Annotated in this window: 51 protein-coding genes (1 of these 51 running past the window's edge); 33 read left to right on the top strand and 18 right to left on the bottom strand. The window is 66.4% G+C overall.

The annotated features are described in order from the left end of the window. The 4 genes in view from WEG36_03210 to WEG36_03195 are tightly spaced (at most 38 nt apart) and all read left to right on the top strand, a layout consistent with a single transcriptional unit that may run on beyond the window. Positions 1–279, top strand: the final stretch of a protein-coding gene (locus tag WEG36_03210; protein MEX1256608.1) for an ABC transporter ATP-binding protein. 477 nt of this gene lie to the left of the window's left edge; 279 of the gene's 756 nt are visible here — the last part of the coding sequence; the start codon falls outside the window, past its left edge; it ends in the stop codon at positions 277–279. A 38-nt stretch (positions 280–317) separates the two neighbouring features. Then, positions 318–1763: an efflux RND transporter periplasmic adaptor subunit gene (locus tag WEG36_03205; GenBank protein MEX1256607.1), complete on the top strand. Its 1446-nt coding sequence runs from the start codon at positions 318–320 to the stop codon at positions 1761–1763. A gap of 4 nt (positions 1764–1767) precedes the next feature. Continuing rightward, positions 1768–3018: an ABC transporter permease gene (locus tag WEG36_03200; protein MEX1256606.1), complete on the top strand. Its 1251-nt coding sequence runs from the start codon at positions 1768–1770 to the stop codon at positions 3016–3018. Further along, a complete protein-coding gene (locus WEG36_03195; protein MEX1256605.1) occupies positions 3015–3854 on the top strand; it encodes a type II CAAX endopeptidase family protein in 840 nt (279 codons plus the stop codon). Before WEG36_03200 ends, WEG36_03195 begins: the two co-directional genes overlap by 4 nt. Here WEG36_03195 and WEG36_03190 read toward each other — a convergent pair. Then, the gene (locus WEG36_03190) at positions 3836–4423 is read right to left on the bottom strand and encodes a hypothetical protein (protein ID MEX1256604.1); all 588 of its coding nucleotides are present in this window, start codon (positions 4421–4423) and stop codon (positions 3836–3838) included. The genes WEG36_03195 and WEG36_03190 overlap by 19 nt on opposite strands. A gap of 119 nt (positions 4424–4542) precedes the next feature. Here WEG36_03190 and WEG36_03185 point away from each other — a divergent pair, with 119 nt between their 5' ends. The 3 genes from WEG36_03185 to dapF all read left to right on the top strand — a co-directional run bounded on the left by WEG36_03185 (position 4543) and on the right by dapF (position 7798). After that, the gene (locus WEG36_03185; GenBank protein ID MEX1256603.1) at positions 4543–5469 is read left to right on the top strand and encodes a phosphodiester glycosidase family protein; all 927 of its coding nucleotides are present in this window, start codon (positions 4543–4545) and stop codon (positions 5467–5469) included. A 72-nt stretch (positions 5470–5541) separates the two neighbouring features. Continuing rightward, positions 5542–6894, top strand: coding sequence for an aminopeptidase P N-terminal domain-containing protein (locus tag WEG36_03180; GenBank protein ID MEX1256602.1), 1353 nt, complete (start codon positions 5542–5544; stop codon positions 6892–6894). Then, on the top strand, positions 6881–7798 hold the full coding sequence (gene dapF, locus WEG36_03175; GenBank protein ID MEX1256601.1) for a diaminopimelate epimerase: 918 nt from the start codon (positions 6881–6883) through the stop codon (positions 7796–7798). The genes WEG36_03180 and dapF overlap by 14 nt, the downstream gene beginning before the upstream one ends. Positions 7799–7804: 6 nt before the next feature. Here the strand turns inward: dapF and WEG36_03170 are convergent, their stop codons facing one another. Then, positions 7805–8878, bottom strand: a complete 1074-nt coding sequence (locus tag WEG36_03170) for an LptF/LptG family permease (GenBank protein MEX1256600.1) — start codon at positions 8876–8878, stop codon at positions 7805–7807. Next, complete coding sequence (locus tag WEG36_03165; GenBank protein MEX1256599.1) at positions 8878–10389, bottom strand: LptF/LptG family permease; 1512 nt, start codon at positions 10387–10389, stop codon at positions 8878–8880. The genes WEG36_03170 and WEG36_03165 overlap by 1 nt, the downstream gene beginning before the upstream one ends. Positions 10390–10494: 105 nt before the next feature. Between WEG36_03165 and WEG36_03160 the strand changes: the two genes are divergently transcribed. The 5 genes from WEG36_03160 (at position 10495) to WEG36_03140 (ending at position 21235) form a co-directional block, all read left to right on the top strand. Beyond that, positions 10495–16326 (top strand): hypothetical protein, encoded by a 5832-nt coding sequence (locus tag WEG36_03160; GenBank protein MEX1256598.1) that lies wholly within the window; start codon positions 10495–10497, stop codon positions 16324–16326. A 45-nt stretch (positions 16327–16371) separates the two neighbouring features. Further along, positions 16372–17025, top strand: a complete 654-nt coding sequence (locus WEG36_03155; protein MEX1256597.1) for a ComEA family DNA-binding protein — start codon at positions 16372–16374, stop codon at positions 17023–17025. 147 nt (positions 17026–17172) lie between these two features. Continuing rightward, positions 17173–18891 carry a type IV-A pilus assembly ATPase PilB gene (pilB, locus tag WEG36_03150; protein ID MEX1256596.1) on the top strand — a complete coding sequence of 573 codons (1719 nt, stop codon included), beginning with the start codon at positions 17173–17175 and terminating at the stop codon, positions 18889–18891. A gap of 61 nt (positions 18892–18952) precedes the next feature. Then, positions 18953–20029, top strand: coding sequence for a type IV pilus twitching motility protein PilT (locus tag WEG36_03145; GenBank protein MEX1256595.1), 1077 nt, complete (start codon positions 18953–18955; stop codon positions 20027–20029). Between the two features lie 3 nt (positions 20030–20032). Then, entirely contained in the window at positions 20033–21235 is a 1203-nt protein-coding gene (locus WEG36_03140) for a type II secretion system F family protein (protein ID MEX1256594.1), read from the top strand. Between the two features lie 122 nt (positions 21236–21357). Here the strand turns inward: WEG36_03140 and WEG36_03135 are convergent, their stop codons facing one another. The 4 genes from WEG36_03135 to WEG36_03120 all read right to left on the bottom strand — a co-directional run bounded on the left by WEG36_03135 (position 21358) and on the right by WEG36_03120 (position 25948). Further along, positions 21358–23343: a M48 family metalloprotease gene (locus tag WEG36_03135; GenBank protein ID MEX1256593.1), complete on the bottom strand. Its 1986-nt coding sequence runs from the start codon at positions 23341–23343 to the stop codon at positions 21358–21360. A gap of 8 nt (positions 23344–23351) precedes the next feature. Beyond that, positions 23352–23942, bottom strand: a complete 591-nt coding sequence (locus tag WEG36_03130) for a LemA family protein (protein MEX1256592.1) — start codon at positions 23940–23942, stop codon at positions 23352–23354. Between the two features lie 168 nt (positions 23943–24110). After that, the gene (locus tag WEG36_03125) at positions 24111–25292 is read right to left on the bottom strand and encodes a PQQ-dependent sugar dehydrogenase (GenBank protein ID MEX1256591.1); all 1182 of its coding nucleotides are present in this window, start codon (positions 25290–25292) and stop codon (positions 24111–24113) included. Beyond that, positions 25292–25948: a hypothetical protein gene (locus WEG36_03120; protein ID MEX1256590.1), complete on the bottom strand. Its 657-nt coding sequence runs from the start codon at positions 25946–25948 to the stop codon at positions 25292–25294. The genes WEG36_03125 and WEG36_03120 overlap by 1 nt, the downstream gene beginning before the upstream one ends. A gap of 272 nt (positions 25949–26220) precedes the next feature. Between WEG36_03120 and WEG36_03115 the strand changes: the two genes are divergently transcribed. Together WEG36_03115 and WEG36_03110 are read left to right on the top strand one after the other, a co-directional pair. Beyond that, positions 26221–27387 carry a hypothetical protein gene (locus WEG36_03115; protein MEX1256589.1) on the top strand — a complete coding sequence of 389 codons (1167 nt, stop codon included), beginning with the start codon at positions 26221–26223 and terminating at the stop codon, positions 27385–27387. Continuing rightward, complete coding sequence (locus WEG36_03110) at positions 27384–28688, top strand: M28 family peptidase (GenBank protein MEX1256588.1); 1305 nt, start codon at positions 27384–27386, stop codon at positions 28686–28688. Before WEG36_03115 ends, WEG36_03110 begins: the two co-directional genes overlap by 4 nt. 37 nt (positions 28689–28725) lie before the next feature. Here the strand turns inward: WEG36_03110 and WEG36_03105 are convergent, their stop codons facing one another. After that, positions 28726–29625: an NAD(P)-dependent oxidoreductase gene (locus WEG36_03105; protein MEX1256587.1), complete on the bottom strand. Its 900-nt coding sequence runs from the start codon at positions 29623–29625 to the stop codon at positions 28726–28728. Then, a complete protein-coding gene (locus tag WEG36_03100) occupies positions 29622–30299 on the bottom strand; it encodes a helix-turn-helix domain-containing protein (GenBank protein ID MEX1256586.1) in 678 nt (225 codons plus the stop codon). The genes WEG36_03105 and WEG36_03100 overlap by 4 nt, the downstream gene beginning before the upstream one ends. Before the next feature lie 302 nt (positions 30300–30601). Here WEG36_03100 and WEG36_03095 point away from each other — a divergent pair, with 302 nt between their 5' ends. Continuing rightward, entirely contained in the window at positions 30602–31693 is a 1092-nt protein-coding gene (locus WEG36_03095; protein ID MEX1256585.1) for a hypothetical protein, read from the top strand. After that, positions 31690–32610, top strand: a complete 921-nt coding sequence (locus WEG36_03090) for a hypothetical protein (protein ID MEX1256584.1) — start codon at positions 31690–31692, stop codon at positions 32608–32610. Before WEG36_03095 ends, WEG36_03090 begins: the two co-directional genes overlap by 4 nt. A gap of 91 nt (positions 32611–32701) precedes the next feature. Here WEG36_03090 and WEG36_03085 read toward each other — a convergent pair whose 3' ends face one another. Continuing rightward, positions 32702–33271, bottom strand: a complete 570-nt coding sequence (locus WEG36_03085; GenBank protein MEX1256583.1) for a YbhB/YbcL family Raf kinase inhibitor-like protein — start codon at positions 33269–33271, stop codon at positions 32702–32704. Between the two features lie 180 nt (positions 33272–33451). Between WEG36_03085 and WEG36_03080 the strand changes: the two genes are divergently transcribed. The 4 genes from WEG36_03080 (at position 33452) to WEG36_03065 (ending at position 35292) form a co-directional block, all read left to right on the top strand. Next, positions 33452–33871 (top strand): hypothetical protein, encoded by a 420-nt coding sequence (locus tag WEG36_03080; protein MEX1256582.1) that lies wholly within the window; start codon positions 33452–33454, stop codon positions 33869–33871. Between the two features lie 4 nt (positions 33872–33875). After that, positions 33876–34298, top strand: coding sequence for a hypothetical protein (locus WEG36_03075; protein MEX1256581.1), 423 nt, complete (start codon positions 33876–33878; stop codon positions 34296–34298). Between the two features lie 95 nt (positions 34299–34393). Continuing rightward, positions 34394–34816: a hypothetical protein gene (locus WEG36_03070; protein MEX1256580.1), complete on the top strand. Its 423-nt coding sequence runs from the start codon at positions 34394–34396 to the stop codon at positions 34814–34816. Between the two features lie 233 nt (positions 34817–35049). Then, a complete protein-coding gene (locus WEG36_03065) occupies positions 35050–35292 on the top strand; it encodes a ferredoxin family protein (GenBank protein ID MEX1256579.1) in 243 nt (80 codons plus the stop codon). A gap of 31 nt (positions 35293–35323) precedes the next feature. Here WEG36_03065 and cobA read toward each other — a convergent pair whose 3' ends face one another. After that, positions 35324–36091 carry a uroporphyrinogen-III C-methyltransferase gene (gene cobA / locus WEG36_03060; GenBank protein MEX1256578.1) on the bottom strand — a complete coding sequence of 256 codons (768 nt, stop codon included), beginning with the start codon at positions 36089–36091 and terminating at the stop codon, positions 35324–35326. Between the two features lie 135 nt (positions 36092–36226). On the opposite strand from cobA, the gene WEG36_03055 reads away from it, so the two are divergent. The 6 genes from WEG36_03055 (at position 36227) to WEG36_03030 (ending at position 43544) form a co-directional block, all read left to right on the top strand. Next, positions 36227–37633 carry a CbiX/SirB N-terminal domain-containing protein gene (locus tag WEG36_03055; GenBank protein MEX1256577.1) on the top strand — a complete coding sequence of 469 codons (1407 nt, stop codon included), beginning with the start codon at positions 36227–36229 and terminating at the stop codon, positions 37631–37633. Positions 37634–37868: 235 nt separating this feature from the next. Next, positions 37869–38588, top strand: coding sequence for a phosphoadenylyl-sulfate reductase (locus tag WEG36_03050; GenBank protein ID MEX1256576.1), 720 nt, complete (start codon positions 37869–37871; stop codon positions 38586–38588). Positions 38589–38738: 150 nt separating this feature from the next. After that, entirely contained in the window at positions 38739–41048 is a 2310-nt protein-coding gene (locus WEG36_03045; protein ID MEX1256575.1) for a nitrite/sulfite reductase, read from the top strand. Then, complete coding sequence (locus WEG36_03040) at positions 41045–41644, top strand: hypothetical protein (protein ID MEX1256574.1); 600 nt, start codon at positions 41045–41047, stop codon at positions 41642–41644. The genes WEG36_03045 and WEG36_03040 overlap by 4 nt, the downstream gene beginning before the upstream one ends. Positions 41645–41703: 59 nt before the next feature. After that, the gene (moeB, locus tag WEG36_03035) at positions 41704–42870 is read left to right on the top strand and encodes a molybdopterin-synthase adenylyltransferase MoeB (protein ID MEX1256573.1); all 1167 of its coding nucleotides are present in this window, start codon (positions 41704–41706) and stop codon (positions 42868–42870) included. Between the two features lie 155 nt (positions 42871–43025). Beyond that, complete coding sequence (locus WEG36_03030; protein ID MEX1256572.1) at positions 43026–43544, top strand: hypothetical protein; 519 nt, start codon at positions 43026–43028, stop codon at positions 43542–43544. 65 nt (positions 43545–43609) lie between these two features. On the opposite strand, the gene WEG36_03025 is transcribed toward WEG36_03030, so the two are convergent. Next, positions 43610–43975 (bottom strand): YciI family protein, encoded by a 366-nt coding sequence (locus WEG36_03025; protein MEX1256571.1) that lies wholly within the window; start codon positions 43973–43975, stop codon positions 43610–43612. A gap of 206 nt (positions 43976–44181) precedes the next feature. Between WEG36_03025 and WEG36_03020 the strand changes: the two genes are divergently transcribed. Continuing rightward, positions 44182–44610 (top strand): YciI family protein, encoded by a 429-nt coding sequence (locus tag WEG36_03020; protein MEX1256570.1) that lies wholly within the window; start codon positions 44182–44184, stop codon positions 44608–44610. Continuing rightward, on the top strand, positions 44607–45893 hold the full coding sequence (locus tag WEG36_03015; GenBank protein MEX1256569.1) for an RNA polymerase sigma factor: 1287 nt from the start codon (positions 44607–44609) through the stop codon (positions 45891–45893). Before WEG36_03020 ends, WEG36_03015 begins: the two co-directional genes overlap by 4 nt. 138 nt (positions 45894–46031) lie before the next feature. Here WEG36_03015 and WEG36_03010 read toward each other — a convergent pair whose 3' ends face one another. Together WEG36_03010 and WEG36_03005 are read right to left on the bottom strand one after the other, a co-directional pair. Next, positions 46032–48722, bottom strand: coding sequence for an ABC transporter permease (locus WEG36_03010; protein MEX1256568.1), 2691 nt, complete (start codon positions 48720–48722; stop codon positions 46032–46034). A gap of 25 nt (positions 48723–48747) precedes the next feature. Continuing rightward, positions 48748–49065 (bottom strand): PadR family transcriptional regulator, encoded by a 318-nt coding sequence (locus WEG36_03005; GenBank protein MEX1256567.1) that lies wholly within the window; start codon positions 49063–49065, stop codon positions 48748–48750. Between the two features lie 199 nt (positions 49066–49264). On the opposite strand from WEG36_03005, the gene WEG36_03000 reads away from it, so the two are divergent. Next, positions 49265–50488, top strand: a complete 1224-nt coding sequence (locus WEG36_03000; GenBank protein ID MEX1256566.1) for a cytochrome c peroxidase — start codon at positions 49265–49267, stop codon at positions 50486–50488. A gap of 27 nt (positions 50489–50515) precedes the next feature. Here the strand turns inward: WEG36_03000 and WEG36_02995 are convergent, their stop codons facing one another. Continuing rightward, positions 50516–50725, bottom strand: a complete 210-nt coding sequence (locus WEG36_02995; protein MEX1256565.1) for a hypothetical protein — start codon at positions 50723–50725, stop codon at positions 50516–50518. A 326-nt stretch (positions 50726–51051) separates the two neighbouring features. On the opposite strand from WEG36_02995, the gene WEG36_02990 reads away from it, so the two are divergent. Then, the gene (locus WEG36_02990) at positions 51052–52068 is read left to right on the top strand and encodes a peptidyl-alpha-hydroxyglycine alpha-amidating lyase family protein (protein MEX1256564.1); all 1017 of its coding nucleotides are present in this window, start codon (positions 51052–51054) and stop codon (positions 52066–52068) included. Between the two features lie 20 nt (positions 52069–52088). On the opposite strand, the gene WEG36_02985 is transcribed toward WEG36_02990, so the two are convergent. Together WEG36_02985 and WEG36_02980 are read right to left on the bottom strand one after the other, a co-directional pair. After that, positions 52089–52433 carry a P-II family nitrogen regulator gene (locus tag WEG36_02985; GenBank protein MEX1256563.1) on the bottom strand — a complete coding sequence of 115 codons (345 nt, stop codon included), beginning with the start codon at positions 52431–52433 and terminating at the stop codon, positions 52089–52091. Between the two features lie 30 nt (positions 52434–52463). Then, a complete protein-coding gene (locus WEG36_02980; protein MEX1256562.1) occupies positions 52464–53696 on the bottom strand; it encodes an ammonium transporter in 1233 nt (410 codons plus the stop codon). A 455-nt stretch (positions 53697–54151) separates the two neighbouring features. Here WEG36_02980 and WEG36_02975 point away from each other — a divergent pair, with 455 nt between their 5' ends. From WEG36_02975 to WEG36_02965, 3 genes are all read left to right on the top strand, one after another. After that, positions 54152–54394, top strand: coding sequence for a hypothetical protein (locus tag WEG36_02975; GenBank protein MEX1256561.1), 243 nt, complete (start codon positions 54152–54154; stop codon positions 54392–54394). Between the two features lie 240 nt (positions 54395–54634). Beyond that, positions 54635–55441 carry a carboxypeptidase-like regulatory domain-containing protein gene (locus WEG36_02970; GenBank protein MEX1256560.1) on the top strand — a complete coding sequence of 269 codons (807 nt, stop codon included), beginning with the start codon at positions 54635–54637 and terminating at the stop codon, positions 55439–55441. A gap of 689 nt (positions 55442–56130) precedes the next feature. After that, a complete protein-coding gene (locus tag WEG36_02965; protein ID MEX1256559.1) occupies positions 56131–57471 on the top strand; it encodes an MFS transporter in 1341 nt (446 codons plus the stop codon). A gap of 46 nt (positions 57472–57517) precedes the next feature. Here the strand turns inward: WEG36_02965 and WEG36_02960 are convergent, their stop codons facing one another. Then, a complete protein-coding gene (locus WEG36_02960; protein MEX1256558.1) occupies positions 57518–57664 on the bottom strand; it encodes a phage holin family protein in 147 nt (48 codons plus the stop codon). Positions 57665–57671: the final 7 nt, after the last annotated feature.

The raw sequence follows: 57671 nt of genomic DNA, 5'->3' as shown, positions 1-57671 counted from the left end.
GTGGCGATCGCGCGTGCGCTCGTGAACGAGCCCGCGATCTTGCTCGCGGACGAGCCCACTGGGAATCTCGATTCGAAGACGGGCGAAGAGGTGATGGCGATCTTCGAGGGCCTGAGCGATCGCGGACAGACGATCATCCTCGTCACACACGAGCACGACATCGCGGAACACGCGAAACGTCAGGTGCACCTGAGGGACGGGGTGGTCGAGCGGGACTTCGAGACGGCGGAACGAAGGCAACCCAGCGTCGCGGGCGCCCTGTCCGCGAGCGATGGATAAAGACTGCGGTTTCAGGATCAACGACAGGAGCAATCGGCATGCAACGGACTTTCCTCAGGATCGGCCTGGCCTCCTTCGCCTCTTTCGGCGTCGCCGCGTGCGGCGTCGGTGAGGCCGTGGAGGCTCCGCCCCTCGCGGTGACCGAGGTCGTGCGGAGGAACCTCGAGATCGTCGCCGAGGCGGCCGGAACGCTCGAGCCCCTCCGCAGTGTGCAGGTCATGTCCAAGGCTTCGGGAGAGGTGGTCGAGGTCCTCGTGGACACCGGTGACCGGGTCGAGCCTGGAGCCCTCATCGCCAGGATCGATCCTCGCGACGTCCAGAACGACTTCAACCAGCTTCTGGCCGACTACGAGGTGGCGCAGCAGCGATTCGACATCGCCGAGTCGCAGCTCCGCCGCTCCCAGAATCTGCTCGATGCCGGCGTCATCACGGACCAGGAGCACGAGAGCCGAAACCTCGACTTTGCGAACGCTCAGGCGACACTGGTCCGGTCGCAGACGGCTCTCGATCTCTCGCGGCTCCGTCTCGAGGACGTAACGATCCGTTCGCCCATGGCGGGAACCGTTCTCGCGAGAAGCGTCGAGGATGGACAGGTGATCTCCTCGCCCTCGGGGAATGTGTCGGGTGGGACGGTGCTCGTGACGATCGCCGACCTGAGCGTCATCCAGGTGAGAAGTCTGGTGAACGAGGGTGACGTCGGGCGGATCCAGCCGGGAATGACGGCCACGGTCCTCGTGGATGCCTTCCCGGACCGACGCTTCCAGGGCCAGGTCGAGAAGATCGAGCCGCAGGCGACCGTCCAGCAGAGCGTCGTCAACTTCCCGATCATCGTTCAGCTCGACAACTCGGAGGGACTGCTCAAGCCGGGGATGAGCGCGAACGTGACGATCCTGATCGCACAGCGTCCGAACGCACTCGCCCTTCCGAACGAAGCGATCGTGAGCTTCGAGGAAATGGTGACCGCCGCCGACTTCCTGGGCGTGCCCGACGGTCGCCTCCTCCCCGACCAGACCGCCTTCACCGAGCTCCGGCAGACAGTCGGACTCGCAGGCGGTGCGGCGGCGGCGGGCGCGGCGGGAGCGAACGGCCAGATCCCGGCCGACCTCCAGGCCCTTCGCGAGCGGGCGCAGAGCGGTTCTCTGACCCCAGAGCAGCTCCAGCAGATGCAACAGCAGTTCGGCGGCGGCGGGCGGGGAGGCCGCGGTGGAAACGGCGGTGGTCGTGGCGACGGCGGACGAGGCAGTGTTTCCGGCGCCACGGACGATGCCCGCCAGGGGGTGGTCTTCGTCCAGGGTGCCGACGGTACGCTCACGGCGCGGGCGGTTCTCGTCGGCGTGACCGACTGGAGCAACTCCGAGATCCTGGCCGGGCTCGAAGAGGGCGAGCGGGTCGCCCTCCTCGGCGGGACCCAAGTTCAGGCCCAGCAGGGGAACATGAATCAGATGTTCAGGCAGATGGGGGGCGCGGTGCCCATTCGGTTCTAGTCAGATGATCATCAAAGAGCTCTTCCTCGTCTCGCTGGCCGCGATCCGGGCCAATGTCCTGCGGTCGTTCCTCACGACTCTCGGAATCATCATCGGGGTCGGGGCGGTCATCACGATGGTCGCGCTCGGCGAAGGTGCATCGCGGCAGGTCCAGGAACAGATCCAGCGGATGGGGACCGACGTCCTCACCATCCGGCCGCAGCAGGCGCGGTCGGGCGGGGTCGCGCAAGGGGAGGCGCGGCTCTACACGACTGACGCCGAGGCGCTTCGAAACGAGGCGGGTGCCATCCTCACGGTTGCGCCCGAAACGGCCCAGCGGATGCAAATCTCGTATCAGCGCTGGAATTCTTCGCACGAGGTCCTCGGGACCTGGCCCGCGTACACGGAGATCTACAGCCTCGAGGTCGCGTACGGCCGCTTCTTCACAGAAGCGGAGAATCAGGGGCGCCAGAGAGTCGCGGTGGTTGGGTCGGAAATCCCGGGTGAGCTCGGGACTCCGGCGCCCCTCCTCGTCGGACGCACGATCCGCATCGGGACTGAGTCGTTCGAAGTCATCGGCGTGATGGCGGAAAAGGGAAACATGGGGGTTTCGCAACCCGACGCGACCGTCTTCATCCCACTGAACACCGCGCAGTACCGGCTTTTCGGGGGGCGTGACCGCCTTCGCTCCATCCTCACGAAGGTGAACGCGGGTCCCTCGGGAATGGCCCAGGCCTTCGCGGCGATCGAGCCGATCCTTCGAAGGGAGCATCGAATTCCCACGGGAGCCGCCCTGGACTTTCAGGTCCGAAACTCGACCGACCTCCTCTCCTCGCTGGAAGAGACAAGCCGAACCTTCACCTATCTCCTGGCGGGAATCGCGGGGGTCTCGCTCCTCGTCGGCGGGATCGGAATCATGAACATCATGCTCGTCAGTGTGACCGAGCGAACGCGAGAGATCGGGGTACGGAAAGCGCTCGGTGCCACACGGACGAACATCCTCTTCCAGTTCATGGCGGAGGCCCTGGTTCTCTGCGTGCTCGGAGGGGCCCTTGGCGTCCTTGCCGGAGTCGGCGGAGCACAAATCGTGTCGCGCGCCACCCAAGGGCTGGGCGGGGCGACTGCGGCCGTCAGTGCGGGCGCCGCGCCCGTCGTATCTCCCGTCGCCGTCCTCATCGCGCTCGCATTCTCCGCGGGAATCGGGCTCTTCTTCGGGATCTGGCCGGCGCAGAGGGCAGCAAAGCTCGACCCGATCGTGGCACTCCGCTACGAGTGACGAGCGCCGAAGGCGACGACGTCACCCGGACGCCGGGGCCGCGCGGAGCGATCTGGCTCCTCCTTGGGATTGCCGTTCTCTTCCTCTTCGCGGGCGTTCCTCTCCAGATCGCATTTGGGGAAGCCGGGCTGATCATCTCTCAGCTCGGGTTTCTCTTCGTCCCGACTCTCCTCTTCGTCCGGTTGGGGCGATTCGATCCGGAGCGTACGCTTTCCTTGCGCCTGCCGACGACCCGGCAGTTGGTGGGTGGGCTCCTCGTCCTCCTGGGAGGAGTCCAGATCGCATGGCTCCTCACCTGGATCCAGAGCCTCTTCGTTCCCGTCCCGACCGCCTACTTGGAGGCGGTCTCGGCGGCACTGACGGCGGACTCCCCGGAGCGTTTCATCCAACTCCTCTTCATGGCCGCGGCGCTGCCGGCGGTCGCCGAGGAGGTTCTCTTTCGGGGGGTCGTGCTTTCCGGATTTCGGTCCCGACTCCCCACCTTCTGGGCGATCGTCTGCGTCGGAATCGTCTTCGGCCTCTTCCACCTCACGCCGCAGACCGCTTTTCGATTCCTCCCGACCGCGTGGCTCGGGATGCTTCTGGCGTGGGTCGTCGTGGCTTCGGGATCACTTCCCCTCGCCACTCTCCTCCACTTCGTGAACAATGCGGCGATCCTTTCCCTCACCGCACTCCCGATGACGAGCGAGCGGGTCGCGGCGCCCGACCAGGCGCCGCCCTTCCTTCTCCTGCCGATCGCCGTGCTCGCCCTCGCCGGGGGGGTCCGGCTTCTCCATCAACGCGAGCCACGGAGCCCCGCGGGACTCTCGAACGAACCTCAGTTTTCGCTCGAGTAGCGGTAATAGAGTCCCGGTAAGGGTACGATGTTGGAACGCGGCGAGGCGTCGTCTTCCGGGTCCAACCTTCGGATCCAGAGGGCGCGATTGAGCCCGATCTCGACGCCCATGGAATGGCCGCCCGAAATCGCCCAATCCACGGCGAGTGGGGCCCGAAGGAGTAGCGCGGATCCGTTCCCCTCCCCGGACCAGATCGAGAGGTTCCAGAGCCCCAAGCCGACGGCGGGGCGCAACCTGCCGTCGGCGAAGTACCGCTTCCCCGAGATGGCAACCGAGAGGTCCCTAAAGGAGAGGGTGCCGAGGAGGACCTCGGCCGACCAGTCCCCCCATTGGTACTCACCCACGAGACCGACGAAGGCGGTGCCTCCGAGGGTGAATCCGATCCGGAAGCGCTCGTCATTCCCCGTGGGGCCCGCCGGAACTTCCTGCGCTGCCGCCTGAAGGGCGGGGCAAAACGAGAGTCCGAGGAGAAGGAGGCCGGCGGAAAGTTTCGTGAGGCGCGGACGCATGAACCCGGAAGGTCTGGATGGAATCGGAGTGCGGACCTGCTGGCCTGGGGGCCCGGCCATCCGGCCCCTCGGGAAGGTAATGCCTGGATCCTGAGCGTCCACTGGGGGGTCTGATCCCCCGCTGGCGAGGTGCGGCCCCCGGGTCGGCGCGTGCGGGCGGATCGGAACGGAAGGGCGCAATGACCGGAGTGACAAGGACTCACCTGATGCCGGCCACTCTGGCTGCCGCGCTCGTCGCATTCACGACCGGGTGTGAGCCCCCGGACCGCCCTCCCGCGTTTGCCCCGGGGCTTCCCGAGACGGCGGTCGCCTATCTCGTCCCCGACCGCGTCTCCACCTTTCGGCTCGAAGAGGGCGTCACCTACCGATCGGTCCGGAGCGGGAAGTTCCCGTGGACGGTCCACCTCCTCGAGGTGGACGTCACCCGATGCGACCTCGGCTTTCGGGTCGTCCGGGCAGAAGAAGGGGAGGGGAGGCTCCCCGTCACCGAGATGGCCCGCCGGAGCGAGCCCGGAGCGATCGCCGCGGTGAACGGGGACTTCTTCACCCCCGAGGACCGTCCGCTCGGGGTCGAGGTGTCGGGAGGCGTGCTGCGAGGGACGACGTCCCGCTCGGTTTTCGCTTGGCGGCCGGGAGAGATTCCCTGGGTGGGGCCGGTCGCGTGGGAAGACGACGGGATCCGATTCGGCGAATGGTCCCTCTCCCGGGCCGATCCCGAACCGGAGATCCAGGTGGTGGCCGGATTCCCTCCGCTCCTGCGCAACGGGCTCCCGGTCGGAGACCTGGAGCTCGCGGAGCGGCCGGAGTTCGCGGCGGCGCGCGATCCGCGGACGGCGGTCGGGTTGGACGCCGAGCACGATGTTCTCTGGATCGTGGTCGTGGATGGCCGAAGGGAAGGGGGGTCCGAGGGGATGACTCTCCCCGAGCTGGCCGCCCTCTTCCGTTCGCTCGGCGTCGGGGACGCGATCAACCTCGACGGAGGCGGTTCCTCCGTGATGGTCGTCCGAGGCGGGGTCGTGAATCGACCCTCGGTCCCGTGGGGGGAGCGGCCCGTCGTGAATGCGCTGGTCCTTCGGCGAGACGCCGCGTACTGTAGGGCGCACTGACCCCGGCGGGATTCCCCGGACCGGGCGCCGGGGCGCATTTTTGGCGATTCACGACACGCGGAGGCGGGTGATTTGGACGCGATCGAGCGGCAGAGTGGATTTCCGGCGGGACTCTTCGCTGGTCGGCGGAGCAAGGTGCTTGGGGCCCTCGACCGGGGTGCCATGATCCTGCCGGCCGCGCCTCCGCTCTTCCGCGCCGGCGACTCCGAGCTCCGTTATCGCCCCGACTCCGAGCTCTTTTATTTGACCGGCTTTCGCGAGCCCGAATCGGTGCTCCTCCTCCGGGGCTTCGCGGACGAAGCGCGGAGCATCCTCTTCGTACGCCCCCGAGACCGCGACGCCGAGCTCTGGACGGGAACACGCGTGGGCCCGGAGGGCGCGGTCGCGCTCGTCGGTGTGGACGAGGCACGCCCCTTGGACGAGCTCGAAGATGCCCTCCCGGGCCTGGTGAAGGGAGCGGATCGGATCTACCTCCGCCTTGGCCTTCACCCTCGCATCGAACGGAGCGTGGTCGCGGCCCTTCGCGAGGCCCGGCTCAAGGGATCGCGCACGGGCTCCGGTCCCCGCGCAGTCTTGGATCCGGGGGAGCTCCTCGACGAGTTCCGGCTCCGGAAGGACCCGCAGGAGATTGAAGCGATGCGCACGGCCGCCGCGATCACGGTCGCGGGTTTCGAAAAGGGGCTCGGACACGTGCGGCCCGGCGCGGGGGAGTGGGAAATCGAGGCCGAAGTGGAGGGAGAATTTCGCAGGCGGGGCGCTCTCGGGCCCTCTTTCGGCACCATCGTCGGCTCGGGCGCAAATGCCTGTGTTCTCCATTACACGGAAAACGACCGGCGCATGGAATCGGGGGAGCTCGTCCTGCTCGACGCCGGTGCGGAATGGCGGATGTACTCCGGCGACATCACTCGCACCGTTCCCGTCTCCGGGCGTTTCTCCCCGCGGCAGCGGGAGATCTACGAAGTCATAGAGTCGGCGCGGCGGGCGGCGGTGGACGCAGTCGCGCCGGGCCTGCGGACCGATGAGCTCCACCTCGCCGCCCTCGGCGCAATCGTGCGGGGCCTCCTTGACCTGGGCGTCCTCTCCGGCTCCTTCGACGAGCTGCTGGAAGCAAAGGCTCACGAGGCGTATTTCCCCCACCGGACCTCGCACTGGCTGGGGCTGAACACACACGACCCCGGTGACTACGCACGGGGAGGGACCCCGCGTCCGCTGGAGCCCGGAATGGTCCTCACGGTGGAGCCGGGGCTCTACTTCCCTCCCGACGGGGACTCCCCCTACGCCGGAATTGGAATTCGGATCGAGGACGATGTCCTTGTCACGCCGAACGGCGGAGAGAACCTGACCGAGAGCCTCCCGACCGAGCCGGCCGCCGTCGAGGCGCTGGTGGGTGCGCTGGAGGGAGAGGCGGTCCATGTCCGAGGGTGAGGGCGGGAACGCGCTCCCCCTTCTCGCCGGACGCGACTTCTTCAAGGCACACGGACTCGGAAACGACTATCTCGTTTTCGAGCGCGCCGGTGCGCGTGCGGTCGGGTGGCCCATCACCGCGGAGACCGTGCGCCGGGTCTGTCACCGCCAAGAAGGTGTGGGCGGCGACGGGATGGTGGTTCTCCTCGATCGAGCTCCGGGGGATGGAGTCTTTCCCCTGCGCATGTTCAATCCGGACGGCTCCGAGTTCGAAAGGAGCGGGAACGGGCTCCGGGTCCTTGCGGCGGCCCTCTTCCGGAGCGGACTCGCGGGTGCCGAGTCCTTTCGGGTCCGAAGCGGGGGTGACGAGATCCCGATGATCGTTCATGGACGGGACGCTCGCGGCCACTACGACGTGTCGGTCGACATGGGACGGGCGCGCGTAGGTGCGGATGCCGGTGTGGTTGCCGGCCAACTCGATGGGGAGGGGCGGGTCGTGCATCCGACGCATGGGCCGTTGGCCTTCGTTCCGATCTCCGTCGGGAATCCACACGCGGTCGTCTTTCCGGAAGTGCCCTCGGAAGCCCTCCTGAGGACGCTCGGACCCTTCATCGCGACCCACCCGGCCTTCCCCGACGGGACCAACGTCCAACTCGCGTCGGTCGTCGCGCCCGGCCGGCTTCGAATCCTCATCTGGGAGCGAGGTGTCGGGGAGACCTCCGCATCCGGCACCAGCTCCTGCGCGGCCGCGGCCGCGGCCGTCCTGACCGGACGCCTCGAACCGGGAACGATCGAAGTGGAAATGCGGGGCGGTGCGCTGCAGGTCCAGGTCGGCCCCGACCTAAACCTCGTCCTCAGAGGTCCGGTGACCGAGGTCGCGGAAGGGACGTTGACGGAAGGATTTTGTGAGGCGCTGGACTCCTGAAGCGCTTCAGGTCCGCACCCGCTGCATGAGGACGAGCCCTGCGGCCAGGAAAAGCGCGTTCGGTAGCCAAGCGGCGACTCGCGGATCGAGCGTCCCCGTGTATCCGAGGGCGCCCGAGACCCGGAAAAGCATGATGTAGAGGATGGTCGTCGCGAGGGAAAGCCCGATTCCGAAGGCCGCGCCCCCGCGCTTCGACGAGGTGGCGAGCGGCGCCCCGAAGAGGATAATCACCAAGGCCGCCGCCGGGATGGCCAACCGCTGTGCCCGCTTCGTGAAAGTCCTCCCCACGTCCCCGCCCGAGCGGAGAAGTCGGTTGCCGAATTGGGTGAGCTCCGCGTAAGTCATCTCGTCCTCGTCCCGGTAGGACTCGAGCAACTCCTCGGGACGTTCTCCGATGCCCGGGAATCGGGCCGACGAGAACTGGAAGGTGACCTCGGTCCTGTCCGGGTAAATCTCACGGGTGAAGCCGTTTCGAAAGGTCCAGCCACGCCCCTCCTCCCAGACGGCGTCCTCCGCATCCACATGCCGAACCAGGCCAGCCGGACCGCCCGAAAGTTCCTGGAGCGTCACCCCGAGGATTCTTCCGTCTCCGACGTTGAGGCGCCGGCCGGTGAGTGACTCCCCCGTGTCCGTCACGTAAACGAAATTGCTCCGAAAGGCCGTCGCCCGCGCCCTCTCTCCCCGAATCTCCACCGCGACCTGGTTGGCTCGGGGCGCCGCCTCGGCCAATGCGAGCCCGACCCCGGTCAGGACGACGCCCATCGCGAGGAGGGGGAAAACAAGGCGGTGGAACGAGATGCCTCCCGACTTCATCGCCATGATCTCACGATGCGTCGTCAGCGGGTGGATCGTGAACACGGTCGCGAGGAGCGCCGCGATGGGAAAGGTCCAGGAGAGAAACTGAGGGTACAGGTAAACGTAAGAGAGCGCCACGTCGCCGAGTGGGATCCCGCGGTCGAGGTACCCATCCAGGTTTTCCGTGGCGTCCCCGAGGATGAAGAGAACCGGCGCCCCGACGGCGAATCCCAGGAAGAGCCGAATGAAGGTTCCCAGGATGAGCCGGTCCAGGATCCGCGGCATCAAGCCGTCCCTTCCCTCGGCGTTCGATCGGCCACCTCTCCTCCTCCACGCCCGATGCGGAAGATCCGACCCAGCCGGTATCGAAGCTCGTCCCAGCTGCTCCCGCGATTCGTCGAAATCTGGCGGGCGGTCGTGGAAAGGAGAAAAATCGCCGGCACGAGGAGGATCGCCGAGGGTGCCCACATGGCCAACGCGGGATCCATCAGGCCGCGTTCGGCGAGACGCTCCCCCCCGATGAGTCCCATCCAGTAAAAAAAGAAGATGCTTACCGAGGCTGCGATCACCATTCCCACTCCGCCCCCCGGATAGCGCATCGCCAGAGGCGGCCCGAGGAGGACGAAGATCAGGCATGCGAAGGCGATCGCGTATTTCTTGTGGACTTCCACTTCCTTTCCGAAGGCTTCCCCTTGGTGAACTTCGAAACGGATGAGGTTCGTGCGGTGGAGCTGCGCCACGTTATGCACCTCCTGGTCCTCCCGCGGCTCCAGTCCCGCAGCGCGGAGCCCGGCTTCCCAATCCGCCCCGAGCGCCTGAGACAGATCGGTCTCCCGGACGGGGCTACCTTCCCCGCGGACTCCGCCGTTCCCGGGTGCGGTTTCGTCCACCCGCTGGAACTGATCGAATCCCAGCGCCCGCTGGACGAGGGAAAGCGAGGCCTGCCGGCTGTCTTCGGCGACCCGGCTCATGTCGCCGTACGCGCGCGCGATTTCCTCCTCGAGCATCGCGATCGGCATCTCCCGGTCCCCTCGCGTTCCACCCGTGCGCCGTTCAAGCTCTTCCCCCACTCCCCGGAAGGGGAGGATCTGGGTGTCGTACTCGAGCCACTGGAAGGTCCCGGGCCGGTCGTCCGAGAGCCCGTACACCACCCCATTCGAGAGGGTGAGGTGCAGGTCGCGCATGTCCGGGGTAAACGTCATTCTCCCGCTTTCGGCCACGATCGTGCGAAGCGTCGAGGGGTCCGTGAGGTCGAAGATCGTGACGTCGGTGAGTTCGTTGGTCGTCCGGTCGATCTCCCGCGCCCGCAGGAAGTACTGAGATTGGTCACCGGTGTGGATCTCGTTGACGATCTCTTCCCGGAGCTCGAAGGTCGGGCTCTTGCTTCCGACGTCCGCCATCAGGGAGTTTAGGCGGTGGTTCGCCTCCGGCAGAACGCGGTCGTTAAAGATCAACATGAGAAAGGTGAGGGCGATTCCCACGAGAATCACGGGGACCATCAGCCGCACGGGGTGGATCCCGCCTCCGGCCATGGCGGCGACTTCATTGTGCCCCGTGAGCTCCGAGAAGGCGTAGAGGACAGCGACCAGTATCGACATCGGGAAGGTGAGCGCGACCACGTGGGGAAGGGAGAGGAGCATGAACTCGCCAAAAGTGGCCGGCTCCAAGCCCCTTCCGAGCAAGGTCTCGAGCCGCTGGGCGACGGCGTTCAGGAAGATCAGCCCCGTCACCGTAGTGAAGGCGAACAGGAAGGGGCCCAAATGGGCTCGAAGCACGTGGCGGGTCAGAATGGACATGTGCGCCTGGGTTTCTCGGCCGTCGTGGCCCTTCGCTCCGATCGCGGCTTCCTACCCGGATCCCGGCCTCGCGGTCCAGCGGGAAACAGGCGAAGTCCCGCAGCGATGATGCGCTCGAACCTTCGCCTCTTCCGCCCCCTTGGGAAGGTGGCACTCCTCTTGGGGGCGATCCTGGTTCCCTCTTCCGGGGCCGCCGCTCCGCTCCAACAGGTTACCGCGCCCGACACGACCCAGGCGGGCGGCGATTCTCCCCTCTCCGATCTCGCGGTCCGCTTCGGGGCGAGAGGAGAGTTCGGGGGGGATTGGGCCCTCTTTCGCCCCTGCGACGCCTCCTTCCAGCTCACCTGCCGCCCGGGGCTGATCCCACAGCTCCAGCCGGAGATCCAGTTCGACCTCCGGGCGGAGGGGTCGGTGGCCGATCGCCTCTTCGTGAACGTGAATTACGATCAGGCCAGAGAGTTTGCGGGTTCAAACGTCTTCCAGCTCTACTATCAGGGACGCCCGGGGGAGATCCTCCAGCGCCTCGAGCTCGGAGACGTCAGCTTTGCGCTCCCCGAGACGCGATTTCTCACGCGGGGGATTCCGGTCGGAAATTTCGGCGTCCTCATGACGGGAGAGGTCGGCGGGGTCGAGGTCCAGACCGTCTTCGCGCAGCAACAGGGTGCGCGGCGCTCGCGTGAATTCCGGCTCGGTGGGATCGGATCCGGGGCCGGAGTGATCTACCGCGACACCCTCGTCCTCGACGATGCGGACTACGTGGAGGGGCAGTTCTACTTTCTGGTGGATCCGGAGTTCATTCGCGGCTCGCCGCACGTGGACGTGCTCTCACTCCGTCCCGGAGACGCCCCTTCGGAGCTGGCTCCCGGGGGCGCCCCGATCCAGCTCTACCGGATGGAGCGCGATCCCCTCCTCCAACAGCAGGTCGAGGGCTATATCCAGGCGGATGCGGTCGCGGAGGGCGACGGCCAGGTGGCGCGCGAATCCGGCTGGTTTCGGTATCTCGAGCCGGGGGAGGACTACTACCTCCACTCCTCCGGGCTCTGGCTGGGGCTGCGCGTTCCCCTCCGGCCCGGGGATGCGCTCGCCGTTGCCTACATCGCGGAAAACGGGACGACCATCGGGGACTACAACCCGGAGATCCTGCACAACCAGGGGGAGATTCCGACCCTGCGGCTCTTGCGCGCGACGGTGCCGCACCACCAGCCAGGACGCCCTACCTGGGACTTCGAGATGAAGCAGGTCTACCGGGTCTCGGGCTCCGGCGAAGTGGATCCCTTCTCCCTGGAGCTCTCGATTTCGCTCGGCGAGACCAGCGCAGGCCAGACCTTCGGCCTCATGGCGGACGGGCGTCCGATTTCCTTCCTCCGCCTGTTCGGTCTCGATGAGCAATCGCCCGCGGAGCGGGTGGACCGCGCGGCCATCTTTCGTCCCGCGGAGGAGGAGGTCGCCGGGGCGGGACTCCAGGGGACCTTTCTGTTTTTTCCGACGCTTCGCCCCTTTCTCGATCCACCCTCCGTTCCCTCCGAAGGGCTGAGCGCCGACGAGACCCAAGCGATTCTCGCGGACGACGTGAACGAGCAGATCTACCTGGCGGAGGATCCCTTCGAGCGCGATGCGGGAGGGTTGTACCGGCTCAACCTGACCGCGGAGATCCGAAGCTCGGGCGTGACCTCGGTCGTCTCGCTCGGGGCGTTCGGGCTCCGCGAGGGAAGCGAGCGGATCTTTCTCGGAGACCGCCTTCTCCGTCCCTTCGTAGACTACGTCATCGAATATCAGTCGGGAGTCGTCACCCTTCTCCAACCCGAGGCCCTGCTCCTCCGCAGCAGCTCGAACGTGCTTCGGGTGAGCTGGGAAGAGGCCGCGGTATTTCGCATCGCTCCGACCTCGATGATCGGAGTGAGCGCCCGCATCCCCTTCGGGGAAAGCGGGGGGCTCGATCTCATCGGACTATACCAGATCGAGCGAGAGCTCGTGAACCGTCCCCGCTTCGGCGCGGAGCCCTCCTCCCTGGCGCTCGTCGGCGCGCGGTCCACGACGAGCTTCGCCCTGCCCGTGTTGGATCGGGCACTGGACCGCCTGTTCGGGGACGGGGACCGCACCGCCTCCGAACTGAGAGTGGACGGGGAGCTCGCGGCCTCCCTCCCCGATCCGAACCGCTCCGGGGACGCCTTCCTCGACGACTTCGACGCGGGGGACGAACGAGTCATCTCGCTGCTGAGCCAAGGGTGGCAGCTCGGAAGCGCGGCGGAGCGGAGGACCGGGGCGGAGGAGGGCCTCCCAATGGAACTCGACGAGTTCTCGGCCGCCTCCCTCGTCTGGCAACACACTTGGGTGGAGCGCGACGCCCAGGGGGACTCGATCGGCACCTTCGAGGGTTTTTTCCCCGCGGAGATCGATCGCCAGATCAATGTTTCCGGAACGCCGACCCGAGAGCCGGGGCTCCGGATCACCTTCGGATCGGGGAGCGGCGCACCCTTTCCCGGGCCGCGTTGGCGCTCGTTCACGACGCTCCTCTCCCCGTCCGGGGTGGATCTCACCTACGCCGAATACCTCGACTTCTACGTCGCGGAGGGGGACTCGCTCACTCTGATCGTTGACCTGGGACTCGTGAGCGAAGACGCATTTTTCCTCAACGGCGAGGGGGAGAGCGGAGGGTTCCATCCAGAGACCGGGGATCCGTGGGGGCTCGGGGTCCTCGACCAGGAGGCCGATCCGCTCCGGGGCGAGATCTGGGATCCGATCGCTGACCGGCTCGGGGTCTGGGCGGAGAGCTGCGAGGCCGATCCCGGTCGGGTCTATTCCCCGGGGGACCCGGCGGCGAACTGCACGGCGGGGAATGGGCGCCGCGACACCGAGGACCTCAATGGCACCGGAGTGCTCGACACGACCGAAAGACAGATGCGGTACGTGGTCCGGTTGGATGGGAATTCTCCCTTTCTCATCCGAAGCCGGACGACCACGGGAACCGCCTTTCGTCTCTTCCGGGTTCCCCTCCGCGGACCCAATGCCATCGATCCTTCGGGGACCTTCACCGACGCCGATTGGCGGGCCATCCAGGTTCTCCGTGTGACGATCGCAGGACCCCGCGCGTCATCGCTGACTCTGGCGCGGATGAGGCTCGTCGGATCTCGTTGGGTCAAGCGAGGAGTCGAAGGGGTCCTCGAGGGAATCGCCGGCGACATGGCCTCGCCGGGGGGGCGACTGGAGGTCTCTGCAGTCAGCGCGGTCACGGATGGCGGCGCCTATTCGGCCCCGCCGGGCGTCCTCGAACGGCTCGACGACCCCACGACGGTGGTCTCAGGCCGGGGCGTCGAATTCAACGAGCGGTCGCTCAGGCTCCGATACGAGGGACTTCCAGGGGGCGACCGAGCCGAGGCCTATTTCCGATTCCTCCAGCGGCCCCGGAACTTCCTCGCATACGGCGAGCTGCGCCTTTGGGCCGTGGGCCGCGCAGGTGACTGGGGACCCGAAGAATCCACGGAGTTTTTCGTGAAGGTGGGGAACGATCCGGAGAACTTCTATCTCTATCGGGCGCGGCTGGAGGCCATCTCCAACCCCGCGGCCGTCCGGCCCCAGGACTGGCTTCCCGAGCGCATCCTTCGATTCGACGAGTGGACGGCACTCCGACGGGTGGCGGAGGAGCGCCTCCTGGACGATCCACCGGGGCCGGGAGATCCGCCGGTCATCGTTTGGAGCGCCGATTCCACCTACGCCGTGGTCCTGAGCGACCGCGCCCGTGCCCCCAACCTCGCGGCGGTCCGCGAGATCTCTCTCGGCGTCTGGAACCGGGGGGAGCTCCCGGCCGGAGGCGAGGTGTGGGTGAACGAGCTGCGCCTGGGCGCGGGAGTTCTCACACCCGCTATCGCGCGCATCCTGAGCGTCGAGCTGGATGGAGGGGACTTCTTCCAGGGAAGGCTGGACTACAGCGGACAGGGATCGCACTTCCAACAGCTTCACGAGAGTCCGACATATCAGACCGACGGGGAGCTCGCTCTCGCAGGGACGTTTCAGCTGGGAGACTTCGTTCCGGACTCGTGGGGGTGGGAGCTGCCGCTCTCCGTCTCCTACCGACGCTCCGACCGCGATCCCTTCTACCTCGAGGGGACGGACCTCCGAGCCACCGGTCTCCCGGGGCTTCGGACGTCGGGTTACCGAGAGACGCGGTTGTCGCTCTCCTTTCGCCCGATCGGCGAAACGGGGCAAGGGGTGGCGGACGTCTTTCTCTCCGGGCTCGATGCGCGCCTCTCCTGGATCTCCTCCACGGGAACGTCGTTGACCACCGAAAGCCGCGCATCGGAGATTTCCGGAGTCGTCGGTTATTCCTGGAGACCGGAGGCACGCACCCTCCCTCTCGTCCCGGAATTCCTCGAACCCGTGGCGCGGGTCCTGATTCCCGGAGCGCTTCTCCGGCATCTTCTGGAAACCGAAATCCGGTGGACGCCCGAAGAGGTCACGGCCAGGAGCGGAATCCGTAGGCGCACGCTCGAGGTGGACCGGTTCGAAGAGATCCGTCTCGGCCCCGGGGGGGAGCCCGCGGGGACGGGGTCGGCTCCCGAGGCCTGGTTCGAAAACCGCGTGGGTGCCGCTCTCCGTCCTTTTGCGGGCCTCGGCATGTCGCTGGAGATGATCACGATCCGGGACCTCCTCGATCCCGTGGAGGGCGTTCGCGATCCACGTGTGCGACCCGCGGTAGAAGACGCCCGGCGGACCCTCTTTGGTCGGGAAATCGGCTGGGAGACGCGGCGTGAGATTGTCGGGCGCCTCACTTTTCGGCCGAGCCTCCCCCCGTGGATGCAAGCGGATCTCGGGATCCAAACCCGATACCGCCACGATCTCGATCCGGCACTCGTGCGATTCGACGCGGCGGCGGATTCGCTCCCGGAACTGCTCCGGAACGCCGGGGCCGAGCGCGATATCCGGGCGAGCGTGAGCCTCGATCCCGAAATCCTGGCCGAGTCCCTCTTTCCGTTGCCCGAGACTCCCGAGACCGGAACGGGATTGGACGGGGTGGGCCGTGCTCTGGGGAGTGTCCTCAGTCCCCTGACCTTTAGCGTTCAGAGCGGGATCACGGCCCGTTTCCAGAGGGAGGCGGTGCGTCCGGGATCGAACTTTCAACTCGGGTGGAGTGGGACGGATAGCTTTGAGGAGCTGGGTGGGGTCCCCGCCACCGCTCTCATGGAAAGGAACAGCCTCTCATCCGGCTCGGGGCTCCGCCTCCCCGGGTCCCTCTTCATCAACGTAAACTACCTGACGGTGCGAGCCGCCACGGTGGATCGCCGCTCGGACAGGCAGAGCCGGCTGCACACCTGGCCCGACCTGCGAGCCGGGATCGAGAGCCTTCCCCTTCCAGGAACATTGCGACCCCTATTGGGTCGTGTCTCTCTCAACGCCGGCTTCCAACGGACCCGCGAGGCGCTCCGCTATGGTGCGGGCGTGGTTCAGGGACGCACCCGGGTGGACCGCCGCGTTCCCATGGAGCTTTCCATCGAGTGGATGGATGGGCTAGTGACCCAGTACCGCGGCCAGGTCGGATGGGGCTCTGGGACCGACCCGACGGGAATCACCGAGCGGGAAACGGCCGATCACGGTCTCTCCATCGAGACACGGGTAATGCCGCGGGGCGGAGTGGGGAATCAGGTAGAGGAGCCCCTTCGTCTCTCTCTCCTCCTCGAGTACACGAGCGTGGTCGAGTGCCGGATCGTGACCGGCCGGGACAGCTGCGTGGACTTCATTGACCAGATCGGCCGGGGGGTCTCGCTGGCCGTGGACACCTGGGTCTCCGGCGTGGAGGTGGGCGGCCACGCGAGTCTCGTGGACCGACGATCCTTCACCGGACTCAGGACCGGGTTCACCCAGTTTCAGGTCGGTGTCTGGGGCCGGATGGTCTTCGAGTCGGGGCCGATCGCGCGGCTCGGGGAAGGGCTCAATCGGTTCTGATCTCGCCATGGGATCGCCCCACGTGCGACGCGATGCTCCGGTACCATGTCCACCGAGGAGCGCCGAACGGTCGTGGCGACGACGGGAGTCCTCCTCGTCGCGAGCATGGTCCGACTGGGGTGGGAGGTACGGCCCGTCCCACCGATCCTCCCACCGGCGCCTGTCCCGGAGGCGCTTCTCGAAGCGACGCGGCGGGAGGTCGAGCGTGAGGAGCGCATGGCCACACCGCTCGCCCCTGGAGAGCGTATCGACCCAAACCGGGCTCCCGAGGTGGAGCTCGCGCGCCTTCCCGGAGTCGGTCCCGCGCTCGCGCGCCGGATCGTCGACACGCGAGATGCGAGCGGAGCATTCCAGGCCACTTCCGACCTTCTCCGCGTGCCGGGGATCGGCCCGGCCACCCTGGCCAGAATCGAGGCACTTCTGGATCTGTCGGATCCACCCGCCGCGTTGGGGAGGACCGCCTTGGAAAGAGCGCCAGGAGCCGCAAGGGCGGCTGCCGCTCCCACCCTCGATCTGAATTCGGCGGGGTCGGAGGAGCTCCAGGCGCTGCCGGGAATTGGCCCGGCCCTCGCCGCTCGCATTCTCGAGGAACGGGCCCGCGTGGGGCGCTTCACCGCGATCGAGGAGCTCCTGGAAGTCCCGGGGATCGGCCCGGCGACCCTGGCACGACTCCTGCCCCTCGTGCGTGCGGGCGGATGAGCCGCCCACAGTGAACTAGTGTCTTGAGGGGACGGATTAGGAAAAAAGTTCCAGTATTCGAACCGGATTCGGTGTTATTTCGCCATTTTCCGGGACCGAATCGTCCATGAACCCGACAGCCGGCACTTTACGGATCACGAATCTTAGATGGCGACTAAAGTAGCCCAGGAACGGCTCGGTGACCTCTTCGTCCAAGAGGGCCTCATTACCGAGAAACAACTTCAGGATGCCCTGGCCGAGTCGCGCGAGTCCAAGACGCGTCTCGGTCAGGCCCTCGTGAAGTTGGGCATTGTGCAGGAAGATGAGCTCACCCGGATGCTGGGGAAGCAGTATCGGGTCCCCGCCGTGGATCTCGACAAGGTCACGGTGGATCCGAAGATCCTGAAGCTCATCACGGGGGAAGTCGCCTTAAAGCACCTCGTTCTCCCCCTCCGGCGCGTCGGGCGAACCCTCACCGTGGCGATGGCGAATCCCACGGACATGGGGGCGATCGACGACCTCAAATTCATCACCCGCTACGATATCGAGCCGGTGATCGTCGGGGAGTCCTCGCTCCGCAAGCACCTGGAGACGTATTACGACACCGCCGACGAGCGGATGGCCGAGATCCTCTCGGACTTCATCGTTGGAGAGGACGTCGAGTTCGTCGAGGATGTCGAGGAAGAGGTTTCCATCGCCGCGCTCCAAGAGCAAGTGGACGCGGCCCCGGTCGTGAAATTCATCAACGGCCTCCTGACCGATGCGGTCATGAAGGGTGTCTCGGACATCCACATCGAGCCGTTCGAAAAGGAGGTGCGGGTAAGGTACCGCATCGACGGCGCGCTCCGGGAAGTCATGAAGCCGCCGATGAAGATGAAAGCCGCGCTCACCTCGCGCATCAAGATCCTGGCGGACTTGAACATCGCCGAGCGGCGCGTCCCGCAGGACGGGCGCATCAAGCTCCGGCTGAAGAACCGGGTGGTGGATTTCCGCGTTTCCACGTTGCCGGTGATCTTCGGTGAAAAGATCGTGCTCCGAATCCTCGACAAGGGGAACTTGACCTTCGATCTCGGCTCTTTCGGCTTCGAACCGCGGGCGTCGAAGGACTTCATGGAGGCAATCGCGAAGCCCTACGGGATGGTCCTCGTCACGGGTCCGACCGGGTCCGGGAAGACGACCACCCTGTATTCCGCGCTCTCCAAGGTGAATACCGAGGATGTCAACATCATGACGGCGGAGGACCCCGTCGAGTACAACCTTCACGGGATCAACCAGGTTCTGGTGAAGACGCAGGTGGGGATGAGCTTCGCGGCCGCACTCCGGGCCTTTTTGCGTCAGGACCCGAACATCATCATGGTGGGGGAGGTCCGGGACCTGGAAACCGGCGGAATCGCGATCAAGGCGGCTCTGACCGGCCATCTCGTCCTCTCGACGCTCCACACGAACGACGCACCTTCCACGGTGACGAGACTGATCGACATGGGGCTCGAGCCCTTCAACGTGGCCTCGGCCCTGAACCTGGTCTCGGCGCAACGCCTGGTGCGCACGATTTGCCAAGACTGTCGGGTCGAGACGACATATCCGGAGGAATATTTCCGGGCGGCCAGGATTCCGGATAACTTCGCCCGGAAGACGACTTTTTACAAAGGCCAAGGATGTGAGGAGTGCAACGGCTCGGGGTATCGGGGTCGCCAGGGGATTTACGAAGTCATGCCGATGACTTCCGGTCTTCGGAAGCTCGTCATGAAGGGCGCCGGAACCGACGAGATCCGTGACTGCGCGATTAGCGAGGGGATGTTGACGCTCCGGGACGACGGCCTGCTCAAGGTCGGGCGGGGGACGACGACCATGGAAGAAATCGTGAAGGAAACCGCTGCGGTCATCTGAACCCGAGGGTCGAATCGTGGACGCCACACAAAAGCCTGCCGCCGATAAAACCGAGAAAGAGGTGAGCGTTCGGGCCCTGCTCGAGGAGATGATCCAGAAGGGCGCGTCCGACCTCCATCTCACGGTAGGCGAGCGTCCGAAGCTCCGCATCGACGGTGACCTCATGAACTCCTCCGTCGATCGCGTGCTCACGCCCAAAGACACGCTCACCCTCGCATACTCGATCCTTACGGAGCAGCAGAAGAAGCGCTTCGAAACCGATGACGAGTTGGACTTCTCCTTTGGTGTCCAGAACCTCTCGAGATTCCGGGGAAATCTTTTCAAGCAACGTGGATGCGTAGCGCTGGCTCTCCGCCAGATCCCCTATCAGATCCTTTCACTGGAGCAGCTCGGGCTTCCCGCCGTGATCAAGAAGCTGGCCGAGCGTCCGCGCGGTCTCGTGCTCGTAACGGGACCGACGGGTTCGGGGAAGTCCACCACTTTGGCAGCAATGCTCGACAAAGTGAACACCGAGCGGCGCTCCCACATCATCACGGTGGAAGATCCGATCGAGTTCATTCACGCGCACAAGAGTTGCACGGTGAACCAACGTGAGGTCGGGGCCGACACAAAGACGTTCGCCGCAGCGCTCAAGTATGCGCTCCGCCAGGATCCCGACGTCATCCTGATCGGAGAAATGCGGGACTTGGAGACGATCGGTGCCGCATTGACGATCGCGGAGACCGGCCACCTCGTCTTCGCGACCTTGCACACGAACTCCGCCGCCGAGGCGATCAACCGAATCATCGACGCCTTCCCCTCGCACCAGCAGTCGCAGATCCGCGCCCAGCTCGCCTTCGTGCTCGAGGGAGTCGTCACGCAGACCCTTCTCCCGAAGGCCACGGGAAAGGGGCGCGTATGCGCGACCGAGATCATGATCTGCACGCCGGCGATTCGCGCCCTCATTCGCGACGAAAAGATCCATCAGATTTATTCGCTCATGCAGGCCGGAAAGAAGCATGGAATGCAAACGATGAACGACTCGCTCCAGCAGCTCTACATGCAGCGGCTCGTAACCCTGGAGGAGGCGGTGAAGCGCTCCGGCGACCCGGCCGAATTCCTCCGGTCGGTGGGCGAGCCCGTTCCCGGGAGCGCCTAACCGGTGCCGACTTTCACCTACAGTGCGCGTCCGCTCGCGGGCGGGGACATCCGGACCGGAGACATCGACCTCACCACCAAGGATGAGGTCGTCTCGTACCTCCACCGTCAGAAGCTGATCCCGGTCTCCGTCCGGGAAAAACCGAAGCAGATTTCGATCTCCTTCGGGACCGGCGTGAAGACCCGAGACATCGTCATCTTCACCCGCCAGTTCGCGACGATGATCAACTCGGGGCTTCCGCTCGTGCAGAGCCTCGACATCCTGGCGGAGCAGACCGAAAACGAGAAGCTCCGCGTCGTAATCAAGGAAGTTCTGTACGACGTCGAGTCCGGAAACACGCTTGCCGATTCGCTCGACAAACATCCCAAGGTCTTCACGAAGCTCTACGTAAACATGGTGGCGGCGGGGGAGGCCGGGGGGATCTTGGACACGATTCTCCTCCGTTTGGCCACCTTCCTGGAAAAAAACGACGCACTCATCCGAAAGATCAAAGGCGCGATGATTTACCCGGCCGTGATCTTCGGCGTCGCGGGAGCGGCCGTCCTGGTCCTGCTGATTTTTGTGATCCCGACCTTCCAGAACATGTTCGAGTCCGCGGGGGTGCCCCTTCCTATGCCGACCCAGATGGTGATCATGACTTCGCAGCTCCTCCAATCGTATTGGTGGGCGCTGGCGATCGGTGCCATCGGGGTGGTCGTGGGCATCATCCAATATTACAAGACCGACCAGGGGCAGCTCCTGATCGACAATCTCCTCCTCCATCTTCCGATTCTCGGGGACATGCAGAGAAAGGCCGCGGTCGCGCGGTTCACCCGCACCCTCGGGACTCTCGTTTCGTCCGGCGTCTCCATCCTCGAAGGACTCGAGATCACGGCGAAGACGGCGGGAAACCGCGTCATTCACGACGCGGTGATGGGTTCGCGCGCCTCGATCGCGGGAGGGGAAACGATCTCCGGACCGCTCAAGGAATCGGGCGTATTCCCGCCGATGGTCGTGCAGATGATCAACGTGGGGGAACAGACCGGCGGACTCGACGAGATGCTCGGGAAGATCGCGGACTTCTACGACGAAGAGGTGGACGCAGCGGTCAGCGCGCTCCTTTCCGCGCTCGAGCCCCTCATGATCGTCGTGCTAGGCGTGGTCGTCGGTGGGATGATCGTCGCGATGTACCTGCCGATTTTCGACATGGTGGGTACGGTGCAGTGACCCCCTCCTCGCGGGCGGTCACGGGATGGTTCCTGGGTGCTCGGCACGCTTCATCGGACGCGCCTCGCGGAATGCCCCGCTGAGGCCTCCCAATCGGGCCGCAGCGGACTCTGTGACCCCGATCACGCCGTCGCGACTGCCACGATTGGCGGCATGGGGGCATCCAGCGCCTCCGCGACCGCACGCAGCATTTCGAGCTCCGGAACGGCGAAATGGCGGTCGGCGTGGATCGTCGCGACCGCCGCGTCGAGAAGTCTCCGGAGGTCGGAGGGACGAAGGTCCGCGAGACGCCCGAGCGCCTCGTCCACGCGATCGAGCTGGACCGCTCCCGCCGGCTGAGCCTCTCCGACTCCGATCGTGTCGGGGAAAAGCAGGGTGGCGCCCGCAGCGAAGGCGTGTTGGATCTCTTCTTCATCGCGCGCACCGCTTCGGGCCAGAGCCGAGAGAACGGTTTCCGCCTCGACCCGGAGCCTGGAGATCGGCGCGAGCCGGCGCTTGGGTGGCCGGCCCCTGTCGCCTCGCGGCCCTTCGAGATTCCGCCGTACGACGTGGAAGAGCGCGAATTCGAATGGATGCACGCGCCCATCCGCACGGATCAGAGCGGACACGGTCGACTCGAATTCCGCTCCCCGCTCGGGTGAAAGTGCGCGGAGCGCGGGGAGGGCGAGGTCGAGCAAGGGGAGCCGGCCGGCCGGCCCCACTCGTTCCACCAGAGGGGCGAGCCCGACCGCCGTTCTCTCGACCTTCTCCCCGAGCGCGGCGCGCACGAGATCGAGTTGGCGTCCGTGGACTTCGCCCGAGCTCGAGAGGAGGAGCGCGACCACCAGCGCCACAGCGCCCTCGGGCTCATGCGCTACCTCGCGCACCTCGGTCGGAATCCGCGATAGGAATTCCTGGGCGTAAGCCAGATGCCTAGGGGCCAGCGTCCCCACCGACCCAACGAGCCCGGAAGCTTGGACTCCGATCCCGGAGCCTCCACTCCCCGGCAAGCCCGGGATCGGAAAGGGGAGTGGAAGGGGAAGTTGGGACGATCCCGCGCCCCGGCCTGATCCCGGGCCGACGGCCACTTTGCCCTTCCTCGTCGGGGCTCCGGTCGGCTCCTTCTCCTTCCCGACATCCAGGCGCCCGTCCCACCGCGGATCGAGACGACGGATGCGTTCCTCCAGCGGGGGGTGCGTGGACATCACCTGCGACAGTGCACCCCGCAAGCCGTTGGCGAAAAATAGGTGACCGACCTCGTCCGCATGGTGGTTCTGGACTCGCGATCCCTGGCCGGCCCCGATCTTCCGGAGCGCGCCCGCGATCCCGTCGGGATTTCGTGTGAACTGCACGGCCGACGCGTCGGCGAGAAATTCCCTCTGGCGTGAAACCGCTGCCTGGATCATGCGCCCGAAAAGGACCCCGAGGTACCCGAGGAGGACGAGGACCAACCCGACGAGCGCGACTTGCCCGCCCCCCTTGCCGCCGCGCCGGCCTCCCGAGCCGCGGAGAATTCCCCGCCCCACGACGGTGAGGAGAAGGATCCCGAAGAGGAGGCCGATGAGCCGAAGGTTCAGCCGCATGTCCCCGTTAAGGATGTGGCTGAATTCGTGTGCGATCACCCCCTGGAGCTCGTCCCGGCTCAGTGCCTCGAGAGATCCTCTGGTCACGGCGACTGCGGCGTCGTGGATGGAGTTTCCGGCCGCGAAGGCGTTGATGCCGGACTCGCGTTCGAGGACGTATACCGCGGGCACGGGTATTCCTGACGCGATGGACATCTCTTCGACGACGTTGCGCAGGCGGCGCTCAAGCGGGTCGCCCGTGCCGGCGGGGACTTCGCGTCCACCGAGTAGCTCCGCGACCGCGGTGCCCCCCTTTCGCAGCTGCGCGGTCCGGAAAACGCTTCCCGCTCCGATGATCGCCCCCATCCCGAGCGCGACTCCCCCGAGCAGCTCCGGCTGAAGCCAGGCGGCTGTCCCGCCTCCCGCGATCCCTACACCCGAGAAATTGAAGGTGATGAGGGCCACCAGGTACACGACCGCGATCATGGCGGCGACCGCGAGCGCGAAGAGGACGATCAGCCGGCGCGAGAGCCGGAGGGCGTTCGACTGGGCCTCGAAGAAGTCCACAGCGGTCCTCAGCCGAAGGAGACTCGCGGCGTTTCCCGCTCGCCCGCGACCTCCAACTCGAAGAAGTCCGCCTGCTCGAAGCGGAAGGCGGTTGCCACGAGATTGGTCGGGACTGCGGCCCGCGTTTGGTTGTACCGCATCACGGCATCGTTGTACGCCTGCCGGGCGAAGGCGATGCGGTTCTCGGTCGAAGCGAGCTCTTCCTGAAGGCCCTGCATGTTCGTGCTGGCTTTCAGGTCGGGATAACCCTCCGCGAGGGCGAAGAAGCGCGTGAGGAGGCCGCCGAGTTGCTGCTCCGCTCCGACGAGCCCTTCCATTGCGGACGGGCTTCCCGGGTTGGCCGCCGCGGCCCTTTCGGCGCTCACAGCCTGGTTCCGCGCCTGGATGACGGCCTCGAGCGTCTCGCGCTCGTGTCGCATGTACCCCTTCGCGGTCTCGACCAGGTTCGGGATGAGGTCGTAGCGGCGCTTGAGCTGGACGTCGATCTGCGCGAAGGCATTGCGAAAGCGTTCACGCAGGGCCACGAGCCGGTTGTACATCCCGATGCCGAGCCCGAAAATGGCCACGGCAGCCACGACCACGATGACGAGCAGGGCCATTCCTTCCTCCTCCTATGTGCGCGAGCGGTTCGACTCCCGCGCCCGGTCGGGCGCGGCCACCGCGGCGATTCGCCCCTCTCCGGGCGGGGAACCCAAAAAGGGCCAGCCCCGCCGCCCGGGGCGACGGGGCCGGCCCACCTCACCCGTCCGTTGGAATGATCGCCGGGCTCAGTCTTCGCCGGCGGGCTCCAGTCGGACGATCGGAGCGGGGGCGTTCCCGTCGCGATTCACCGCGATGTAGATGAACCCATCCGGGCCCTGGACGATATCGCGAATCCGTCCGTAACCATCAAGAAGGGTCTCTTCACCTACGGCGCGCGCGCCCTCCATCTTCACGCGGGCCAACTGCTCACCAGCCAGCCCGCCCACGAACATGCTTCCCCTCCACCCCGGGAAGGCGTCTCCGTCGTAAATCATCAGCCCCGACGTGGCGATGGAGGGAACCCAGTAGTGAACGGGGATCTCCATTCCCTCGCGCGACGCGCTGGCGTGGATGGGCGAGCCCGACCCGTAGTTGACCCCGTACCCGATGACGGGCCACCCGAAATTCGCTCCCCTTCGGATGAGATTGAGCTCGTCGCCGCCCTGCGGCCCGTGCTCCGTCTCCCACAACTCACCCGTTTGGGGATGAATCGCGAGCCCCTGGGGGCTCCGGTGACCGTAGCTCCAGATCTCAGGAAGGGCTCCCGCTTGCCCCACGAACGGATTGTCGGACGGGACCCGTCCGTCGTCGTGCAGGCGGATCATGGATCCCTGGTGGCTGGAAAGGTCCTGCGCGGGGTGTGCTTCCAGGTTCCCCGTGGATGGGGCCTGGCGGTCACCGACGGTGATGAAGAGGAAACCATCGTCGTCGAAGACGAGGCGGGAGCCGTAATGCCCGCCACGCGTGGACCAGGCTCTCGCTTCGAAGATCTCTTCCACGTCGGCCAGGCGGTCGTTTTCGAAGCGCCCCCGTACGACCGCCGTCGTCCCCTCGGACCCATCGGCGTTCGGCTTCGAGAAACTCAGGTAGATCAGCCGGTTCGATTCGAAATCCGGGTGGGGGGCCACATCCAGAAGCCCACCCTGTCCATTGGAGCGCACGGTCGGGACCCCCGGCACCGGCTCCGGAAGGAGGACGCCGTTTCGCACGATCCGGAGCGCTCCGGCCTTTTCCGTCACGAGCATGTCACCTCCCGGGAGGAAGGCGATGGACCAGGGATTCAGGAGGCCGTCCGCGACGGTGACCACCCGGAAGGCATGCGTTTCGGACGGCATGACCTGGCTCCGCCCGACCGTGGGCATCAGGGCGAGCGCGCCAACGGCCGCAAAGGCGGCCGCAAGCGCCGGACGGAGTCGTGAACCGGCCATCAGTCCAACCCCTCGCCGGTGGCCAGGAGTCCGACGTGCTGCTCGACGTGCTGGAGACCGCCTTCGCCGGCCTCCCAGGTGATCCGCCCGTCTCCGTTCGCATCTTCCCCGGCCACGAGCTGGCCCGCCGCGGTCTGGAGCTCCTGCACCAGCGCAGCCGCCTCCGCCGCGGTGCCGGCGGCGGCGATCCGGTCGGCGAGGGCCAGAATCTCGTCGGCGCGACCAACCACCGTCTGGGCCGCGGCGGTGATGTGCGCCGAATGCGTGGCCACGTTCTGGGAAGCGCCCTCGGCGCCCGCCGCGAAGCCGATGTGCTGGACGATCCCCTCGGCGGCGCGTTTCACCCCGAAGCCCCGCCCGGGACCCTGAGCGACGCGGCTCGGGTCCACCGCGTTCACGACGTGGGTGGTGTGAAGCTTCATCGCGTCCAGATTCGACGGGCTAGACGCCGCGAGGCCCGCGTGTTGGATCGCCACCTGAGCTTCCGCGAGCGCGGTGGGGAGCAGTCCTTCCTCCCCGGGCGTCTGAGCGAATGCCGTCCGGACGTGCCCGATATGGGTGTGGACCGGATTTGCTTGAGCGGCGATGTGCGACGGGGAAAAGGCGAGCGCCGCGGCGAGCGCCGCCGAGCCGGAAATGGATAGAATTGCACGCATCGTTGGGTCTCCTTGCGTGGGGATCCTGCGGCGGAAAAACGGTAGCTCAAAGTGCGGGCCTTCCCCCCCGGCGGGCAAGCTTTGGCGGCAGGCTGGGATGATGGGCGGCGAGGCCGGGAACGCGGAAGTTCGTGGCACGCGGTGCCCGGCCGTGGAACCCAATTGCAATCCGGGCCTATCTGAGGATCCTGGAACCACCCTGACTTCACCACTTCACCCGATCCGGATGGAGACCACCCATGACTCGCGCGGAGCCTCGAACCCCTCGAGCGATGAAGGTTCAGTTCCCGGCGTTGGCCCTCGTCGCCGCTCTGGCGCTCTTGGCGGGATGCCAACCGCCATCCGAGGACGCGACGGAGGGCGCGAGGGCCGAGGGGGAAACCCTTGCGGTCGAATGGATGGGGCCGACGCCGGCCGGGGATTGGACGCGCGCGGTCCTGGTGGAGCCCCTTCCCGAAGAGGCGCGATTCGCATCTCTCCAGCAGCTCACGCACGGCGGGACCAACGCGGAGGCCTATTTCTCCGCCGAAGGCGACCGGCTGATCTTCCAGTCCACCTGGCCCGGGGTGAGCGAGTGCGACCAGATCTTCACGATGCGGCTCGATGGATCGAACCTTCAGCAAATCTCGACCGGGGAAGGGCGCACCACCTGTGGTTATTTCTTCCCCGGGGGAGACCTCGTCCTGTTCAGTTCCACGCACCCCGCCGGCGCGATGTGCCCCCCGGCTCCCGACCGGTCCAGGGGCTATGTCTGGGGCCTGTTCGAGTACGACATCTTCACCCGGGACCTCGTGACCGGTGAGGTCCGTTCGCTCACGAGCACGCCCGGATACGATGCGGAGGCCACGATCTCCCCCGACGGAAGGACGATCATCTTCACCTCGATGCGGAGCGGCGATCTCGACCTTTGGGCCATGGGCGCGGACGGGTCCAATCCACGCCAACTCACCTCGAGCCTCGGGTACGAGGGGGGTGCGTTTTTCTCACACGACGGCCAGCGCATCGTTTATCGCGCTCACCACCCGCAAACCGACGAGGAGCGCGCCGACTACGAAGGCCTCCTGGCCGAGGGGCTCGTCCGGGGCGCGAGCCTCGAGCTCTTCATCATGGACGCAAGCGGCGGGAACGTGCGTCAGATCACCGACAACGGGGCGGCGAACTTCGCTCCGTATTTCCATCCCGACGGGACCAGGGTCGTCTTCAGCTCGAACATCGGCGATCCCTCCGGGCGCTCCTTCGCCATCTACCTCGTGAATGTGGACGGAACGGGGCTGGAAAGGGTCACCGGAGGAACGGGATTCAACTCCTTCCCGATGTTCTCTCCGGACGGCCGGCACATCGCCTTCTCCTCGGACAGGGGGGCGGCGGGCCCCGGGGAGATCAACGTCTTCCTCGCGGAATGGAGTGAGGCCCTCCCCGCGGCGACGAACGCACCATGACCGCGAAGGGCCGCGTCTTCCGGGCTCTCGTCGTAGGGAGCGTCGCAACGGGGCTTGGTTCGCCCGCCGCGGCCATGGCCCAACAGAGGATCACCTGCCCGGCTCCGGAGGGGATCGTCGGAGACCTCGTGCACCCGTTCGCCGCCGTGCGTTATCTCTCCGACGACCTTCTGGCAGGCCGGCTTTCCGGCACCGTCGAAGAACGCTGCACCGCCGAGTATGTCGCGCGCGAATTCGCGAGGATCGGGCTGGCTCCGGGGGGAACCGGGGGCGGGTTCCTCCAGGCGGTCCCCCTTCAGAGCGTGATCAATCCGCACGCGCCGGTCGGGAAGGGGATGAATGTGATCGGCGTTCTCCCGGGCTCCGATCCGGTGCTCCGGTCGGAGGCGGTGGTTGTCGGGGCTCACCACGACCACCTGGGGACGGGGGAGTTCTTCGGATCGCTGGCGGATCCGAGCGAGCCTCCGGCGATCCATAACGGCGCCGACGACAACGCTTCCGGCGTCGGCGCCGTTCTCGCGCTCGCCGAAAGGCTGGCCGCCGGCACGCCGCCGGCGCGGTCCGTCGTCTTCGTGACCTTCAGTGGGGAGGAGTTCGGGCTTCTCGGGTCGTCGCAGTTCGTCCAGGCGCCCCCGATTCCGCTCGACCGGACAATCGCGATGGTCAACCTCGACATGGTGGGACGGCTCGGAGAGGGTCCCCTGATCGTGAATGGGACCGGAACGGCGGTGGAGTGGGGCGCGATCCTCGACTCGCTCGAGGCGGCCGCGGGGATTCCGCTCGCCCGCTCGCCCGACGGATTCGGGCCGAGCGATCAGACCTCCTTTTATGCCAGGGACATCCCAGCCCTCCACCTCTTCACGAATGTACACGGCGAATACCATCGCCCGAGCGACGACTGGGAGCTGGTGGACAGGGTGGGATTGGAGCGCGTCGTGACCTTCCTCCAGGGCCTCGTTCTGGCGGTCGCGAACCGCCCCGCCTCCATCACTCACGTCGCGGGAGCGGGTTCGCCGCCCGGGGATGTCCCGGGAGGTTATGGAGCTTACCTGGGGACCGTCCCGGACTTCGCGCCCGTGGAATACGGGGTCAAGCTCAGCGGTGTGTCCGGGGAGTCTCCCGCGGAGAGGGCGGGAATGCGGGCGGGGGACATTCTCGTCCGGTTGGGTGAATACGAGATCTCGGATCTTTATGCCCTGACCGATGCGCTCCGCGCCCTCGCGCCCGGAACCGAGGTCGAGGTGACGTATCTCCGCGAGGGGGAAGAGATCAGGATGCGGGTCGTCCTCGGGGAGCGTTGAGGCGGCAAGCTTCCCGCCGGAGGTGGCCGCCTGGTGGTCACCCTCGGATCTCGAATCCCGCGAGTCTCTCCAGCGCCTTCACGAGGGCGTGGTTTCCCTCGTTTCCCAACCCCGCCCGCTGGAGCGTCCGGTAAAGCTGGAAGACCTCGGCCGTCGCGAGGAGCGGCACACCCATCTCGTCCGCGGCCTCGAGCGCGAGGCGCAGGTCCTTCTGCTGGAGGTCGATCGTGAAGCCCGGGCGCCAATCGCGCGATACGACCTGGGGTCCCCGGTTCGCGAGCATCCAGCTTCCCGCGGCGCCACCCGTGATCGCTTCGAGGGCCTTCCCGAGGTCCACGCCGGCGGCCTGCGCGAAGAGAAGCCCTTCGGCGGCGGCGAGCATGTTCACGACCACCACGATCTGATTTACGAGCTTCACCGTCTGACCGGCGCCCGTGCCACCCACATGGGTGATCGTCTTCCCCATCGCCCGGAGCGCCGGAAGGGCGCGCTCGAGCTGTTCCGCCTCCCCTCCCACCATGATGCTGAGCGTCCCGCGCGCCGCTCCCTCGCTTCCCCCGCTGACCGGGGCGTCGAGCATGTGGATCCCCGCTTCACCGAGGCGGGAGGCGAGCTCCCGCGTCGCCCGGGGGCTGATCGTGCTCATGTCCACGACGAGCGCGCCCCGACGGGCGCCCTCCAAGACGCCGCCTCTCCGGAGGAGCACCTCTTCGACGTCGGGAGTGTCGCTGACGCATGTGAAAACGATCTCGGATGCCCGTGCCACCGCGGCCGGATCCTTCGCACTCTTCGCGCCGGCGTCGACGAGGAGGGCCAGCCGTTCGGGAGTTCGGTTCCAGACCGTGACGGGAAATCCGGCGGCGAGGAGGTTCTTCGCCATTCCCTGGCCCATGATCCCGAGCCCGATGAATCCCAGGGCCGTGCCGTTGGGGGTCATCGGGCAATCTCCGCGGACCCGGACTTCGGCGCGTCGGGCGAGGACTCGGCGGATCCCTCGGGGTCGGGGTGTCCGTGGAGGGTCACGCGAAAGGTGCGGCCGCCTTCGGCCTCGGGCTCGTGATATCGCGAGACGAGCCGACGGAACACCCGCTCCACCGTTTCGGCGAATTCGACCTCGTCACGAGCCGTGCGGAACCGGATGCGCGCCTCGAGGCAAAGGGCGGGAAGGCGTTTCCCCGTCGTTGCGGCCTCTTCGTGTAGGGTTCCGACTTTCGCCAGGGTCAGGGCGGCCGACCTGAGGAGCGCCACGCTCGAGTAAGAGTCCGCCCTCCCGCCCCGCCACCCCTCGAAGGGGGCGAGCGTGCCGAGGACGCCCGGGTCCACGACATATCGCCGGGCCGTGGCCTGAACCACCCGCTCCAAACAGTTCCCCCGCCGACGGTCCTCGACGTGTCGGAGGAGCCCGCCTCCTTCCAGCTCGCGCACATGATAGTTGACCCGCTGGCGGGGAAGATCCAGCGCGTTCGCCACCGTGGAGGAGGACCCGGGTTCCTCGAGTCGCGCGAGGATCGTGCGGCGGAGGGGATCGAGGAGCGAGCGCGCCGCGTCGGCGTCCCGAACGAAGCCGAGGTCGCTCAGCGCCTTCTCCACGGGCATCTCGTTGTCGGACATGTGGTTTAGGGGTCCGCTGAGGTGGGGAACCGGGTCCCGGCTGGTCGCAAAGATGCCTCCGACCAGAAGCACTGTCAAGACAAAATAGACTGACGAAAGTTCGCTGCATGTTTCGCTGGGGGTTTTCGCGGGCGCCTTCCGGATCCCGGAAGCCCTCATTCGCGAAACGCTACCCGGACCCCTGCGCGACGCCGCCCCTTCAGGCACTGTTGAAACCCTCGGGGATCTTGTGGCGGCTGCTCCGGCCCCCGCGTACATTGGCCCCGATCGCACCGTTCGGTTTCCCACTTCGGAGCGTTCCCATGCGGCCCCTCACCCTGTTCCCCCGGTTCTTTGGGCCGGCCGTCACGGTCGCCGGACTCGTGTTCGCTTCGGGGCTTCTCGCCACGCCCATCTCCGCACAAAACGGCCGGGAGGTCCGGGTCATCCAGACCAACTCGGCTGGAGACGACGCCCACATCATCGACCCGGTTACCCATCGCGTCGTGGGAGTGATCGGCGGTCTCGGAAAGCCCCACGGCGTTATGGCCCACCCCGACGGGACGCGGTACTACTTCACGAGCGAGGGCCATCGTTCGGTGGAAGTCGTGGACTCCCGGACGCTCCAGCAGGTCAAGCGGATCCCGCTGGAAGGAACGCCCCATAACCCGGCGCTCAGCGCGCGGGCCATGAAGGCGTACATCGCCCTGATCGACCGCCCCTTCATCCAGGTCCTCGACCTCCGGACCGAGGAGATCGTGGGGCAGATTCCGACCGCGGGTGGAGTGCATAACATCTTCGTGACACCGGACCAGCGACACGTAGTCGCGGGGATGATCGGCTCCCGCACGATGTCGGTCATCGACACCGAAACGGACCAGATCCTCTGGTCCATCGCCTTCCCCGCTCTGCGGGGGCTGGGAAGTCTCGATGACGGTGGCGTTCGCCCGATGACCATCGAGGCCAACCCCGACGGCACGAGCAAGCGGATCTTCGTTCAGGTATCGGGCTTCCACGGGTTCTACGTGGTGGATTGGGAGACGCGGGCTCTTGTGCAGACCATCGAAATTCCTCCGCCTCCCCTCTCTCAACGAACGAGTGATGGAATCCAGGGGGCCCCGGTGCACGGAGCCGCGGTGACTCCGGACATGACGAGCCTCTGGGCGGCGAGCCGGGCGACCGGGCACGTATACGGCTGGTCGCTTCCGGATCTCGAGTTTCTCGGTGGGGTGGAGACGGGGAGCCCCGATTGGCTTACCGTGACCCCGGATTCCCGCACCCTGTTCGTGAGCGTGGCCGGGGAGAATGAGACGGTGGCCGTGGATCTACGGACTCGCACGGTCGCGGCCGAGATCCCGGTCGGCCAGGTGCCGAAACGGGTCCAGGCCCTAGAGGTGGCGGAGGGCGGACGATGATCAGGCGAGTGATCGGGGGGGGGCGGCAGGCGGGCGCGGTCCTCATGATTCCGGGGATCGCCGGGCTCCTCTCGCTTTACGGGCTCGCCGGTGGACCGGGTCTCTTGAATTCAGGCGCGAACCAGGGCGGAAGGGAGCCGGCCCCGGGGGCCGCGCCCCTCGACTTCGCGCTCTACCGGGAGCGCGTCGAGCCGATCTTCATCAACGAACGGGGCGGGGTGTGGGGTGTGGGTGGGGCCTGCGTGACCTGCCACACCTGGCAGACCGGGACGCCCTTTCGTCTACAGCCCCTCGAAGAGGACGCGAACGGGAGGGTGTTCTGGACCGAGGAGCAGTCCCGAATGAACTTCCTCGCCGCCGCGCGGCTCGTGGTCCCGGGGTTCCCCGAGCAAAGCCGGCTCCTCAACAAGCCGCTCGACGAAGATGCCGGAGGAGCAGAGTTCCACACCGGAGGGACTTTTTGGGCATCGCGGGAGGATCCGGAGTGGCAGGCCATCGCGGATTGGGTCCGGTCCGGAGATGAGCGTCCCGAAGGCGCGGAGCCCCCGCCACCCGTCTCACTCGACTTCGAATTCTTCCGGAGTTGTGTCCAGCCGATCTTCGTGAATCCGATCGAGGGTGCGCTTCCCTGCACGAGTTGTCACGGAAGTGGCGTCCGGGGGTTCGCTCGACCCATTCCCGAGGGGCGAAACGACTGGACCGAAGAGGAGTCGCGCCAGAACTTCACCGTCCTCCAACGATTCATCGCGCCGGGGGATCCGCTCGGGAGCCGCTTCCTCATGCATCCCCTGCATCCGGAAGGGGGCGGGAGCTACATGCACAACGGCGGCCGCCGCTGGACGTCGCAGGAGGACCCCGAGTGGCGGATGCTCGCGGAATGGATTCGGGGAGAGCGGACCGGCGCCAGTTGCTCTTAGAGCGACACCCGTGCGGAACCATCCTAACGCCCCGGCGATCCGGAGCGTCGAAGTCGGGGCAGGCCCGGTTGTCCGGTCCGCTCCTCTCTCGTTAGCTGCCCTGGTAGGTGCCCGTGATGCTTCCTTGGCCGATGACGTGGCCTTCGATCGCCTCCAACACCTGGTTCCGGTTCTGTCCCACGGGGAGGTCCAGGTCGGCGTCCAGGGCATAAACGGTGAAGACGTAGTCGTGCGCGGGCCCGGCCGGCGGACGCGGGCCGAAATAACCGGCCTGGTTCATCCCACGGAGCCCCTGCGTCGTACCCGCGATCTCCGCGGGCGCGGTCACCGTGACGTCGGCGGGGAGACCCTCGGGAAGTCCCGTCGCCGTTCCGGGGATGTTGTAGACCAGCCAGTGCACGAAACCGCCGGGCATCGGGACGGAAGTGTCCACGACGGTGAGGACGAAGGACTGCGTGCCGGCGGGGGCGCCGCTCCAGGAAATCGCAGGGGACACATTTTCGCCATACGGCGAGTTCCGGAGGGGAATCGGCTGAGTGTCCGCAAAAGCCGGGCTGGTCACGGTGAACTCGGCCACCTGGCCGAGGACCGGGGCTGCGGACGCGGCGAAGATCGCGGTGGCGCAGAAAGCGGTGAAAGCGCGGGTGCGTGGGTTGGGCATGTCGTCGTTCTCCGAGAGGGTGGCCCCTTCGTCGCCGTCGGGGGTATTCGAACCGAAGGTCGGGTTGTTGCGGCGGTCCGCTGAAACACTACCCTTGGAGCCTGCGTAGGGTAGGGATCGTTGTGTATCGGTAGTTGTTTGTTCGGGCCGGGAAGTTCCATCAACCGTGTGAGGAGTGCGATGAAGACGTTCAAGCAGATTGCGGGGGTCGCCGCCGCGGCAGCGGCTCTCCTGGCCGGGCCCGTAGCGGGTTCGGCTCAGGTTGCGGTAGCGGACGCTCAGGCGTTCATGGGCCAGTGGACGCTCCCGCTCGAGACTCCGCAGGGAGCGTTGAGCATGACGATCCACGTGGAGGATCGCGAAGGAAATGTCGCGGCCCGGCTCGAGGCGGAAGCGCCGATGGGGCCTCAAGCGATCCAGACCGTCTCGAAGTCCGGAGACAGCCTCGTGCTCGCGTATGCGATCGACTTCGGCGGACAGTCCGCGCCCGTATCCATTACGCTCACGCCGGCGGGTGAGAATCTGGGCGCAGTCATGAGCTTCGCGGATGGCCAATTCACCCTGAACGGAACCGCGACGCGCGCCGCCGCGGGAGGATGACTTCATGAAAAATGCGATTCGGACGTCCCTCAAGCTCCTCTCGATCCTCACGGCCGTCGCGATCCTCGCGGCGCCGTCGCCGGCTTCGGCTCAGTCGCAACTCGATACGTCGCAGGCCCAGGCCTTCCTAGGGAATTGGACCCTTGCGTTCCAGTCGGAGATGGGCCCCTTCCAGGTGGGGCTGAACATCCGCGATGCGGAGGGGAAGGTGGCGGCGCAGGTCGTTTCGGAGATGGGGAACGTGGAGATCACGACGATCACCCGGTCGGAAGACAGCCTCGTTCTGAGCTACACGATGGAAGCCCAGGGGCAGTCGCTTCCGGTTTCGATGAGCCTCAAGCCGGACGGGGAGCAGCTCCAGGCTTCGATGAACTTCGCGGGAGGCGCCTTTATGGTGAACGGTACGGCGGCCAAGGCGGTGAACTAGCCACTTTTCTCGCGACTGCGGGATCAACGAGGGTCCTCTCGGCTACGGCGAACGTCGGGGCGCAGGGATCCGAAGGAGAAACGAGGTCAAGAAAAATGAATACGAAGATCGGAAGGCCCGGCAGTGCCCTCGCGGCGATCCTGCTGGTGGCCGGGAGCCTCGTCCCTTCCGGGGCGTCGGCGCAGGCGTCGCAACTCGACGTGGCGCAGGCCCAGCAGTTCCTGGGAAACTGGACTCTCACGCTCGAGAGTGAGATGGGACCCCTCCCGCTCACCCTGAACATTCAGGACGCGGCCGGAAAAGTCGCGGTCCAGTTCGGATCCGAGCAGGGAACCCAGAACGTGGAAAACGTCGCCAGAACGGGTGATGCGCTCGTACTCAACTTCATGGCGGACGGTCAGGGACAGGCGATCGATGTCCTGATCAATCTCGTGCGCGAGGGGGAAAACCTCCGGGCGAACGTCTCCGCCATGGCGGGAGCCTTCGTGGCGAGCGGACTCGGCACGAAGATCCAGTAAGGGCGGTTCGGCGTCCCTGAGCCCCGGCCTCCCTCGGGAGGCCGGGGCTTGTTTATTGGGGCCTGGGGATCGGGATGAGGGTGCGACCGATCTTCCTCTCGGGCCCGTTGCGGCGTCCGGCGGAAGAATAGAACTTCTCTCCACCGGAATCGGGGAGGTTATGACGCTGCCGAAGGGCGGCCCGCCCAGGAATCAACCAGGGGACAGCGGAAGCGCGAGGACAAACGAAGCCCATGACCTACATCATCGCCGAGCCGTGCATCAACACGAAGGACGCGAGCTGCGTCGACGTGTGCCCGGTGGATTGCATCTACGAAGCCGACGATCAGTTCTACATCCACCCGGAAGAATGCATCGACTGCGGCGCCTGCGAACCCGAGTGCCCGGTTCAGGCGATCTTTCCGGACACGGACGTGCCCGCGGAGTGGACTTCCTACATCGCGAAGAACTACACGCACTTCGGGCTCAGCCCCTGAGCTCCGTGCGCGGGGCCTGAAGGGCGGCGGGCTACCCCTCCTCGGGACGCCACGCGAGGTCCCCTCGGAGCGCGACCACGTCTCCCACGACGAGGAGGGAAGGGCCCGATACTTCGGCGGCGCGGGTGAGGGCCGCGATGGACTCGAGGGTTCCGGTCACGGTCCGTTGCTGGGGATAGGTTCCCCACTCCACGACGGCCGCAGGCGTTTCGGGTGAACGACCACCGCGGATCAGCTCCGCCGCGATCGCTTCGAGCCGCCCGAGCCCCATGTAGACGACCAGGGTTCCATCCCCGCGTGTGAAGGGGTCGCCTCGTGTCTGCCGCAGGTTTTCAGGCGAGACTCGATGGCCGGTTACGAAGGTGGCCGACGACGCGAGGCCGCGATGGGTGAGGGGGATCCCCGCGTATGCCAGCGCCGCGATCCCCGAGGTTACACCGGGGACGATCTCGAATGGAATGCCCGCGTCCCGCAACGCAAGCGCCTCTTCGCCGCCTCGTCCAAAGACGAACGGGTCCCCCCCTTTGAGGCGAACGATGACCTGGTGTTCGCGCGCCAAACGAACGAGTAAGGCACTCACCTCTTCGAGGGGGAGGAGCCGCTCGCCGGCGCGGCGCCCCACGTCGTGGCGAGGGGCTGCCGGGGGAGCCAGCTCCAGGAGTTTCGGATTCACCAGGGCATCGTGGACGACGACTCCGGCCCGGGCGAGGAGCTTTGCGCCCCGCACCGTCAGGAGCTCGGGGTCGCCGGGACCGGCCCCGACCAGATAGACCGTCCCGAACGGCGAGGATTGGCTCATGCGTGGATCTTGGATCGTTTCAGAGGCAGGGGACTGTTTCGGCCTCGAGAGAGACCCCGCAACCCCGGCTCGGGTCCGGTGCTTCCGCGTCTCTGCCCCTGTTCGGCAAGAGGTTTCCTTCGGGGGGGCGCCGGCGTGGATCCGCTGACCGCGGGGGTGCTTCTCGTCGGGCACGGCTCCGAGCTGAGCGCGGATTCGTCGAGCCCAGTGAGGGAGCTCGCGCGGCGACTCCGCGGCGCGCATGCCGCAGGCGAAGTGCACGTTGCCTTCTGGAAGGAGGAACCCTACCTCCACCACGCGCTCGACCTCTTCGAGAGCCGGGACGTCTTCGTGGTGCCCCTCTTCACGAGCGAGGGATACTTCACCGAGGGTGTCCTTCCGCGCGAGCTCGGGATGGACCCACCGTGCCTTCGACCCTGGATGTGCGTTCGTCGGTGCCCCCCCGTGGGGACCCACCCCGCGATGGCCGATCTCGTCCTGGCGCGAGCCCGGGAGGCGGTGCGCCTTTCGACCGGAGCCGAGCGCGACGCCGCTCTGGTCGTCCTCGGGCACGGGACGGAGACACACCCCGGATCGGGGGCGACGACTCGTGCCGTAGTCGAAGCCCTTCGGCGGCGGGCGATTTATCGCGACGTCGTCTCCGCATTCCTGGATCAATCCCCCGGGATCGCCGGCGTCCTCGGGGGTCTCGATGCCCCTGACCGCATCGTCGTTCCCTTCTTCATCGGCGAAGGGTGGCACGTGGGGACCACGATTCCGGAGGAGCTCGGACTCGGGGAGACCCGGACGACCCTCGGCGAGGCGACCGTCTGGTACTCGAAGCCCGTGGGCACGCATCCGGGGATCCTCGAAGTCGTCCGCGCCATCTTCTCCGAGGCGGTGGCGGGGGTCGGCGAGGCATACACCCGCGCTGGCCTCGGCCCGGCGGATCCCCCCGCTCGGGTCGCACGGGAGACCTTTCTCCAGGGGCTACGGGGCGGCGGGGCAGGCCCGCGAACCTTTCTCCAGGTGGGGATTACGGCTTCCGATGACGACCGGTTCGAGCTACGCCACCGGGAGGACCTGCACCGGCCCTCGCCGGAGCTCGCAACCTATGCGGACGCGAATGCGGCCGAGGGGCTCGGCGGACGGACGGCCGCGGGGGAGCACCGTCCCCTCCGCACCGCCCCCGGCCTCGCCCGTGGATGGCGGATCGCCGGGCTCGACGGGGAAGGGGTCTGGGAGGCGCTGGGGCAACTCTATCCGGGCGCCGCGATCCACCGGGAGCTAGCGGGTCGGGGGGAGCTGGCGGTCACTCCCTTTTGGGAGACGGCGACCCGCCAAACGGGGATCTATGCGGGGCTCGAGGGGCTCCCAGAGGGGGAGATCGAGACCGCGGTCCGCGACCGATGCGGCGATCGATGCCTTCGCACCCCTTTCTGGGAGCCGGCATCGGCGTACGTTCGGCCAGAGCGGGCGGGGTCCGTCCCCTGCCCGGAGGCCTGTCCGGCGCTCCTTTCGAGGGTGCGGAAGGGCCGCCCCGCGGCCTCTTCCGAGGGTTGACGGGCCCCCCGAGCCTCGGTAAACTCTTGAAGTCGGAATGTCCGCCGCCCAAGAGGGCCAGACTGGAAAAGATGATTCGGACCGCTTGTTGTTGCGCCCTGTGTTGTTGTCAGACCATCCCTTCGGAGGGACGGTCCGGGAGGCGCGCGGCGTAACAAGAACCGAAGCGCTGAGATCCTCGGCCCTGACCTCTGATGAGGTCGGGGCCTTTTTCGTTGATAGGGAGATCGAAGGCATGAGCACAACGATTCGCGGAACGGTCGAGACCCATCCATTTTCCGTGGAAGAAGTGGCGGAGCTGAATCGCAGGTTCGAGGGCGCCGCCCCCGGGGAGATTCTCCAATGGGCGGCGGAGGCTTTCCCGCAGGGGCGGGTCGCCCTTTCGTCCACTTTCGGAGTCGGGGGGATGGTCCTCATCCACCTTCTCGCGGAAAAGGGGATCAGGCTTCCCGTCCTCTTCGTGGACACCCTCCACCACTTTCCCGAGACGCTCGAGCACGCCGAGCGGGTCGCGGAGCGGTATGGCCTCGATCTTCGCACCTATCGGGCCGCGCCTTCCCGGGACGCCTTCGAGGCGGAACACGGTCCCCGACTCTGGGCGGTGGACGTCGAGCGCTTCCACCAGCTCACGAAAGTGGAACCGATGCGGGAGGCGTTGGAGGGATTCGACGCCTGGATCACGGGGCGGCGCCGGGGCCAGTCCCCCACGCGGGCCGAGCTCCCGATCGTCGAACGCGCGAGCCGGATCAAGGTGAACCCCATCGCGGCGTGGTCGATCGACGACGTCTGGACTTACGTCCGGGTCCACGAAGTGCCCTATCATCCCCTTCACGACCAGGGGTACGCGAGCATCGGCGACGAGCCCCTCACGACTCCGGTCGCCGACGGGGAGCACGAACGCGCCGGCCGCTGGCGCGGAGGGGGCCGGTTGGAGTGCGGCCTCCACGGAATTTGAGCGAAAAATTCCCCCCCGGCGCCGTTTGCGGAGCCGGGACCCTCAAACGATACTTGCCTCATCGCCGCGGAGCCTCCGGCGGCTGCCATGGGCGGTCGCGCACGTTCCCGGAAGGTCCACTGAGATGATTCGCACTCCGAGCCCAACCCGATGATTGAACGAAAGCGTACTTGGAAAGAGGTCCTCGGCGACCGAATCCCTCCCCAGATGGGAGAAGAGATCGATCTCTACGAAGCGCAGATGGAGCTTCGCAAGCAGGGGAAGCTGGAGGAGAAGGTCTTCGCGGAGCTCCGGCTCCGCAGAGGCGCCTACGGCCAGCGTTACGACAACGGCCAGCGCTACGACGGAACGAAAACGCAAGAAATTCCCTTTCCCAGGCGGGGCCTCACGAAGGGCCCGGAGACCGAGTTCGACGCTCCCGGGATGCAGCGCATCAAGATTCCTTACGGGAGGATGAGTGCGGAGCAGCTGGAAGTTCTGGCCGAATGCGCGGAAGAGTACTCGAACGGCGTCCTCCACATCACGACTCGCCAGGACATCCAGCTGCACTTCATTGATATCGAGGACACTCCGGACATGAACCGCCGCCTCGCCGCGGTGGGAATCACGACGCGGGAAGCATGCGGCAACTCGGTCCGGAACGTGACCGGGTGCCCCCAGGCCGGAATCTGCACGGACGAGGTGTTCGACATCTCGCGCTACGCGAAGGCGGAGACCTGGTTCCTTCTCGGCCACCGCGACGTTCAGGACTTCGGGCGGAAGTTCAAGATCGCTTACTCCGGATGCGCCCACGAAGGGTGCGCCCGGGTGATGATGCACGACCTCGGGTTCATCGCGGCGGTGCGTCAGGGACCGGACGGCGAGGAGAGGGGCTTCAGAGTAGTGGTCGGGGGCGGACTCGGTCCCGTGCCCCACGTCGCGAAGGAGCTCTTCGACTTCATGCCGGAGGCGCGGATGCTTCCGGTCTCGCAGGCGATCGCGCGCGTCTATGCCCGCCTCGGGGAGAAGCGGAACCGCAACAAGGCGCGGATCAAGTTCCTCGTGGCGCAGCTCGGGATCGAGGAGTTCAAGCGCCTCGTCGAAGAGGAGCTGGCTACCCTCGAGCACGACCCGCGTTGGAACGAATGGCTCGACGAGGCCCAGCTACCTGTCATCGAAGGGCTTCCCGAACCGGCGACGGACGGGTCTGCCCGACCGGCGGAGGGCTTCGAGAACTGGGCCAAGACAAACGTCTATCGCCAGCGCCAGCAGGGGTTCGTCGGGGTCACGCTGAACCTTCCCCTCGGCGACATCACGGCGAGGCAGTCGCGGAAGCTGGCCGACATCATGAGGAAGTACGCGCCCGACGCGCTTCGCACGACGGTGGACCAGAACTTCTTCCTCCGCTGGGTGCACGAGCGGGACCTCGTGGCGGCCTACAACGACCTTCACGCCGCGAAGCTCGTCCTTCCGGGAGCGGCGACGATCGCGGACGTCACCTCCTGCCCGGGAACGGATACCTGCAAGCTCGGAGTCGCCAGCTCGCGTGGGCTCAGCGCGGAGCTCCGAAACCGGTTCGAGGACCGCGGACTCCAATACGATCCGCTTCTGAAGGACATCCATGTGAAGGTGAGCGGGTGCCCGAACTCGTGCGGGATGCACCACATCGCGGACATCGGTTTCTACGGATCGAGCCGAAACATCGGCTCCTACAAGGTCCCGCATTTCCAGCTCTTCCTGGGGGGTGCGCTCGACGACAACGCGGGGAGTTACGGGCTAGCAATGGGCGCGATTCCCTCGAAGCGGATCCCGGAGGCGGTGGACCGGCTCCTCGATCTCTACTCCGCGGAGCGCGAGGGGGCGGAGAAGTTCCGTGACTGGGTGATGCGGGTCGGGAAGAAGACGATCAAGGAGAAGATGAAGGACATGCTCGAGGTGCCGCCATACGAGGCCGATCCGAGCTTCTATGTGGACTGGCACGATGCCCGTGAATACACCATCGGCGACATCGGGGTGGGAGAGTGCGCGGGAGAGGTGGTCACGCTCACCCAGTTCTCCCTCGCCAATGCGGAGAGCCGGGTCTTCGACGCGTCGGTCCTTCTGGACGATCTTGCGAAGGGGGACGCCGGGTTCCAGGAGGCAGCCAGGCTTGCATATCTCGCGATGATCCAGGCGGCACAGGGGCTTCTCAAGGTGGACAATCCCGACGCGAAGGGGGATCCCGCGATCGTATTCCCCGCCTTTCAGCAGGAGTTCGTGGACACGGAGGTCTTCTTCGATCGATTCGTCGGGGCCAAGGAGTGGGGGTATCTCCAGGTGGCACACGAGGCGGGCGGAAAGGCGCGGGATCGCGACGAGGCTCGGCGGCGAGTCGAAGAGGCCCAGCTCTTCATCGAAGCGGCGCACGGCTGCTACTCGAGAATCCTCGAAGCACAGGCCGCCAAAGCCGCCGGAATCGGTGCGGGAGTGAAAGTCCCGTGACCGGATCGGAGACGGTGGACGGCTTCTTCAAGGTGTGCGTGAAGGTCTACGCGAACGAGCCGGAGGGGACCGACGACGCCGACCTCTTCGTGCCGATCTTTCACGAGTGGATCCGCGATCGGGTCTTCGATCTGGTCCTCTTCGACGTGGCGGATTACGCACATGCGCCGGACAGCCCAGGGATCGTGCTCGTGAGCCACGAGGCCCACTTCGCGATGGACCGGTCCGATGGACACTTCGGAATTCTGGCACAGAGGCGAGTGCGCTTCGACGGAAGCGCATCCGGGGCGATCGCCGCGACGATTCGTCAGGTGCTCGAATTCGCGGCGAAGCTCGAGCAGGATCCCCGCGTGGCGGGAAAGATCAAGTTCGACGCGACCAGGATTCGCCTGGAGTCGAACGACCGGCTCCGGCTGCCGAATGACGAGACCGGGTACCGCGACTTCGAGCCGCTCGTTCGCGATGCGCTTGCAGCGGCGTTTCCCGGGCGGCATGCGGTGGCGGTATCACGGGTTGCGAACGATCCGCGCGACCGGCTCGCTCTGGAGGTCCGCCTCGAGGGGTCATCGGACGTCCAGGAGCTCGTCGCCGCCTGATGAACGACCGCCCTTCCGCGGCGGATCGCACGCGTGACGAGGGCTCCACAGGCCAACCCATGGACACCCTTCCCGGGCTCATACCCGAAGAGATCCTCCGGTACTCCCGCCACCTCATCATGCCCGAGGTGGGGATGTCCGGTCAGCGCCGCCTCAAGGGAGCGAGCGTCCTCGTCGTCGGGGCAGGCGGGCTCGGTTCTCCGGTCGCGTTGTATCTCGCGGCCGCGGGCGTTGGCCGAATCGGGATCGTGGACTTCGACACCGTGGACGCGACAAACCTGCAGCGGCAGATCCTGCACGGGACGAAGGACGTCGGACGTTCGAAGCTCGACTCGGCCCGCGAACGCCTCGAAGATGTGAACCCGCACGTCGAAGTCGTGCCGCACGCGGTTCGGCTTACCAGTGACAACGCGATGGAAGTGATCGCCCCTTACGATGTCGTCGTGGACGGGACCGACAACTTCCCGACCCGATACCTCACGAGCGACGCCTGCGTCCTCCTCGGAAAGCCGAACGTCTACGGCTCCATCTTCCGTTTCGAGGGCCAGGTCTCCGTCTTCGACGCGAGCCGCGGCCCCTGTTACCGCTGTCTCTTCCGGGAGCCGCCGCCGCCCGGGATGGTGCCGAGTTGTGCGGAAGGGGGCGTCCTCGGCGTTCTTCCAGGGATCATCGGCTCCCTCCAGGCGCTCGAGGCCATCAAGCTGATCCTGGGGACGGGAGAGCCTCTAGTCGGACGCCTTCTTCTCCTTGACGCGCTGACGCTGCAGTGGCGGACGCTCAACGTCCGGAAGAATCCGGGCTGCCCCGCGTGCGGCGACGAGCCGACGATCACAGAGCTCATCGACTACCTCGAGTTCTGCGGCGTCCCGGGATACGAGGAGGCGACTCCAGAGGATGAGGGCGTTCCCCTGATCACCGCGAAGGAGCTGAGCGAGCGGCTGGTGCGCGGCGACCGGATCCGTCTCTTGGACGTGCGCCAGCCCCATGAGTGGGAGATCGTGAACCTCGGTCCTCAGGGCGCGGAACTCTTCCCGCTGGCTGACTTGATGGAGAGGGTCTCCGAGCTCGACACCGCCGAAGAGATCGTGTTGTATTGTCAGACCGGGGCACGGAGCGCAAAGGCTCTACGACAGCTCGAGGTGGCGGGATTTCGAAAGCTCGCGAACTTGCGCGGCGGGATCCGGGCCTGGCACACGGATGTGGATCCGGACATCCCGATCTACTGACGGATTCGCGCCACCGTCCAAAGTGGATGGTCCAACTTGCGATTCCAGCCGGTAAGGGATACTTGAAGAGGGGAGTTGCCGCACCGACGCAGGCCGGACGGTGTGATCGCGAGTCCGTGAGCGCCTGAGGGCGAACCCGTTTGGGGGAGGACTTCATGAGTGCTTACGATCGTGCAGTTCACGGAGCCGAGGCGGGAGCCATCGCCGCCGTCGCCCTCGAACTCTCGTTCTTCCTACTGGATGCGGTGCGCTTCACGCCGCTCGCCACCCCGCTCGCCCTCTCGGGAGCGGTCTCCCCGACCGATGAAGGACTCGCCCCAGGGGCGATCTTCCAGGACCTCGCGAGTGTATCCGGCGCGCTCGCCTTTCTGTATGCGGCTTACCAAGTCCTCGTCCTCACGGCGGTGCACCTGATCGCCTTCGGCTCGGTCGGCGCGCTCGCCGCCCTACTCTTCGACTGGTCCGAGCCCCTCGACGCGGGGCGCCTCGTGACGGTCGCGCTCATGTGTACCGTCGCATTCGGGCTCAGCGTCGCGGTGTCCAGCTCGATGATTGCACTGGGGTCGGTCGGATGGGTGCTCGTGATCGGGATGAACCTCCTGGCGGCGCTGATCCTGGTTGGCTGTCTCCGATTGGTGTCGGCGCCCGAAGCGGTCGCGGAATCGGCGCACTGAGCGGGGACTGGGCGATCGGTGCGGGCCTTCCAGTTTCCCTCGGGATTCCTGCATGCGCCCCCGCATCAGTCTTCGCCATCCTCCAGGGGACGCAGCTCGCATTCGCCCTCGAACTCGGGCCAGTGCGTCCGGTGCAACTCCATGAACCTGGTGGCCAGTTCCACAGCCTCCTCGCGCGTCTCCAGTTCACAGAGGGCGTAGCCCCCCACGACCTCCTTCGCCTCGGCGAAGGGGCCGTCCACGACTTGGATCTTCCCGCCGGCGAGCCGCACCCGCGTGGCCTGGGTCAGGGGCTTGAGCCCGGCGCCGTCGAGGAAGGCCCCCTTCTTCGCGTACTCCTCGACGAACTTCCCCATGGCTTCATAGAGGGCCGGCGGCACCTGCTGGCCTTCGTAATCCTTCGGGTGCTTGATCAAGGTCATGAATCGCATGGTTCACTCCTGTGGCTTGTGGTCGTGCGCGGTTCTAGGGCCGCGCGTCCTCTTCTCTTGTCCTCCAATGACTCGACGATCGAGGCGCTCCGGGATCGACGCCTCGGGGTATGTCGATTTCCGGGTCCCGTGTTCGACGTAGAGATAGCGGGGGCCATCCCACGAGGGGAGGCGACCGCGGTTCCCGATGAAAAGAGAGTTCAACGATGCGCGTCATGGTGATCGTAAAGGCCAGCGAGGAGTCGGAAGGGGGCGTCATGCCTGAGACGGAGCTTTTCGCGGCGATGGGGAAGTACAACGAGGAGCTGGTGAAGGCCGGATTGATGCTCGCGGGAGAAGGGCTCGGCCCGAGCTCCCAGGGGAAGCGCGTCCGGTTCGACGGCAAGCGTAGGACCGTGATCGACGGACCCTTCGCCGAGACGAAGGAGCTCATCGCGGGCTACTGGCTCTGGCAGGTGAAGTCCATGGACGAAGCCGTCGAGTGGCTGAAGCGGGCGCCCTTCGATGGCGGAGCCGAAGTGGAGATTCGCAGGATCTTCGAGGCCGGGGACTTCGGCGACGAGTTCACGCCGGAGCTCCGGGCGCAGGAGGAGGGGCTTCGCGAAGAAATCGCCCGCAAAGCGAAGAAGGCATGAGCGACCCCGCGGCCCAGGGGGCGGTCCACGGCGCCATCGATGCCGTCTGGCGGATCGAATCCGCCAGGCTGATCGCCCGCCTCGCCCGAATGGTGGGCGACGTGGGCCTCGCGGAGGATCTCGCGCAGGACGCGTTGGTCGTGGCGCTGGAGCGGTGGCCGGAGTCGGGCGTCCCGGACAACCCGGGCGCCTGGCTCATGGCCGCCGCCAAGCGCCGGGCGATCGACCATTTGCGTCGCGATCGGATGCTGGACCGCAGGCACCTGGAGATCGCTCGCGGAAGCCGTGAGGACCGCGCGGACCCCGAGGCGGAGATCCTGGCCGCATTGGTCGATCCGGTCGGAGATGAGCTCCTCGGCCTCATTTTCACCACCTGTCACCCGGTTCTCGCCACGGAGGCGCGGGTCGCGCTCACCCTTCGTCTCCTGAGCGGGCTCACCACGGAGGAGATCGCTCGCGCGTTCCTCACGTCGACATCGACGATCCAGCAGCGGATCGTCCGAGCGAAGCGCACCCTTCGGGAAGCCCGCATTCCGATCGAGCCCCCTCCGGCGACGGACCTTCCGGCCCGGCTCCAGTCCGTGCTCGAGGTCGTCTATCTCGTCTTCAACGAAGGGTACTCGGCGACGGCCGGCGCCGACTGGCTGCGCCCCGCACTCTGCGAGGACGCGCTCCGGCTGGGCCGGATTCTCGCGGGTCTCATGGAAAACGAGGCCGAGGTTCATGGACTCGTGGCCCTCATGGAAATCCAGGCCTCCCGCCTTCGCGCGCGCACGGGTCCCGGGGGAGAACCGATCCTCCTGAACGACCAGGACAGGTCTCGTTGGGACTGGGTGCTCGTTCAACGAGGCCTCGCCGCGCTCGACCGCGCGGTCTCCCGGGGTGGTCTCGGACCATTCGCGCTCCAGGCGGCGATCGCCGCCTGCCACGCTCGGGCCCGAACTCCCGAGGAGACCGACTGGACTCGAATCACCGCACTCTACGACGCGCTCGCCCAGCTTACCCCTTCGCCCGTCGTGGAGTTGAACCGGGCCGTCGCTTATTCCATGGCCTTCGGGCCCGCGGCCGGACTTGAGATCGCGGACCCGCTCCTCGGGGAACCGATGCTCGCGGGCTATCACCTTCTTCCCGCGGTGCGAGCGGACATTCTCGCGAAGCTGGGACGGTTCGCCGAAGCCAAGACGGAGTTGGAGCGTGCGGCCGCGATGACCGAGAACGCGAAGGAGCGGGGTCTGCTTCTCGGGAGGGCGGCGGGGATGGAGAAGCGGATGGCGGGGGCGTAGGCGGCTCCCCGCGCCCGCGGTCTCCCGTCGATTGACGCCCGCTCTCCTCGTCATTCCGGTGCAGGAACCGAGGATCTCGCTCACCACCGGACCGGGGCTCCATCACGGAAAGGCCCGACGGGCGTGTGGGGAAGCGGCTTAGTCGGCGCGGAGGGCGGTGCTCGGGTTCGCGCCGGAGGCTCTGAGCGCGGGGATGAGGCTTGCGAGGCCCGCGGCGGCGAGAACGGACACTACGACGACGACGTACGTCGCCGGATCGGTCGGTGCCACCCCGTAGACCAGGGTTCCGAGGAGCCGCGAGGCGGCAAGCGCCCCGAGGATCCCGATCAGGACGCCCACACCGGCCAGCTTCAGTCCTTCCGCCACGATTCCCCGAACGAGTCCGCCGCGCGCCGCGCCGAGGGCCATTCGGATTCCCACCTCCGGGGTGCGTTGCGCCACGGTATAGCTGAGCACGCCGTGCACCCCGATGAGCGCGAGGAGCAGGGCGACCCCGGCGAAGAGAGCGATCAGCACGGCCGTGAAACGGGGACTCGAGATGCTCTCCGACACCGCGTCGCCGAGGAGCCCTTCGCCGAAGAGGGGGACGCCGGGATCCATCTCTCCAATCGCGCTTCGAATCGTCGGCATCAGAGCGAGAGGGTCGCCGGAGCCGCGGACGATCAGCGTCGCCTGGCCCCTCGCCCCCTGCGCGAGGGGGATGTACGCCGCGGGGCCCGACGCGAGCTCCAGCCCCAGGAATCGCTCGTCGCCGATGACGCCGATGACTTGGCGGGTGATTCCCCACCAGCTGAGTTCCTGGCCCACGGGGTCGGCCGCCCCGAAGTACGCCTCGGCGGCCGCCCGATTGATCATCGCGACCGATGGGGAGGCGGCCACGTCGCCTTCGGTTACCGGACGGCCGCTCAAGAGCGGCACCCCAAGCGTCTCGATGTATCCCGGAGACACGAAGCGAATTCGAATCTCGGGATAACTTCCGAACTCCGCCTCCCTCCCGACGATCGTGAAGGAATTCGTGAAGCCGGGGTCGAGCGGGTGATTCGCGGAGATCGTGGCCGATTCCACCCCGGGGAGGGCGCGCAAGCGCTCGAGGAGCGCCGCGTGAAAGCCATTGGTCTGCGGGATGTCCGGCCATCCCGGCCCCGTCGCTGTCGAATATTTGCTTTCCGGCAGCTGATACTCTGCCGTGAGGATGCCGGCTGCGTCGAATCCGGGATCCACGGAGCGAAGCTGCCAGAAGCTCCGGAGAAGTACGCCAGCGCCGATGACGAGCGTCACGGCGAGCGCGACCTGGGTCACCATGAGGGCGGATCGAAAGCCGCGAGCCCGGCGTCCCTCGGTGGTCCGCCGTCCGGGTCGCTCGGTGAGACTCTCGTGGAGGTCGAGAGTCCTCGCGTGCCATACCGGGATCATCCCGAAGACGAGTGCGACCCCGACGCCGACCAGCGCGACCGCGGCGAGGACCCCGGCATCGAGACCGGTCTCCTGGAGGCGGGGGATCTCGGTAGGGGCGATGGCGAGGAGCCCCTCGAGGCCCGCGAAAGCGAGCGCCACGCCGAGGAGCGTTCCGAGTCCCGCGAGCACGGCGGCCTCGACCCCGAACTGCCGGCCGAGCTGGCCGGCGCTCGCCCCGAGGGCGCGGCGCACCGAAACCTCTCGGCCGCGGGTCACGCTTCGGGCGAGGAGGAGGTTCGCCACGTTGGCACAGGCGATGAGGAGGACGACGAATACCGCGCCGAGGAGGACGACGAGGGCGGCGCGGACCGGACCGAACACGACTTCGGAGTAAGCCTCGAGGTTGACGCTCCGATTGGCGTTTTCCGGATACGCCTCTTCGAGGGCGGCGGCGATCCGGCCGAGCTCCTCCTGGGCCGCCTCGATTCCGATCCCAGGGGCAAGTCGCGCCAGAGTCAGGAAGGGATGCGTGGCGCGAGGATAGGCGTCGGCGGAGGGGAGGAGGGGGAGCCAAATCGCGACATTCCCTCCGGCGAAGTCCGCGGAGTAGTCAGCGCGGGAGTGAACCTGGCGGATCCCCAGGTCCGCTTCTCGCGGCAGGACGCCGATCACCTGCACGGTGTTGTCGTTGATCGTAAGGCTCCGGCCGACGACGCCCGGGTCCGAGTCGAATTCAGCCCTCCAATATTCCTCCCCGAGCAGGGCGACTGTCGGCGTCCCGCCCGGCGCGTCCCCTTCGCGAAGGGTCCTGCCGGCGATCGTCTCCACTCGCAGCGTTTCGAGAAGTCCGGGAGTCACAGCGAGACCGGTTACGCGGCGGACTTCCCCCGAGCGCGTAACACTGGTGGGGAAACCTCTGAACGCACCGATGCTGGAGAGGGTACGGCTTTCCCGCGAAAAGTCCTCGACGTCCGGCCAGGAGGCCGGCTCGTGCCGGGTCCCGCTGGCGCTGTCCGTCTCCCAGACCATGACGAGGCGTTCGGGGTCGGGGAAGGGCGAGGGCCTGAGGAGAACGGAGCTCACCACGCTGAAAATCGCCGTGTTCGCACCGATTCCGAGCGCGAGCGTCCCGACGGCGGCGATTGTGAAGACCGGGCTCCGCCGGAGCAGCCGGAGCGAAACCCGTGCGTCACGAACGAGGTCGTCGAGCGGAGCGAGTCCGCGTGCCCGCCTGGTCTCCTCCCGAAAACGTTCCACACCACCGAAGCTGAGCTTCGCCCGGCGTCGCGCCTCGGCGACCGTGAGGCCCTGGCGAATTCCCTTCTCGATTTCCATCTCCAGATGGAATTGGAGCTCATCCTCGAGGTCGCGTTCGATGGCACGCCTCGAGAAAAGCGCCCGGAGGCGAAGCCCGATTCCTTGCCAGCGGCTCATGTCGGGGCTCCTTCCGCGAAGGCGTTCATCCGGCCGCCAGGATCAGATCGACTCCCTGCGAGAATCGCCGCCATGCCCGCTCTTCCATCTCCAGCTGGCGGCGACCGACCACGGTGAGACGGTAGAATTTGGCTCGCCGATTGTTCTCGGATGTTCCCCATTCCGCGCGAATCCAACCCCGATGCTCCAGCCGGTGAAGCGCCGGGTAGAGCGAGCCCTGGTTCACGCGGAGCGCGTCTTCCGAGATTTGCTGGATTCGCTGCGACACGCCCCAGCCGTGCATGGGGCCGAGGCTCAGCGACTTGAGGATCAACATGTCCAGGGTTCCCTGGAGGACATCCATTTGCGACTGGGTCAAAGCGATCTCCCTTTCCTAGATGTTCGACAGGAGCCACGATGGGAGTACTCCTGTCGAATGTCAAGGGGAAAGTCCGAGGCCGTGCGGCATTTCGCGGCCTGGGCCTCCCTCGGCGGCGCACCCCCGAGTAACTTTCCTCGGTCGGCCGAGAGTCGGCCGACCCGGTCCCCTGCGAGAGCGGTCGATGAAGCGAGACCTCGCCATCCCAGTGGTCGTTCTGACCGCCCTTCTTGGCAGCACCGGTATGTTCGCGGTGCTCGACGCCGCTCCGGCCGGGAGCCTGGCCGCGTCCGTTGGAGACGCGCAGGCGATCACCCCCGAAGAGCTCGGGCGCCTCCTCTTCTGGGATCCGATCCTCTCCGGCCCGATGGACGTGGCGTGCGCGACCTGTCACCACCCCGACTTCGCGTACGCGGATGGCCGGGCCCTTTCCCTCGGCATCGGAGCCGTGGGCCTGGGCCCCGACCGGCGATTTGTGGCCGGCGGCGATGAGTCGCTCGCCGCACGAAACTCACAGACGGTTCTGAACACCGCCTTTAATGGCGTGAGCGGAACCCGGGGCGCCTCCGTCGTGAATGCCGGTGTGCTCCAGGACGCGGCGCGGGACTACGAGGTGGTCCGGGCGCCAATGTTCTGGGACAACCGGACCTCGGGTCTCGAGTTGCAGGCGCTCGAGCCGCTCAAGGTGCGCGAGGAGATGCGGGGAGACGCTTTTCCCGAGGAAGTGGCGGTCGACTCCATCGTCGCGCGACTCCGCGCGATCCCGGAGTACGTCGAGTTGTTCGCGGGAGCCTTCGGCGGGGACGCCGACATCACCGCCGAGCGGCTGGCCGAAGCGATGGCCGCCTTCCAACGAAGTCTCGTCGCCGTGAACTCGCCCTTCGATCGTTATCAGGCGGGGGAGCGCGATGCGATGACTCCCGAGCAGGTCCGCGGTATGTGGGCCTTCGATGCCGCGAGCTGCAATTTCTGTCACAACGGTCCACTTCTCTCGGACTTCCGGCTCCATGCCGAGGGAGTGCCGGAGCATCCCCTGGTCCCGACTCCGGACGAAGGGGCTGGGTATTTTCGGTTCCGAACTCCATCGCTGCGCAACGTCGCGCTGACCTCGCCTTACATGCACAACGGGACGATCGAAACGCTCGAAGATGTGCTTCGCTTCTACGATCGGCGTAGCTCCGAGAATCCTCACGTCTCCGACCAGCCGCGCCGCCCAACCGACATCGTGAGCGGCGCCCCGTCCGCCTCGCTCGACTGGGACCTCCGGTTCCTGAACGACTTCACCGAGGCGGACATCCGGGACATGCTCGCCTTCTTCGACGCCCTGACCGACACGGAGTTCGATCGAACCGTTCCCGACCGGGTGCCGAGTGGACTTCCGCCAGGAGGGTCGCTCCAAGCTCCTTGAGGTGCAGCCGAAGCGACACGCGTTGCGTTACCAGACGGGCGGGATAAGGCCGTGGCGGGCCAGGAGGATGACGAGAGCGAGTCCGCTGAGCGTGATCGCGGTGTAGTGCAGCCTGGATGAAATTCGCCAACGGCCTCGCCAAGTGCGGGTGAAGCGGTGGGTGACCGTCCCGCGATCGTTCACGCGGAACGCGAGGTAGTCGTCTCCGTCGGTTTCGCGGAAGCGGACCGGGGCCACCTGACCAATCCGCGGGTTTCCCCGCCCTCGTCCCGAACCTCAGAGGGAGTCGCGCTTTAATTCTCGCGACGCGCGGGCGAGGGCGAGGACGGGCGTGTGCGAGGCGGCGGACGAGGGGGCGCCACCGGGCGCTTCGTGGGATTCTCTCTTTTCGAGGGCCCCGGTTGCCGCCCTCCCGGCTTACGACGTCCTCTGCTCATGAATCGCTCCCTTGCGGCTGCACTTCGAATTCAAAACTGGACCGCCTCCAAGGACTGAACCGCTCGGTTGTGGAAGGTCGATTCGGAACGTACCGTCCTACCATGAACCCGTCACCGGAGGTGTCCATGTTGCGAACCATGCGGGCGGGAGTCGTGATGACCGCCGTCGGCCTCTCGCTGGCTGCGGGCGTCGCGCCGGCCCACGCCCAGAACAGCTTCCCCAACCCCTATCGGACCGTCCCCGACGTTTGGGCCGCCCTCCCGGACGGGCGATCCTGGGGCGCCACGAGCGCCGTGGCCGTCTCCCCCGACGGTGAGACGATCTGGGCGGTGGACCGCTGCGGGGCCAACGCCTGCCCTGCCGAGTTCACCGCGCACATCGTCTTCCAGTTCGACAAGGAGGGCCGGATCCTTCGACAGTGGGGCGGCGGAATGATCGAGTGGCCGCACGGGATCGACGTCGACCAACAGGGAAATGTCTGGATCGCGGATGCCCGAGGAGCGAACGGCCGCGGCCATCAGGTCATCAAATTCAGTCCGGACGGCGAGGTCCTCCTGCGCCTGGGAACGGCCGGTGTCGCCGGCCGCACGGAGACCACGCTCGACCAGCCGAACGACGTCCTGGTCGCCCCGAACGGCAACATCTTCGTCGCGGACGGTCACCCCTCGAGCGGCAACAATCGCATCGTGAAGTACGCGCCGGACGGCACCTATCTGATGGAATGGGGCGAGACGGGGGCCGAGGAGGGACAGTTTCGCACCCCGCACGCCCTCGCCATGGACGACGAGGGGCTGCTCTATGTGGGGGATCGGAGCAATCGCCGGGTCCAGGTCTTCGACCAGGACGGCAATTTCATCCGGGACTATCTCCACCTCGGACGCGCCAGCGGTCTCGCGATCTGGAACGGCCGCCTATACGTGGCCGACTCCGAGTCCGACTCGGAGAGCAACCCCGGCTTCAAGCGAGGCATCCGGGTGATGGACATCGCCACCTCGCAGGTTCTCGAGTTCATCCCCGATCCCGAGCTCAATCAGGACGAAGCGGGCACGACCGCCGCCGAAGGGGTCGCGGTCGACAACGAGGGGAACGTCTACGGAGCGGAGGTCGGCCCTCGCGCCCTGAGGAAACACGTCAGGCCGTAACGACGGATGAGGAGGGCGATTCAGATCGCCCCGCCTCCCCGTTCCCCATCCGAGATCCGGACGCAGAGGAGCAACTCGGTGACGAAGATCTTCCCGTCCCCGATCGAGCCGGCTTCGGTCGTCCTCGCCGCTCGCTGGACGGTATCGATTGTGATCTCCATGAACTCGTCGTTGACGGCGATGTCCAGCCTCACTCGCGGGGTCAGGTTTGGCACGGTCTCCTGCCCTCGGTAGAGGCCGGCCTCGACGGCGCGTCCGTGGCCGGTGCAGCGGCTCACCGTGATCCGGCTGATTCCGGCGGCAACGAGCGCCTCGCGGACCTCATCCAGCCGCTCGCCGCGGATGATGGCGGTGATCATTTTCATAGGTCGGCTCTCCCGGGGCGGCGCCCCGGACTAGTTGAGGTTCATCAGACCGTAGCCGGTCTCTCCATGGACCACGTGGTCGAGGCCGGCTTTCTCCTCACGGTCACTGAGACGGAACCCGACCGTCTTCTCGACCAACAGACAGATCAGGAGCGTGCCGACGGTGGCGAGGACGATCGTCGTGGCCACACCGATGATCTGGGTCACGAGCTGACCGGTGACGGTCCAGTCGGTGCCGGCTGCGGCCCGCCACTCCGATCGGATGAAGAAGACCAAGAGGAGGACGCCGAGGCCACTTCCGACTCCATGGATGCCGAAGCAGTCCAGGCTGTCGTCATACCCGAGCCGGGCCTTCGCCTTGAGTGCCAGGTAACACGCGCCGGAGGAGATCGCGCCAAGGACGAGCGCCCCGGCCGGGTGCACGACTCCTGCCGCCGGTGTGATCGCGACGAGACCGGCCAGGATCCCAGAGACGAAACCGAGGGCGGTCGCCCGCCGAAACTCGAGGGCCTCGATGATCAGCCAGGTGAGAGCGCCGGAGGCCGCGGAAATCTGCGTCATCGTGAGCGCGCGCGCCGTATCCATTCCGCTCTGCACCGTCGATCCGGCGTTGAATCCGAACCAACCCACCCAGAGAAGCCCCGCCCCCATCATGGTCATGACGAGATTGTTGGGGAGCATGGCGGTGTCGGGGTACCCTTTGCGGCGTCCCAGGAAAAGGGCCGCAGCGAGCGCGCTGAAGCCCGCTGATACGTGGATCACGGTACCCCCCGCCAGATCGATGAGGCCGCGTTCGAGGAGCCACCCCCCAGGTCCCCATACCCAGTGGCAGAGGGGAGCATAGACGAAGAGGAACCAGAGGACGATGAAGAGGGAGTAGCCGCGCAGATACACCCGCTCGGCGATGGCACCACTGATGAGCGCGGGAGTGATGATCGCAAATTTTCCCTGGAACATCGCGAGCACGTACTCCGGCACCCCATTCGTGACCGTCGTATCGATCCCCATCAGGAGGAAGTAGTCGGAATTCCACCCGATGACCCCGCCGAGAATGCCTTCCCCGAAGGTGAGGGCGTACCCGACGACCGGCCAGAGCACCCCGATGATGGCGAGGGGCACGAAGGAGTGCATCATCGTCCCGAGGACGTTCTTGGTGCGAACCAGCCCACCATAGAACATGGCCAACCCCGGAATCATCAGGAGGACGAGTGCAGTGGAGACCAGCATCCACGCCGTCGTACCGGCATCGACCTCCCCATTCATCTGGCCGAGGAGAGGGGGTGCGACGCCCAAGGTCCAGGCCGCCGCGAGACAGGAAACGAGGGCTCTCCGTTGCACGGGCGTCTTCCTCTCCGGTTAGGAGACCGAGATGGACTGAGGCTCGAAAGGATCCGGATCAGGACCAGGAAACTCAAAACCCGTCCCGGAAACGGGAGCGAAGATACGGTGGGGGTCCGGAGAGGTCCAGCAGGCGCCGGAATTGGGCGGGTGCGGGAGGTCGAGTGCGAGGAAGCGCTCGGCACTCGAGTGGATTGAGCGGGTGGGTCGCGCACATCTTCCAGCGTGAAACGCGTCCGCGCCTTTCTTGCGCTTCCGGCCCGCCCTAGATTCGTCCCCGAAAATCGAACGGGAGGGCGTGAAGAGGCTGACCCGCGCCCTCGCCTCCTCCGGGCGACCGAGTAGCCCCGACCTTTTCCCACGCCCAACGCAGGCGCCCGATGCCCGAAAGCACCCCTTCGTTCTTTCAACGCTTCGCGAATGTCCGCCGTGAGGAGGTTCCTTCCATCATCGCGGCCGGTCTCTTTTTCTTTTGCGTGCTCACCGCACTTCAGGTGATCCGGCCAGCGCGAGATGCGCTGGGGATGCAGCGAGGGATCGAGGAAATCCGCTGGCTCTTTCAGGGAACGCTCATCGTCACTCTTTTCGTGAATCCGGTTTTCAGCTTCCTAGCAGGTCGCTGAAAAAGTCCTGATCCGGCGGTGCCGGATGGAGGGCCGGGAAGGTAAATTTGGAGGTCCTTTCTCGTGGCCTTCATCGTGGATCATCCGCTTCGTGCGGTGAAGGCGCGGGCGGACGAGGTGCTCGGCTCGATGCGGCGGGATTTCGATCGGGCGTCCGCGCGGATGGGACGGCCAGAGTTACATTCAACAGGCACGTTCAAGTCTAATCGTGCGCCGCGGAATCCCCCACGAGGATATATCATGCGCGGACACTTGGCCCTCGTTGGTCTCGCTCTGATGGGCTCCCTCGTCCCGAGGGTGTCCTATTCCCAAGACAGTCAGATGGTCCGCGGTACAGTCTTGGACGATGCGACGGGTGAACCCGTGCCCGCAGCTCAGATCGTCCTCCGGCAGTCACGGGGCGGAGCCGTCGGCACCGCGTTCGCGGATTCGCTCGGGACATTCGAGTTTCAGGTGGCAGAGCCGGGCGATTACTTTCTTCGCGTCTCCAGAATCGGCTACCCGGCCACGGATTCCCCACCTTTCGATCTACGGCCCTCTGAAACCATTGAGGTCACGTTTCGAATCAGTGCCGAAGCCGTATTGCTTGCCCCACTGTCGGTCGATTTTCGTTCGCGCAGCCGGCTCGGACGGGACGAGTTTGCGAATCGGTGCGCGCAGTACGATGGGACGTGCTTCGATCCGGTCCACATAGCCCTTCTCGAGCCTATAGAAACAACGGACGTCTTTAGGACCGTCCCCGGACTGATTGTTGTGCCCGGCGATCCAATGCGGGGAATCATGGGAGGCCCCACGCAAGTGCACCGAATTGGTTCAGGGTGCCTTGCGATCTTCTTGGACTTCAATCCGATTCCGATCGCGTTCTCCAGAGGTCGAACCCTCATGACTCCGGGCGTTCAGGGATTTGGTAGCGCCGGTGGAGTTCGGACGATTATGGACGGCCTCTCCCTGGACATGGCGCTTCCCGTGAGGGCTGTGCGCGCCATCGAGGTCTACCGTGACTACGACGAGCTCCCGCAGGACTTGCTGGACGGTCCGCGTGGCTAGGCCATGCGACCACCGAACTTTCTTGGGCGGTGTAGCGCGGCAATCATCTGGACGACCAACGCATGGTAAGAAGGTCACATGGATAGGACTAGTGGAGTCGTACGGCCAAGCGATAGGCCCACCAAGAAACTCCGCTAGGACAGGAACGAGATCGCGCATCGTGGAATGCGTGAAGCGACGCCCCATGCCGAGCGCACTCTGATCCCTGCCGAACGCTCGAGCGACGAGAATGACCGCGAGGCAGTGGGGCGTGATCGAGGGGTGGAAGAGGGGATGGCTAAGCTCTACCCAGAGCGACGTCGGGCCATGGCTCGGAACGCGGCGAGGACTCGCTGGAGAGCAGCGGGTATTCGGGAGCAGCTCCTCGAGGGATCCGCAGGCTCACGCGTCATGAAGTTGATTCTCCGACATTCCATCGTTCGCTCGCTGCCGCGACCAAGCGGGCCCGGAATTGGGCGGGTGCGGGGCGTCGAGTGCGAGGAAGCGCTCGGCACTCGAGTGGATTGAGCGGGCGGGTCGCGCACATCTTCCAGCGTGAAACGCGTCCGCGCCTTTCTTGCGCTTCCGGCCCGCCCTAGATTCGTCCCCGAAAATCGAACGGGAGGGCGTGAAGAGGCTGACCCGCGCCCTCGCCTCCTCCGGGCGACCGAGTAGCCCCGACCTTTTCCCACGCCCAACGCAGGCGCCCGATGCCCGAAAGCACCCCTTCGTTCTTTCAACGCTTCGCGAATGTCCGCCGTGAGGAGGTTCCTTCCATCATCGCGGCCGGTCTCTTTTTCTTTTGCGTGCTCACCGCACTTCAGGTGATCCGGCCAGCGCGAGATGCGCTGGGGATGCAGCGAGGGATCGAGGAAATCCGCTGGCTCTTTCAGGGAACGCTCATCGTCACTCTTTTCGTGAATCCGGTTTTCAGCTTCCTAGTGAGCCGGTTCCGCCGGATGGCCTTCATTGCCGCAACGTACATCTTCTTCTCCGCGAGCCTCGTTGTCTTTTACGCGATTCTCGTGGGTGCGCCCGAGGCGATCGGGGAGAGGACTGGACAGGTCTTTTATGTCTGGTTCAGTGTCTTCAACCTCTTCGCGACGGCCGTCTTCTGGGCGCTGATGGCGGACCGGTTTTCTCTCGAGCAGAGCAAGCGCTTTTTTGCGGTGATCGCGGTGGGCGGGACGCTAGGCGCGATTTTCGGACCCTGGCTCGCGGGCCGTCTGGCTGAGCCGCTCGGGACGCCGAGCCTCCTCCTCATCTCCGCCGGATTCCTCCTCGCCGCGCTCTCTCAAGCCTTCGTCGTGGCCAAGCTCCAGCCCGTCTCTGGGAGCCAGGTCGCCGCCGCGTCGCCTGGGGCGCCGCCTTCGAGGCCCGAGGGGACGGTGATCGGAGGAAGCGCATGGGAAGGGTTCCGGGCCGTCTTCCAGTCGAAGTATCTGTTCGGGATCGCGGTCTTCGCCCTGCTCGCTTCCGTCATGGCGACCTTTATCTATTTCACGCGCCTCCGGATGGTCGAGGCACTGACCACGGACGTGGATGAACAGACGACGATTTTCGCGAATATCGACACCATCGCGCAGACGGCGACGCTCGTCGCGCAGGTGCTCATTACGGGCCACCTGATGAAGAGGCTGGGCGTCGCGATCACGCTCGCGGTCCTTCCGGCGGTTGCCCTTTTTGGCTTCGTCGGTCTCGCCGTATTCGGTTCGCTCGCGGCGCTCATCGCTTTCGACTCGAGCTTCCGAGCGGCTCAGCGCGGGATCATGCGGCCGGCTCGCGAAACGCTGTTCACCATCGTGAGCCGAGAGGACAAGTACAAATCGAAAGCCTTTATCGACACGGCGGTCTATCGGGGCGGGGACTCGGTGACGGCCTGGCTGGATGGCGTGATCGTCCGCGCTGGAATGGGTTTCTCGGCGCTCGCCTCGGTGGCGGTGCCCCTCGCGGTCGTCGGTATGGGGCTAGGCGTTTGGCTGGGGCGGGAGCAGAGTCGCCAGGCCACCGGGTCGGCCGAAGGGGAGGCGCCCGCGACCGCGGGCGCCTGAGGGCTGACGTCGATTTAAGGCCTGAGGTGCCGCGGTCCCGCGCCCCTCAGCCCGCCTTGTCGTCCGGGAGGATGACGGAAAAGAGAAGGCTGACGAGGGAGATGATGAGGCTCCCGAGGATCGCCGCTCCGAATCCGCTGACGGAGAGCGCGTCCACGATCGCGGCGGTGAGCATGAGCATCAGGGCGTTGATGACGATG

This window comes from Gemmatimonadota bacterium (assembly GCA_040882465.1).
GTDB lineage: Bacteria > Gemmatimonadota > Gemmatimonadetes > Longimicrobiales > Gaopeijiaceae > JBBEBG01.
This window is presented reverse-complemented; position numbering and strand designations above follow the sequence as displayed.

Coding starts and splice junctions, on each gene's coding strand:
- WEG36_03050 (MEX1256576.1), top strand. CDS start 37,869: ATGAGCACAACGATTCGCGGAACGGTCGAGACCCATCCATTTTCCGTG.
- WEG36_02980 (MEX1256562.1), bottom strand. CDS start 53,696: ATGAATGGGGAGGTCGATGCCGGTACGACGGCGTGGATGCTGGTCTCC.
- WEG36_03000 (MEX1256566.1), top strand. CDS start 49,265: ATGAAGCGAGACCTCGCCATCCCAGTGGTCGTTCTGACCGCCCTTCTT.
- WEG36_03095 (MEX1256585.1), top strand. CDS start 30,602: ATGCGGCCCCTCACCCTGTTCCCCCGGTTCTTTGGGCCGGCCGTCACG.
- WEG36_03100 (MEX1256586.1), bottom strand. CDS start 30,299: ATGTCCGACAACGAGATGCCCGTGGAGAAGGCGCTGAGCGACCTCGGC.
- WEG36_03005 (MEX1256567.1), bottom strand. CDS start 49,065: ATGGATGTCCTCCAGGGAACCCTGGACATGTTGATCCTCAAGTCGCTG.
- WEG36_03190 (MEX1256604.1), bottom strand. CDS start 4,423: ATGGCCGGGCCCCCAGGCCAGCAGGTCCGCACTCCGATTCCATCCAGA.
- WEG36_02975 (MEX1256561.1), top strand. CDS start 54,152: ATGCCCGAAAGCACCCCTTCGTTCTTTCAACGCTTCGCGAATGTCCGC.
- WEG36_02970 (MEX1256560.1), top strand. CDS start 54,635: ATGCGCGGACACTTGGCCCTCGTTGGTCTCGCTCTGATGGGCTCCCTC.
- moeB (MEX1256573.1), top strand. CDS start 41,704: ATGGACACCCTTCCCGGGCTCATACCCGAAGAGATCCTCCGGTACTCC.
- WEG36_02985 (MEX1256563.1), bottom strand. CDS start 52,433: ATGAAAATGATCACCGCCATCATCCGCGGCGAGCGGCTGGATGAGGTC.
- WEG36_03185 (MEX1256603.1), top strand. CDS start 4,543: ATGACCGGAGTGACAAGGACTCACCTGATGCCGGCCACTCTGGCTGCC.
- pilB (MEX1256596.1), top strand. CDS start 17,173: ATGGCGACTAAAGTAGCCCAGGAACGGCTCGGTGACCTCTTCGTCCAA.
- WEG36_03105 (MEX1256587.1), bottom strand. CDS start 29,625: ATGACCCCCAACGGCACGGCCCTGGGATTCATCGGGCTCGGGATCATG.
- WEG36_02965 (MEX1256559.1), top strand. CDS start 56,131: ATGCCCGAAAGCACCCCTTCGTTCTTTCAACGCTTCGCGAATGTCCGC.
- WEG36_03075 (MEX1256581.1), top strand. CDS start 33,876: ATGAAAAATGCGATTCGGACGTCCCTCAAGCTCCTCTCGATCCTCACG.
- dapF (MEX1256601.1), top strand. CDS start 6,881: ATGTCCGAGGGTGAGGGCGGGAACGCGCTCCCCCTTCTCGCCGGACGC.
- WEG36_03155 (MEX1256597.1), top strand. CDS start 16,372: ATGTCCACCGAGGAGCGCCGAACGGTCGTGGCGACGACGGGAGTCCTC.
- WEG36_03085 (MEX1256583.1), bottom strand. CDS start 33,271: ATGCCCAACCCACGCACCCGCGCTTTCACCGCTTTCTGCGCCACCGCG.
- WEG36_03030 (MEX1256572.1), top strand. CDS start 43,026: ATGAGTGCTTACGATCGTGCAGTTCACGGAGCCGAGGCGGGAGCCATC.
- WEG36_03160 (MEX1256598.1), top strand. CDS start 10,495: ATGATGCGCTCGAACCTTCGCCTCTTCCGCCCCCTTGGGAAGGTGGCA.
- WEG36_03015 (MEX1256569.1), top strand. CDS start 44,607: ATGAGCGACCCCGCGGCCCAGGGGGCGGTCCACGGCGCCATCGATGCC.
- WEG36_02990 (MEX1256564.1), top strand. CDS start 51,052: ATGTTGCGAACCATGCGGGCGGGAGTCGTGATGACCGCCGTCGGCCTC.
- WEG36_03080 (MEX1256582.1), top strand. CDS start 33,452: ATGAAGACGTTCAAGCAGATTGCGGGGGTCGCCGCCGCGGCAGCGGCT.
- WEG36_03010 (MEX1256568.1), bottom strand. CDS start 48,722: ATGAGCCGCTGGCAAGGAATCGGGCTTCGCCTCCGGGCGCTTTTCTCG.
- WEG36_03070 (MEX1256580.1), top strand. CDS start 34,394: ATGAATACGAAGATCGGAAGGCCCGGCAGTGCCCTCGCGGCGATCCTG.
- WEG36_03165 (MEX1256599.1), bottom strand. CDS start 10,389: ATGTCCATTCTGACCCGCCACGTGCTTCGAGCCCATTTGGGCCCCTTC.
- WEG36_03110 (MEX1256588.1), top strand. CDS start 27,384: ATGACCGCGAAGGGCCGCGTCTTCCGGGCTCTCGTCGTAGGGAGCGTC.
- WEG36_03045 (MEX1256575.1), top strand. CDS start 38,739: ATGATTGAACGAAAGCGTACTTGGAAAGAGGTCCTCGGCGACCGAATC.
- WEG36_03170 (MEX1256600.1), bottom strand. CDS start 8,878: ATGCCGCGGATCCTGGACCGGCTCATCCTGGGAACCTTCATTCGGCTC.
- WEG36_03090 (MEX1256584.1), top strand. CDS start 31,690: ATGATCAGGCGAGTGATCGGGGGGGGGCGGCAGGCGGGCGCGGTCCTC.
- WEG36_03020 (MEX1256570.1), top strand. CDS start 44,182: ATGCGCGTCATGGTGATCGTAAAGGCCAGCGAGGAGTCGGAAGGGGGC.
- WEG36_03025 (MEX1256571.1), bottom strand. CDS start 43,975: ATGCGATTCATGACCTTGATCAAGCACCCGAAGGATTACGAAGGCCAG.
- WEG36_03115 (MEX1256589.1), top strand. CDS start 26,221: ATGAAGGTTCAGTTCCCGGCGTTGGCCCTCGTCGCCGCTCTGGCGCTC.
- WEG36_03205 (MEX1256607.1), top strand. CDS start 318: ATGCAACGGACTTTCCTCAGGATCGGCCTGGCCTCCTTCGCCTCTTTC.
- WEG36_03120 (MEX1256590.1), bottom strand. CDS start 25,948: ATGCGTGCAATTCTATCCATTTCCGGCTCGGCGGCGCTCGCCGCGGCG.
- WEG36_03065 (MEX1256579.1), top strand. CDS start 35,050: ATGACCTACATCATCGCCGAGCCGTGCATCAACACGAAGGACGCGAGC.
- WEG36_03125 (MEX1256591.1), bottom strand. CDS start 25,292: ATGGCCGGTTCACGACTCCGTCCGGCGCTTGCGGCCGCCTTTGCGGCC.
- cobA (MEX1256578.1), bottom strand. CDS start 36,091: ATGAGCCAATCCTCGCCGTTCGGGACGGTCTATCTGGTCGGGGCCGGT.
- WEG36_03130 (MEX1256592.1), bottom strand. CDS start 23,942: ATGGCCCTGCTCGTCATCGTGGTCGTGGCTGCCGTGGCCATTTTCGGG.
- WEG36_03200 (MEX1256606.1), top strand. CDS start 1,768: ATGATCATCAAAGAGCTCTTCCTCGTCTCGCTGGCCGCGATCCGGGCC.